Source organism: Nocardia sp. MDA0666, from assembly GCF_003023875.1.
GTDB lineage: Bacteria > Actinomycetota > Actinomycetes > Mycobacteriales > Mycobacteriaceae > Nocardia > Nocardia aobensis.
Map to the genome: position 1 here is coordinate 1 of NZ_PYHT01000018.1, position 57,671 is coordinate 57,671.

The 57,671-nt window shown below is 69.0% G+C and carries 36 protein-coding genes (1 of these 36 running past the window's edge); 26 read left to right on the forward strand and 10 right to left on the reverse strand.

Features of this window, described 5'->3' with window-relative positions; translation table 11 throughout:
* The coding region (locus C8258_RS22815; RefSeq protein WP_146161308.1) for a non-ribosomal peptide synthetase at positions 1 to 16,874 on the forward strand (16,874 nt) is incomplete at its 5' end.
* Between the two features lie 75 nt (positions 16,875 to 16,949).
* Here the strand turns inward: C8258_RS22815 and C8258_RS22820 are convergent.
* Positions 16,950 to 17,246, reverse strand: a complete 297-nt coding sequence (locus tag C8258_RS22820) for a hypothetical protein (protein ID WP_036498138.1) — start codon at positions 17,244 to 17,246, stop codon at positions 16,950 to 16,952.
* A 336-nt stretch (positions 17,247 to 17,582) separates the two neighbouring features.
* Between C8258_RS22820 and C8258_RS22825 the strand changes: the two genes are divergently transcribed.
* From C8258_RS22825 to C8258_RS22835, 3 genes are all read left to right on the forward strand, one after another.
* Positions 17,583 to 31,277: a condensation domain-containing protein gene (locus C8258_RS22825; protein ID WP_158271296.1), complete on the forward strand. Its 13,695-nt coding sequence runs from the start codon at positions 17,583 to 17,585 to the stop codon at positions 31,275 to 31,277.
* Between the two features lie 193 nt (positions 31,278 to 31,470).
* On the forward strand, positions 31,471 to 32,499 hold the full coding sequence (locus C8258_RS22830; protein WP_106956948.1) for an alpha/beta hydrolase family protein: 1,029 nt from the start codon (positions 31,471 to 31,473) through the stop codon (positions 32,497 to 32,499).
* A 113-nt stretch (positions 32,500 to 32,612) separates the two neighbouring features.
* Positions 32,613 to 33,860, forward strand: coding sequence for an Nramp family divalent metal transporter (locus C8258_RS22835; protein WP_106956949.1), 1,248 nt, complete (start codon positions 32,613 to 32,615; stop codon positions 33,858 to 33,860).
* A gap of 6 nt (positions 33,861 to 33,866) precedes the next feature.
* Here the strand turns inward: C8258_RS22835 and C8258_RS22840 are convergent, their stop codons facing one another.
* Positions 33,867 to 34,733, reverse strand: a complete 867-nt coding sequence (locus C8258_RS22840) for a polysaccharide deacetylase family protein (RefSeq protein WP_106956996.1) — start codon at positions 34,731 to 34,733, stop codon at positions 33,867 to 33,869.
* A 65-nt stretch (positions 34,734 to 34,798) separates the two neighbouring features.
* On the opposite strand from C8258_RS22840, the gene C8258_RS22845 reads away from it, so the two are divergent.
* Genes C8258_RS22845 through C8258_RS22855 form a run of 3 tightly spaced genes read left to right on the forward strand, consistent with a single transcriptional unit; the run spans position 34,799 to position 35,859 of the window.
* Positions 34,799 to 35,215, forward strand: a complete 417-nt coding sequence (locus C8258_RS22845; protein WP_106956950.1) for a MerR family transcriptional regulator — start codon at positions 34,799 to 34,801, stop codon at positions 35,213 to 35,215.
* 45 nt (positions 35,216 to 35,260) lie between these two features.
* Positions 35,261 to 35,461, forward strand: coding sequence for a hypothetical protein (locus tag C8258_RS22850; RefSeq protein WP_063010369.1), 201 nt, complete (start codon positions 35,261 to 35,263; stop codon positions 35,459 to 35,461).
* Positions 35,458 to 35,859 (forward strand): type II toxin-antitoxin system death-on-curing family toxin, encoded by a 402-nt coding sequence (locus tag C8258_RS22855; protein WP_233225267.1) that lies wholly within the window; start codon positions 35,458 to 35,460, stop codon positions 35,857 to 35,859. Before C8258_RS22850 ends, C8258_RS22855 begins: the two co-directional genes overlap by 4 nt.
* A gap of 18 nt (positions 35,860 to 35,877) precedes the next feature.
* Here the strand turns inward: C8258_RS22855 and C8258_RS22860 are convergent, their stop codons facing one another.
* The 3 genes from C8258_RS22860 to C8258_RS22870 are packed head-to-tail and all read right to left on the reverse strand — an operon-like array spanning position 35,878 to position 38,545.
* Entirely contained in the window at positions 35,878 to 36,735 is an 858-nt protein-coding gene (locus tag C8258_RS22860; protein ID WP_369974806.1) for an ABC transporter permease, read from the reverse strand.
* A 5-nt stretch (positions 36,736 to 36,740) separates the two neighbouring features.
* Positions 36,741 to 37,508 carry an ABC transporter permease gene (locus C8258_RS22865; RefSeq protein ID WP_106956997.1) on the reverse strand — a complete coding sequence of 256 codons (768 nt, stop codon included), beginning with the start codon at positions 37,506 to 37,508 and terminating at the stop codon, positions 36,741 to 36,743.
* Between the two features lie 38 nt (positions 37,509 to 37,546).
* On the reverse strand, positions 37,547 to 38,545 hold the full coding sequence (locus C8258_RS22870; RefSeq protein ID WP_304598383.1) for an ATP-binding cassette domain-containing protein: 999 nt from the start codon (positions 38,543 to 38,545) through the stop codon (positions 37,547 to 37,549).
* Between the two features lie 605 nt (positions 38,546 to 39,150).
* Between C8258_RS22870 and C8258_RS22880 the strand changes: the two genes are divergently transcribed.
* A complete protein-coding gene (locus tag C8258_RS22880) occupies positions 39,151 to 40,614 on the forward strand; it encodes an aldehyde dehydrogenase family protein (RefSeq protein WP_106956998.1) in 1,464 nt (487 codons plus the stop codon).
* A gap of 21 nt (positions 40,615 to 40,635) precedes the next feature.
* Here C8258_RS22880 and C8258_RS22885 read toward each other — a convergent pair whose 3' ends face one another.
* Positions 40,636 to 41,895, reverse strand: a complete 1,260-nt coding sequence (locus C8258_RS22885) for a TetR/AcrR family transcriptional regulator (protein ID WP_051024269.1) — start codon at positions 41,893 to 41,895, stop codon at positions 40,636 to 40,638.
* A gap of 145 nt (positions 41,896 to 42,040) precedes the next feature.
* Between C8258_RS22885 and C8258_RS22890 the strand changes: the two genes are divergently transcribed.
* Positions 42,041 to 42,835, forward strand: coding sequence for an enoyl-CoA hydratase (locus C8258_RS22890; protein WP_106956953.1), 795 nt, complete (start codon positions 42,041 to 42,043; stop codon positions 42,833 to 42,835).
* A 13-nt stretch (positions 42,836 to 42,848) separates the two neighbouring features.
* Here the strand turns inward: C8258_RS22890 and C8258_RS22895 are convergent, their stop codons facing one another.
* Positions 42,849 to 44,084 (reverse strand): lycopene cyclase family protein, encoded by a 1,236-nt coding sequence (locus C8258_RS22895; RefSeq protein WP_106956999.1) that lies wholly within the window; start codon positions 44,082 to 44,084, stop codon positions 42,849 to 42,851.
* 172 nt (positions 44,085 to 44,256) lie between these two features.
* Between C8258_RS22895 and C8258_RS22900 the strand changes: the two genes are divergently transcribed.
* Together C8258_RS22900 and C8258_RS22905 are read left to right on the forward strand one after the other, a co-directional pair.
* Positions 44,257 to 45,315 carry an alpha/beta hydrolase family protein gene (locus tag C8258_RS22900; protein WP_233225268.1) on the forward strand — a complete coding sequence of 353 codons (1,059 nt, stop codon included), beginning with the start codon at positions 44,257 to 44,259 and terminating at the stop codon, positions 45,313 to 45,315.
* A 120-nt stretch (positions 45,316 to 45,435) separates the two neighbouring features.
* Positions 45,436 to 46,368: a triacylglycerol lipase gene (locus C8258_RS22905; protein WP_106956955.1), complete on the forward strand. Its 933-nt coding sequence runs from the start codon at positions 45,436 to 45,438 to the stop codon at positions 46,366 to 46,368.
* A gap of 50 nt (positions 46,369 to 46,418) precedes the next feature.
* On the opposite strand, the gene C8258_RS22910 is transcribed toward C8258_RS22905, so the two are convergent.
* Entirely contained in the window at positions 46,419 to 46,895 is a 477-nt protein-coding gene (locus tag C8258_RS22910; RefSeq protein WP_106957000.1) for a hotdog fold domain-containing protein, read from the reverse strand.
* 466 nt (positions 46,896 to 47,361) lie between these two features.
* Here C8258_RS22910 and rpsJ point away from each other — a divergent pair, with 466 nt between their 5' ends.
* From rpsJ to C8258_RS22985, 15 genes are all read left to right on the forward strand, one after another.
* Complete coding sequence (gene rpsJ, locus C8258_RS22915; protein WP_003938093.1) at positions 47,362 to 47,667, forward strand: 30S ribosomal protein S10; 306 nt, start codon at positions 47,362 to 47,364, stop codon at positions 47,665 to 47,667.
* Between the two features lie 14 nt (positions 47,668 to 47,681).
* Entirely contained in the window at positions 47,682 to 48,347 is a 666-nt protein-coding gene (gene rplC, locus C8258_RS22920) for a 50S ribosomal protein L3 (RefSeq protein ID WP_036498166.1), read from the forward strand.
* Positions 48,344 to 49,015 carry a 50S ribosomal protein L4 gene (gene rplD / locus C8258_RS22925; protein ID WP_036498167.1) on the forward strand — a complete coding sequence of 224 codons (672 nt, stop codon included), beginning with the start codon at positions 48,344 to 48,346 and terminating at the stop codon, positions 49,013 to 49,015. Before rplC ends, rplD begins: the two co-directional genes overlap by 4 nt.
* Positions 49,012 to 49,317 (forward strand): 50S ribosomal protein L23, encoded by a 306-nt coding sequence (gene rplW, locus C8258_RS22930; RefSeq protein ID WP_025347175.1) that lies wholly within the window; start codon positions 49,012 to 49,014, stop codon positions 49,315 to 49,317. Before rplD ends, rplW begins: the two co-directional genes overlap by 4 nt.
* Before the next feature lie 33 nt (positions 49,318 to 49,350).
* The gene (gene rplB / locus C8258_RS22935; protein WP_106956956.1) at positions 49,351 to 50,181 is read left to right on the forward strand and encodes a 50S ribosomal protein L2; all 831 of its coding nucleotides are present in this window, start codon (positions 49,351 to 49,353) and stop codon (positions 50,179 to 50,181) included.
* A gap of 14 nt (positions 50,182 to 50,195) precedes the next feature.
* Positions 50,196 to 50,477: a 30S ribosomal protein S19 gene (gene rpsS / locus C8258_RS22940; protein ID WP_030513362.1), complete on the forward strand. Its 282-nt coding sequence runs from the start codon at positions 50,196 to 50,198 to the stop codon at positions 50,475 to 50,477.
* A complete protein-coding gene (gene rplV / locus C8258_RS22945; protein WP_025347178.1) occupies positions 50,474 to 50,881 on the forward strand; it encodes a 50S ribosomal protein L22 in 408 nt (135 codons plus the stop codon). Before rpsS ends, rplV begins: the two co-directional genes overlap by 4 nt.
* On the forward strand, positions 50,882 to 51,679 hold the full coding sequence (rpsC, locus tag C8258_RS22950; protein ID WP_039776445.1) for a 30S ribosomal protein S3: 798 nt from the start codon (positions 50,882 to 50,884) through the stop codon (positions 51,677 to 51,679).
* 3 nt (positions 51,680 to 51,682) lie between these two features.
* Positions 51,683 to 52,099 (forward strand): 50S ribosomal protein L16, encoded by a 417-nt coding sequence (gene rplP, locus C8258_RS22955; RefSeq protein ID WP_106956957.1) that lies wholly within the window; start codon positions 51,683 to 51,685, stop codon positions 52,097 to 52,099.
* Positions 52,099 to 52,338, forward strand: coding sequence for a 50S ribosomal protein L29 (rpmC, locus tag C8258_RS22960; protein ID WP_025347181.1), 240 nt, complete (start codon positions 52,099 to 52,101; stop codon positions 52,336 to 52,338). Before rplP ends, rpmC begins: the two co-directional genes overlap by 1 nt.
* Positions 52,335 to 52,631, forward strand: a complete 297-nt coding sequence (gene rpsQ / locus C8258_RS22965; RefSeq protein WP_036498176.1) for a 30S ribosomal protein S17 — start codon at positions 52,335 to 52,337, stop codon at positions 52,629 to 52,631. The genes rpmC and rpsQ overlap by 4 nt, the downstream gene beginning before the upstream one ends.
* 122 nt (positions 52,632 to 52,753) lie before the next feature.
* On the forward strand, positions 52,754 to 52,978 hold the full coding sequence (locus C8258_RS22970) for a CopG family transcriptional regulator (protein ID WP_039776448.1): 225 nt from the start codon (positions 52,754 to 52,756) through the stop codon (positions 52,976 to 52,978).
* On the forward strand, positions 52,975 to 53,415 hold the full coding sequence (locus C8258_RS22975) for a type II toxin-antitoxin system VapC family toxin (RefSeq protein ID WP_106956958.1): 441 nt from the start codon (positions 52,975 to 52,977) through the stop codon (positions 53,413 to 53,415). Before C8258_RS22970 ends, C8258_RS22975 begins: the two co-directional genes overlap by 4 nt.
* 102 nt (positions 53,416 to 53,517) lie before the next feature.
* Positions 53,518 to 54,099 (forward strand): YdcF family protein, encoded by a 582-nt coding sequence (locus C8258_RS22980; protein WP_233225269.1) that lies wholly within the window; start codon positions 53,518 to 53,520, stop codon positions 54,097 to 54,099.
* 173 nt (positions 54,100 to 54,272) lie between these two features.
* Positions 54,273 to 55,589, forward strand: coding sequence for a flavin-dependent oxidoreductase (locus tag C8258_RS22985; protein WP_106956960.1), 1,317 nt, complete (start codon positions 54,273 to 54,275; stop codon positions 55,587 to 55,589).
* Here C8258_RS22985 and C8258_RS32675 read toward each other — a convergent pair.
* Positions 55,532 to 56,836: an acyltransferase gene (locus tag C8258_RS32675; protein ID WP_158271297.1), complete on the reverse strand. Its 1,305-nt coding sequence runs from the start codon at positions 56,834 to 56,836 to the stop codon at positions 55,532 to 55,534. The genes C8258_RS22985 and C8258_RS32675 overlap by 58 nt on opposite strands.
* 196 nt (positions 56,837 to 57,032) lie before the next feature.
* On the reverse strand, positions 57,033 to 57,671 hold the end of the coding sequence (locus C8258_RS32680) for a hypothetical protein (protein ID WP_158271298.1). The gene runs 1,422 nt beyond the window's last position; only the last 639 of its 2,061 coding nucleotides appear in the window; its start codon lies off the right edge, out of view; the stop codon is at positions 57,033 to 57,035.

Below are 57,671 nucleotides of genomic sequence, written 5' to 3' on the forward strand. Positions count from 1 at the left end.
CCGTTGGTGATGTGGATGTGTTGTCGGCGGGTGAGTTGGCTGGTGTGGTGCGTGGTCGGAATGAGACTGCGTATCCGGTGTCTGCTGGGTTGTTGTTGGATGGTTTCCGGCGTGCGGTGGTGGGGTCGCCGGGGGCTGTTGCTGTGGTGGGTCCGGGTGGGGAGTCGTTGACGTACGCGGAGTTGGATGCGCGGGTCAATGGTTTGGCGCGTGTGTTGGTGGCGCGTGGTGTGGGGCCGGAGTCGTTGGTGGGGTTGGCGGTTCGCCGGTCGGTGGATTTGGTGGTCGGTATGTATGCGGTGCTGACTGCGGGTGGTGCGTATGTGCCGTTGGATCCGGATCATCCGGTGGAGCGGGTGGGGTATGTGCTGGATGTGGCGCGTCCGGTGTGTGTGTTGACGGTGTCGCGTGATGGTTTCGTGGTGCCGGGTGGTGTGCCGGTGGTGGAGATCGACACGGTTGATGTGTCGGGTGTGGCGTCGGGTCCGTTGACCGATGCGGAGTTGCCGGTGCGGCCGGGTGCGGACAGTACGGCGTATGTGATTTTCACGTCGGGTTCGACGGGTCGTCCGAAGGGTGTGGCGGTGTCGCACGGGGCGATTCACAATCAGATCGAGTGGATGTTGTCGCAGTATCCGCTGGGTGCGGGTGATGTGTATTTGCAGAAGACGGCGACGACGTTCGATGTGTCGTTGTGGGGTTTCTTCATGCCGTTGCGGGCGGGTGCCACGCTGGTGGTGGCGACTCCGGATGGGCATCGGGATCCACAGTATGTGGCGGAAACGATTGCGGCGCAGCGGGTTACGGTGACGGATTTCGTGCCGTCGATGTTGTCGGTGTTCGCTGCGCATGCGGATCGGGCGCAGTTGTCCTCGTTGCGGCATGTGTTCGTGATCGGTGAGGCGCTGCCGCCGGAGACGGCCGCTGCGTTCGGTGCGGTGTCGGATGCGCGGTTGCACAATCTGTACGGCCCGACCGAAGCGGCGGTGTCGATCACCTATCGCGAGGTCACCGCGGCCGATGCGTCGGGTGTTTCGGTGCCGATCGGTGTGCCGCAGTGGAATTCGCAGGTTTATGTTCTGGATTCGCGGTTGCGGCCGGTGCCCGATGGTGTGGTCGGTGAGTTGTATCTCGCCGGTGATCAGTTGGCGCGCGGTTATCTGCGTCGTCCGGATCTGACTTCGGATCGGTTCGTGGCCAATCCGTTCGGTGCGGCCGGGGCTCGGATGTATCGCACCGGCGACCTCGTCCGCTGGAACGCGGGCGCCCTCGATTACCTGGGGCGGATCGACTTCCAGGTGAAGTTCCGGGGGCAGCGCATCGAGCTGGGCGAAATCGAAGCCGCGTTGCTGGCCGTTCCGGGCGTCAGCCAGGCGGTCGCGCTGGTCGTCGCCGGACCCACCGGTGAACAACTCGTCGGCTATGCGGTGCCCGCACCCGGACAGCACCTGGATCCGACGGCGCTGCGTGCGGGTCTCGCCTCGGCCCTGCCTTCGTACATGGTGCCCGCGGTCGTGACGGTGCTGGATGCGTTGCCGCTCAACACCTCCGGAAAGCTCGACCGCAAGGCGTTGCCCGCGCCGGTGTTCGAGGCGCAGGTGTTCGCCGCGCCCGTCACCGTGGTCGAGGAACTCGTGGCGAACGTGTTCGCCGAGGTGCTCGGCATCGAGCGGGTGGGTCGCGACGACGACTTCTTCGCGCTGGGCGGCAACTCGCTGAGCGCCACCCGGGTCGCGGCCCGGCTCGGCTCCGCCCTCGACACCCGGGTGCCGGTCCGCCTGGTCTTCGAGGCCGGCAGTGTGGCGGCCCTCGCGTCCCGAGTGGAGACGAACCGGTCCGATGCGGATCGCCCGGCGCTCACCGCCCGGCCGCGTCCGGAACGCATTCCGCTTTCGCTCGCGCAGCAGCGGATGTGGTTCCTCAACCAGTTCGACACCACCTCGCCCGCCAACAACATCCCGTTCGCCGTCCGGTTGACCGGCGCACTGGACATCACGGCACTGCGCGCGGCCATCGGCGATCTGGTGGCCCGGCACGAGGTGCTGCGGACGGTCTACCCGGCCGTGGACGGTGTCGGCTACCAGTCGGTGTTGCCTCCGTCGGTCGTGCCGGACGTGCCGGTGATTCCGATCGCCGAGAGCGAGATCGAAGGCTGGGTCACCGAATTCGCGCTTCGCGGTTTCGACGTCGCGGCCGAGGTGCCGTTGCGGATCGCGGTGCTGGAGCCCGAGACCGATGTGCACGTGGTGGTCTTGGTGACGCACCACATCGCCGCCGACGGCGCGTCGGTGGCGCCGCTGGTCCGCGATCTCATGACCGCTTACCTCGCGCAGGAAGCGGGCAGTGCGCCCACCTGGACGCCGCTGCCGGTGCAGTACGCGGATTACACACTGTGGCAGCGAGATCTGCTGGGTGACGAGGAAGATCCGCAGTCGGCGGCCGCCGGCCAGATCGCCTTCTGGCGGGAGGCGCTGGCGGGTCTGCCCGAGCGGCTCGACCTTCCCGCCGATCGGCCACGTCCATACACCGCCTCGGGCGTCGGACGCACCCTGGCCTTCGACATTCCGGCGTCCACGCGCGCCGCGGCGATCCGGTTGGCGCGGGCACAAAACTCCTCGGAGTTCATGGTGGTGCACGCGGCCTTCGCCGCGCTGCTGGCCCGGCTCTCCGGTACCTCTGACATTTCCATCGGCACCCCGGTGGCCGGCCGCGGCGAACGCGAGCTCGACGATCTGATCGGCATGTTCGTCAACACCCTGGTGCTGCGGACCGAGATCGATCCGGGCGAGAGCTTCACCGAACTGCTGGCGCGGGTGAAACGAACCGACCTCGCCGCGTTCTCCCACGCGGAGCTGCCGTTCGAGCGCCTGGTGGAGGTGATGGATCCGGTTCGCGCTCCCTCGCACCACCCGCTGTTCCAGGTCGCGCTGTTCTTCCAGAACTTGGAGAAGGCCGGTCTGGAGCTGCCCGGAATCCGCGTGGACGAACTGGGCATCGACGGGGCGATCGCGAAATTCGATCTGCAACTGACCATTTCGCCGCCGGAGGACGAATCCGCCCCGGCCGCGGCACTGTTCACCTATGCGACGGATCTGTTCGACGAGTCGACTGTCGACGCGTTCGCCGCTCGCTTCGTGCGGCTGCTGGATGCGCTGCTGGCCGACCCGGAACGGTCCGTTGGTGATGTGGATGTGTTGTCGGCGGGTGAGTTGGCTGGTGTGGTGCGTGGTCGGAATGAGACTGCGTATCCGGTGTCTGCTGGGTTGTTGTTGGATGGTTTCCGGCGTGCGGTGGTGGGGTCGCCGGGGGCTGTTGCTGTGGTGGGTCCGGGTGGGGAGTCGTTGACGTACGCGGAGTTGGATGCGCGGGTCAATGGTTTGGCGCGTGTGTTGGTGGCGCGTGGTGTGGGGCCGGAGTCGTTGGTGGGGTTGGCGGTTCGCCGGTCGGTGGATTTGGTGGTCGGTATGTATGCGGTGCTGACTGCGGGTGGTGCGTATGTGCCGTTGGATCCGGATCATCCGGTGGAGCGGGTGGGGTATGTGCTGGATGTGGCGCGTCCGGTGTGTGTGTTGACGGTGTCGCGTGATGGTTTCGTGGTGCCGGGTGGTGTGCCGGTGGTGGAGATCGACACGGTTGATCTGTCGTCGGTAGCCGTGGATGCTCTGGCGGAGTCGGAGCTGCGGGCGCCGGTTCGGCCTTCGGATACCGCGTACGTCATTTTCACGTCGGGATCGACGGGCCGCCCGAAGGGTGTGGCGGTCTCGCACGAGGCGATTCACAATCAGATCGAGTGGATGCTGTCGCAGTATCCGCTGGCCGCGGGTGACGTCTATCTGCAGAAGACCGCCACCACGTTTGACGTATCGCTGTGGGGTTTCTTCATGCCGTTGCGGGCGGGCGCCACGCTGGTGGTGGCGACCCCCGATGGTCATCGCGATCCGCAGTATGTGGCGGAAACGATTGCGGCGCAGCGGGTTACGGTGACGGATTTCGTGCCGTCGATGTTGTCGGTGTTCGCCGCGCATGCGGATCGGGCGCAGTTGTCCTCGTTGCGGCATGTGTTCGTCATCGGTGAGGCGCTGCCGCCGGAGACCGTGAGCGCCTTCGCCGCCGTCTCGGACGCCGAACTGCACAACCTCTACGGTCCCACCGAAGCTGCGGTCTCGATCACCTACTGGCCGGCGGTGCCCGGCGCCGGTGCGTCGGTGCCGATCGGTGTGCCGCAGTGGAATTCGCAGGTCTATGTTCTGGATTCGCGGTTGCGGCCGGTGCCCGATGGTGTGGTCGGTGAGTTGTATCTCGCCGGTGATCAGTTGGCGCGCGGTTATCTGCGTCGTCCGGATCTGACCTCGGATCGGTTCGTGGCCAATCCGTTCGGTGCGGCCGGGGCTCGGATGTATCGCACCGGCGACCTCGTCCGCTGGACTCGCACGGCATCCGGCGATCCGGTTCTCGATTACCTGGGTCGGATCGACTTCCAGGTGAAGTTCCGGGGCCAGCGCATCGAGCTGGGCGAAATCGAAGCCGCGTTGCTGGCCGTTCCGGGCGTCAGCCAGGCGGTCGCGGTCGTCGCTCCGGGACCGGCCGGCGAGCAGCTCGTCGGCTATGCGGTCGCCGCCCCGAATGCCGCGCTGGACTCCGCGGCTCTGCGCGACGCCGTCGCCGACCGCTTGCCGTCCTACATGGTCCCTTCGGCCGTGCTGGTCTTGGAGGCGTTGCCGCTCAACACATCCGGGAAACTGGATCGCAAGGCGCTGCCGGCGCCGGTCTTCGAGACCCACGAGTACACCGCCCCCGCCACACCCATCGAGGAGACCGTGGCGGCGGTGTTCGCCGAGGTGCTCGGCATCGAGCGGGTGGGTCGCGACGACGACTTCTTCGCACTGGGCGGCAACTCGCTGAGCGCCACCCGGGTCGCGGCGCGGCTCGGCTCCGCCCTCGACACCCAGGTGCCGGTCCGCGTGGTGTTCGAAACCGGCACCGTCGCCGGACTGGCCGCGCGGGTCGAGGCACAGGCTCCGGCCGCCGGACGCCCCGCGCTCGTCGCGGGTCCGCGGCCGGACCGCATTCCGCTTTCGCCCGCGCAGCAGCGGATGTGGTTCCTCAACCAGTTCGACACCGCCTCCCCGGCCTACAACATCACCGCGGCCGTGCGGCTGACCGGCGCACTGGATATCGCCGCACTGAACGCGGCGGTGGCCGATCTGGTCGCGCGCCACGAGATCCTGCGGACCTGGTACCCCCAGGACGCCGAAGGGCCCGTGCAGCGCATCCGATCCGCCGCCGACGCCACTCCCGAGCTGCGGCCGGTCGCGGTCGCCGCGACGGAACTGGCGGACAGTATCGGTGCGGTGGTCGCCCGCGGCTTCGACGTCGCGGCCGAAGTGCCGGTCCGGGTCGCTCTCTTCGCGCTCGGCGCCGAGGAATACGCCCTCGTCCTGGTGGTGCATCACATCGCCGGCGACGGCTGGTCGATGGGACCGCTGACCCGTGACCTGATGGCGGCGTACGCGGCCCGCAGCAACGGCGACGAGCCGGGATGGGCTCCGCTGCCGCTGCAGTACGCGGATTACGCGCTGTGGCAGCGGGAGTTGCTCGGTGACGAGACCGACGACGACTCGCTGGCCGCCGAGCAGATCGCATTCTGGAAGTCCACGCTGGCGGGGCTGCCCGAGGAATCGACGCTGCCCGCCGACCGGCCGCGACCGGCGACCCAGTCCTTCCGGGCGGGCACCGTCGACGCGGTGGTCGACGCCGACGTTCATGCCGGGCTGAAGGCATTGGCCCGCAACGGAAATGCTTCGGTGTTCGTCGTGGTGCACACCGCGCTCGCGGTGCTGCTGTCGCGACTGTCCGGTAACTCCGACGTAGCCATCGGCACCCCGGTGGCCGGTCGTGGAGCGGCCGAACTCGACGACGTCGTCGGCATGTTCGTCAACACCGTCGTACTGCGCACGACGACGGCGGCCGCCGAACCGTTCACCGCGTTGCTGGCCCGGCAGCGGGATACCGATCTGGCTGCCTTCGCGCACGCCGATCTGCCGTTCGAGCGCCTCGTGGAAGCATTGGATCCGGTCCGGTCCACCGGCCGCAGCCCGCTGTTCCAGGTGGCCCTCTCGTTCGAGAACCTGCCTTCGGGCAGCTTCGAGCTGCCCGGACTGCGGGCGACAGCGCTCGAATCCGACACCGGCGTCGAACGTTTCGACGTGACGGTCACCGTCACCGAAACCGGCAGTGGTCTGGCCGTGCGGTTCACCTATGCGCGGGATCTGTTCGACGAAGCCACCATTCGTGCTTTCGCCGAGCGGTTCGGCCGGGTGCTGAGTGCTGTCGCCGCCGATCCGGCCATCGACGTCGCCGATCTTCCGCTGCTCTCGGCGGCCGAGACCGAACGCCTGACCCGGGTGGCCGGTCCGGTGGTGACCACCGCCGGCACCCTGCCCGACCTGATGGCCGCCGCGGCGGCGGCCGCACCGGAAGCGATCGCGCTGCGCGGCGGCGGACGGTCGATGACCTACGCCGAATTGGATGCCCGCTCCTCGCGACTGGCCCGGGAACTGATCGGCCGGGGCATCGGGCCCGGCGACCGGGTGGCACTGGGTATTCCGCGGTCGATCGAATCGGTGCTGGCGGTCTGGGCGGTCGCCAAGGCCGGCGCCGCCTTCGTGCCGATCGACCCGAACTATCCCGCCGAGCGCATCGAGCGCATGGTCACCGATTCCGAGGTCCGCCTCGGCCTGGTCGTCGGCGCGGTGCGCGACCGGTTCCCGGCGACCGTGGAGTGGTTGCTGCTCGACCACCCCGCGTTCGGGCTGGAACTCGAACGACGCAGTGGCGCACCGGTTTCCGACACGGATCGGATTCGTCCGCTGCGGCCGGCCGATATCGCGTACATGATCTACACCTCCGGTTCGTCGGGTCTGCCGAAGGGTGTGCTGATCACCCACGCCGGTATCGCCGGATACCTGGCCGAACAGCGGGACCGCTTCGGCGTCACCCCGCAGTCGCGCACGCTCCATTTCGCCAGCCCGTCGTTCGACGCCGCGATGCTCGAACTGCTGCTGGCGCTGGCCGGACCGGCCACCATGGTGATCGCGCCGACCACCGTGTACGGCGGTGCGGAACTCGCGGAATTCCTGCGGGCCGAGCGGGTGACGCACGCGTTCGTCACCGCCGCCGCGATGGCGTCGGTCGATCCGACCGGGCTCGACGAGCTCGAGGTCGTCGTCACGGGTGGTGAGAGCTGGGCTCCGGAGCTGGTGCGCCGCTGGGCGGTTCCGGTCGCGAGTGGCACCAGGCGGTTCTACAACGCCTACGGTCCCACCGAGGCGACCATCGCCACCAACATCAGTGACGCGCTGCGGCCGGGCGAACCGGTCACCCTCGGTGGACCGATCCGCGGCATCACCGCGTGGGTGCTCGACGAGCGCCTGCGTCCGGTGCCGGCCGGTGTCGCCGGGGAGCTCTACGTCGCCGGTGCGCAACTGGCTCGCGGCTACCATCGCCGTCCCGGCCTGACCGCCGAGCGGTTCGTGGCCTGTCCGTGGCTGCCCGGGGTGCGGATGTACCGCACCGGTGACGTGGTGCGCTGGCTGTCCGCTCCGCAGGACGGCGACCAGGCGCAATACCGGGTGGAATACCTGGGCCGCAACGACTTCCAGGTCAAGGTGCGCGGCTTCCGCATCGAACTCGGTGAGATCGACGCGGTGCTGGCCGCCCACGAATCGGTGGACTTCGCGGTGACCGTCGGGCGCACGGCGCCCAGCGGCGCGACCGCGCTGGTGTCCTATGTGCTGCCCGCCGCGACCGGCGCGACCGGCGCGACGGCGGCATTCGACCGGCAGGTCCTCGACGCCCACGCCCGGGAACAGCTCCCGGCGCACATGGTGCCGACGATGATCATCGAGCTGGACCGGATTCCGCTGACTCCGGTCGGCAAGCTGGACCGCGCCGCCCTGCCGGAACCGGTCTTCGAGGCCACCGCCTTCCGTGCTCCGGTCACCGCGACGGAGCAGGCGGTCGCGGCGGTCTACGCCGAGGTGCTGGGCGTGGAGCGGGTCGGTCTGGACGACGACTTCTTCGCCCTCGGCGGCAACTCGCTCAGCGCCACCCGCGTGGTCGCGCGCCTGGGCACCGCCCTCGACGCCGAGGTGCCGGTGCGGCTGGTGTTCGAGGCCGCGACGGTGGAGCGCCTCGCTGCCCAGGTCGAGACCTCGGCCGCGGCGGCACGCCCGGCGCTGACCGCGCGCAGCACGGCGCCCGCGGCGACGGGAAGCCAGGAGCCGGAACGGATTCCGCTGTCGCCCGCGCAGCAGCGGATGTGGTTCCTCAACCAGTTCGACACCGAGTCCGCGGCATACAACATTCCGATCGCGGTCCGGCTGATCGGACGATTGGATGTTCCGGCGCTGCGCCGCGCGGTGGGTGATGTCGTGGCCCGCCACGAGATTCTGCGTACCTATTATCCGCAGACGCAGGACGGTCCGGTGCAGGTCGTGGAGCCGGCCTCGCAGGCGGCTCCGCAGATTCTGCCGATGCGGGTGGCCGAGCGCGACCTGGCCGAGCGGATCATCGACGTGATCGCCGTCGGATTCGATGTGTCGGCGGAGGTTCCGCTGCGGGTCGCGCTGTTCCGGCTCACCGACCGGACCGACGAGCACGTGATCGTGTTCGTGGTCCACCACATCGCGGGCGACGGCTGGTCGATGGGACCGCTCACCCGGGATGTGATGGCCGCCTACGCCGCTCGGGCGCAGCAACTCGAGCCCGAGTGGGCGCCGCTGCCGGTGCAGTACGCCGATTACAGCGTCTGGCAGCGCGAGCTGCTCGGCGCGGAGGATGATCCGCAATCGCTGGCGGCGCGCCAGATCGACTACTGGCGCAACGCCCTGGCCGACCTGCCGGAGGAGTCCACGCTGCCGGCCGACCGGCCGCGGCCCAACGCTCCGAGCTACCTCGGCGCCGGCATCGACTTCACCGTCGACGCGGACGTGCGGCAGGGTTTGGTGGAGCTGGCTCGCCGGGCCAACACCACGATGTTCATGGTCGTGCACGCCGCGCTGGCGGTGCTGCTGGGCCGCATGTCCGGCAGCGCCGACGTCGCGATCGGCACCCCGGTGGCCGGCCGCGGTCAGGCCGCACTCGACGATCTGATCGGCATGTTCGTCAACACGCTGGTGCTGCGCAGCGAGCTGCGGCCGGGCGAGAGTTTCCTCGACCTGCTCGCGCGCCAGCGGGAGACCGACCTGGCGGCGTTCGCCAACGCCGACATTCCGTTCGAACGGCTCGTGGACGCGCTCGCCCCCGAGCGCTCGACCGTCCGCTCGCCGCTGTTCCAGGTGTCGCTGGCGTTCCAGAACCTGCCGTCGGGCTCGTTCGAATTGCCCGGACTCCGGGTGGAGGCCGTCGATTTCGACGTGGCGATCGAAAAGTTCGATCTGTCGGTGACGCTGTTCGAGGCGGGAGACGCGGCCGGTGATGCGACCCTCGCGGGCCGGATCACCTATGCGCGTGACCTGTTCGACGAGTCGACGATCCGTGAGTTCGCACAGCGGTACCACCGGGTGCTGCGCGAGATCGCGGCCGCGCCGGATACCGCGGTCGCCGATATCGAGCTACTGACCGATGCCGAACGCGATCGCGTACTCGGACAGTGGGTTTCGGCGGGCACGGATTCCGGTCCGGAGACGACGCTGGTCGAGGCGTTCGACGCCGCGGCGGCCGCACACGCCGATCGCACCGCGGTGATCTTCGGGGACGAACGGATCGGATACGCGGAACTGTCGCGGCGGGTGAACCGCTTGGCGCGCACCCTGATCGAGGCGGGCGCCGGTCCGGAGACGCTGGTGGCGGTGGCACTGCCGCGTTCGGCGGATCTGGTCGTCGCACTGCTGGCGGCGATCCGTGCCGGAGCCGGATATCTGCCGGTCGACCCGACGTATCCGGCCGACCGCATCGCCTACATGCTCGACGACGCCCGGCCGATCTGCGCGGTCACCACCTCCGATCGGGAGATCGAGTTGCGTGGGGTCCCGACCGTGGTGGAACTGGATCGGCTGGATCTGTCGGCGGTGTCGTCCGACCCGATCACGCCGGCCGAGCGCCGGGGTGCGCCGACTCCCGACAGCATCGCCTACGTCATCTACACCTCCGGTTCGACCGGTCGCCCCAAGGGCGTGCAGGTGCCGCATCGCACCGTGGCGAAGCTGTTCGCCAACACGCGCGACTGGTTCGCCTTCGACGAGACCGACGTGTGGACGATGTTCCACTCCTACGCGTTCGACTTCTCGGTATGGGAGCTGTGGGGCCCGCTGTTGCACGGCGGCGCCCTGGTCGTGGTGGACTACCACACCTCGCGCTCGCCGGAGCAGTTCCTGGAACTGCTGCGCCGGGAACGGGTCACCGTGCTGAACCAGACGCCCTCGGCGTTCTATCAGCTCGACGCGGCCGATCAGGCCGCCGCCGACTCCGCGGCGCCACTGGCGTTGCGCTACGTGGTGTACGGCGGTGAGGCGCTGGAGCTGCGGCGGTTGAACGGCTGGTACGACCGCCACGGCGATGCCGCGCCGCGACTGATCAACATGTACGGCATCACCGAGACGACCGTGCACGTCACCTATCGCGCCCTGGACGCGGCGGCCGTCGCCGAGGCCGACGGCAGCGTGATCGGCCGGGCCATCCCGGGTCTGCGCACCTATCTGCTGGACAACCGGCTGCGGCCGGTGCCGGTCGGCGTTCCGGGTGAGATCTACGTCGCCGGAACGCAATTGGCGCGCGGCTACCTCGGGCAGCCGGCGCTGACCGCGGGCCGGTTCGTGGCGGATCCGTTCGGTGCGCCGGGCACCCGGCTCTACCGCTCGGGTGACCTCGCGCGCTGGAACGCCGACGGCGATCTGGAATACCTGGGTCGCGCCGACGATCAGGTGAAGGTGCGCGGTTTCCGCATCGAACTCGGCGAGATCGAGGCGGCCGTTCTCTCCCGCCCCGGCATCGCCCAGGCCGCGGTGCTGGTGCGCGAGGATCGCCCCGGCGATCCGCGCATCGTCGCGTACGTGGTGCCCGAGGACCCGGCGGACCGTCCGTCCGCCGGAAACGTCGACGATCGCTGGCGTGCCGGGGTGGCCGAATCGCTGCCCGAGTACATGGTGCCGTCGGCCTTCGTGGTGCTCGACGCGATTCCGCTGACCGCCAACGGAAAGCTGGATCGCCGCGCGCTGCCGGCGCCGGCCTTCGCGGTGACGGCGTCGCGGACCTCGCTCACCGCGCTCGAGACGCGGCTGGCCGAGTTGTTCGCGCAGGTGCTGGGCGTACCGGAGGTCGGGGTTGACGACTCCTTCTTCGCGGTCGGCGGTGACAGCATCATGTCCATTCAGCTGGTGTCGCGGGCCAAAGCGGCCGGAATCGTCTTCACCCCGCGGGATGTGTTCGAACACCGGACGGTCGCGGGCCTGGCCCGGGTGGCCGTGGCGGACGGGCTGGCCGAACCCGAGGTGCTGGCCGAACTGCCGGGCGGCGGGGTCGGCGAGATTCCGCTGACTCCCGTGCTGGCGGCCTATCTGGGCAGCGGCGTGCACAACCGGTTCGCGCAGACGATGGTGCTCGGATTGCCCGAGCACATCGACGAATCGGGTCTGATCGCGACCATCGCCGCGGTGCTCGACCACCACGATGTGCTGCGATCGCGGGTCCGGCGGACCGGCGAGGGCTGGACCTTCGAGGCCTTGCCCACGGGTTCGGTGGATGTCCGCGACCTGGTCACCACCATCGACGTCCCCGCCGGGGTCGACGCCGAGGAATTGAACCGGATCGCAAGCGCCGCAATGGATTCGGCGTTGGCTGCGCTCGACCCGCAGGCGGGCCGGATGCTGACCTTCACCTGGTTGCGCCGGCCCGACGGTCGCGACGCGGTGACCGTCGCCGCGCACCACTACGTGATCGACGGCGTGTCCTGGCGCGTCCTGATCCCGGATCTGGCGGTCGCCTGGGCGCAGCGCTCGGCCGGTGCTCCGATCGAGCTGCCGCCGGTGGGCACATCGTTCCGGCGGTGGGCACACGGTCTGGTCACCGCGGCGGAATCCGACGAGCGGATCGCGGAGACGGATTACTGGCGTGGCGTGCTGGCGACGCCGGATCCGCTGCTGGGCGCGCGCGCCCTCGATCCGGCGGTCGACACGCATCGGACCGTGCGTCGCTTCGAGACGCGGGTGCCGGTGGAGGTCGCCGACGCCGTGCTCACCCGCCTGCCCGCGTTGTACCGCGGTGGTGTCAACGACGGCCTGCTGGCCGCGCTGGCACTGGCGGTACGCACCTGGCGTGGTCGCCGCGGCATCGACGCACCGGTGACCCGGGTGAAGCTGGAGGGCCACGGCCGCGAGGAGGCCACGGTCCCCGGCGCCGACCTGACCCGCACGATCGGCTGGTTCACCAGCATCTATCCCGTCTCGCTGGATCTGACCGGCATCGACGTCGGAGCCGCGTTCGCGGGCGCGACGGTGACCGCGGACCTGGTGAAGTCGGTGAAGGAACAACTGCTCGCGGTGCCCGACCGGGGAATCGGTTACGGCCTGCTGCGGTATCTCAACCCGGCTTCCGCCCCGGCGGTCGCGGGCGAACTGGGCCAGATCAGCTTCAATTACCTGGGCCGGGTCTCCGCGGGCGGCGTTCCCGAGGGCCTGCCGGATCTGGGCTGGCTGCCCACGGCGGAACTGGGATCGGTTGTCGCGGATCAAGATCCGGACATGCCGGCGGCGGCGGTGATCGACGTCAACGCGATCGTCAACGACGGTCCCGACGGCCCGCTCATGGACGTCACCTTCCTGTACGCGGCCGATATCGTCGGCGAGGACGCGGTGCGGGAACTGGCGCGGGACTGGGTCTCCGCGCTGACCGCGCTCGCCCGCCATACCCAGGATCCGGCCGCCGGCGGCCTCACTCCGTCGGATGTGCCGCTGGTGCGGGTCGGCCAGGCGGAACTGGACGCCTGGCGGGAGGCTCGTCCGGGACTCTCGGACGTGCTGCCGCTGTCACCGCTGCAGGAGGGTCTGCTGTTCCTGACCGAACTGCAGGAGGCCGACGGCGTCGACGACTACGTCATGCAGTTCGCCCTGGAACTGTCCGGTGATATCGATCTGGAACGGTTGCACCGGTCCGCGCAGGCGGTCCTCGATCGGCATGCGAATCTGCGCACGGCCTTCGTCACCACGGCGACCGGTGTGCCCGTGCAGCTGGTGGTCGACGATGTGGCGGTGCCCTGGAAGGTCGTGACCGGGGTGGCCGACGACGAGCTGACCCAGGTGCTGGCCGCGGACCGGTACCGGTTCGATCCGGCGGTCGCGCCGCTGGTGCGATTCACCGTGTACCGCACCGATTCCGGCGCCACCCATCTGGCGTTGACGACGCATCACATCCTGCTGGACGGCTGGTCCATGCCGCTGCTGATGAAGGATCTGCTGATTCTGTATGCGGTGCAGGGTGATTCGTCGATGTTGCCGCGGGTCCGGCCGTACCGCGACTACCTGGCGTGGCTGTCCCGGCAGGACCACGATCGGGCGCTGTCGGAGTGGGCCGGTGCCCTGGCCGGGCTCGAGCCCAGTCATCTGGCCCCGGCGCTCGCGGCGCCCGCCGCCCCGGGTGACGGCATCGGCACGCTGACCTTCGACCTGTCGCCGGAGCAGACCCGCGCGCTGACGACGTTCGCCGCCGAGGCGGGCGTGACCGTCAACACCGTGGTTCAGGCGGCGTGGGGTGCGGTGATCGCGGCCCATACCGATCGCGACGACGTGGTCTTCGGTGCCGCGGTCTCCGGTCGTCCGCCGCAGCTCGACGGCATCGACGACATGATCGGGTTGTTCGTCAACACGATTCCGGTGCGCGTGCGGTTCGATCCGCGCTGGTCGGTGCAGGATGCGTTGCAGCGCTTGCAGTCCGAGCAGGCGGCCCGGCTCGACCAGCACCACATCGGGCTGGCCGAAATCCAGGGTGCCCTCGGTGTGGAGGGCCTGTTCGACACGATGATCGCGTTCGAGTCCTACCCCATCGACACCGAGGGGTTGCAGGAAGCGAGCACCATCGACGGCATGGCCGTCACCGGTCTGCAGGCGGTCAACTTCACGCACTACCCGCTGACCGTCCTGGTGAACCTGGATTCGCAACTCCGGGTGAAGATGCTGTACCGGCACGACACCGTCGACGCGGCGGCCGCGGCCGCCGTCACCGACAGGTTGCGCATGCTGATCGGTGAGTTCGTCGCCGCGCCGCGTCGCGGTCTGCCGGGCATCGGGCTGCTGCTCGACGCCGAGCGGACGAGCCTGGCCGCCCGCAACGACACCGCGGCGCCGGAACTGCTCGACGACGCCACCCTGGTGTCGCTGTTCCACGCGCAGTGCGACCGTACTCCGGACGCACCCGCCGTCACCTTCGGCGACCGGACCCTGACCTACGCCGAATTGCGTTCCGCGGCAACCGGTCTGGCCGGTGCCCTGGTCGAGGCGGGGGCCGGGCCGGAGACCCGCGTCGCGGTGGCGATGCGGCGTTCGGCGGAACTGGTGGTGGCGCTCTACGCGGTCCTCGAGAGCGGCGCCGCGTATGTGCCGGTCGATCCGGACCATCCGGCCGAGCGCAACGATCATGTGCTGCGCGGGTCGAACCCGCTGTGCGTGCTCACCACGGCGGCCGACGGATTCACCACCGCCACCGGCATTCCGGTGGTGGACGTGGCGAGCCTGACCGCGCGAGCGGCGCGACCGCTTCCGCGTCCGCGCCCCGACAACGCGGCCTACGTCATCTACACCTCGGGTTCGACGGGCCGGCCCAAGGGTGTGGTGATCACGCATCGGCAGGTGGCCAACCAATTCCGCTGGGCACAGGCACGGTATCCGCACGGGGTCGGTGACACGGTGTTGCACAAGACGCCGATCACCTTCGACATCTCCACCTGGGAACTGTTCTGGCCCCTGCAGACCGGTGCCCGGATCGTGGTGGCGGAGCCGGACGGGCATCGGGATCCGCAGTACCTGGCGGAGGTGATCGCCCGGGAGTCGATCGGCACGGTGCACTTCGTGCCCGCGATGCTCGACGCCTTCCTGGAGCTCGGCCGGCAGCCGAATTCTCCGCTGCGCCTGGTGTTCGCCGCCGGTGAAGCGCTGACGACGGGTACCGCCGCCGCGTTCCACGACGCCCTGCCCGCGCAGTTGCACAACTGGTACGGCCCCGCGGAGGCCACCGTGGTGACCGCCGCCCGCGCCGAGGCCGGCGCCGGGCGCACCGCGGTGCCGATCGGTGATCCGGTCGCCAATACCCGCGTGTACGTGCTCGATCGGCAGTTGCGGCAGGTGCCGGCCGGTGCGGCCGGTGAACTCTACGTCGCCGGTGTGCAGTTGGCTCGCGGTTACCACGGCGCTGCGGCGCTGACCGCCGAGCGGTTCGTCGCCGATCCGTTCGAGCCGGGCGGGCGCCTGTACCGCACCGGCGACATCGTGCGGTTCGGCGAGGCCGGACTGGAATACCTGGGTCGCGCCGACTTCCAGGTCAAGCTGCGTGGACAGCGCATCGAACTCGGTGAGATCGAGGCGGTACTGCTCGATCACGCATCGGTGGCGCACGCGGCCGCGGCGGTGGTACCCGATCCGGACCGCCTGGTCGCCTATGTGGTGCCGGCCGCCGGGCACGCCGTCGATCCGGACGAGCTCACCGCCTACGCGCGGCGCCGCCTGCCCGCGTACATGGTCCCGGCGGTGCTGATGCCGCTGGCGGAGCTACCGCTCAACGCCAGTGGGAAATTGGATCGCCGCGCACTGCCGATTCCCGCGCTCGCCGCGCGTCCCTACCGGGAACCGGTGACCGGGTTGCAGCAGTCCGTGGCAGCGGCCTTCGCCGAGGTGCTGGGCACCGATCGAGTCGGTCTGGACGACGACTTCTTCGCCCTCGGCGGGACCAGTTTGAACGCCGGTCGCGTGGTGCATCAGTTGCGCCGGGTCACCGGGGCCGAGATTCGGGTGCAGTGGTTCTTCCTGGATCCCACGGTGGCCGGTATCTCCGCGCGCATCGCCGAATCGCTGGAAGCCGGTCTGGAATACGACGAGCAGTCCGACGCCGCGCTGGGGCTGATCCTGCCGATTCGCGCCGCGGGCGATCGGCGTCCGCTGTTCTGCATCCATCCGATGTACGGCCTGTCCTGGTGCTACGCCGGGCTCGCGCGCTACACGGATCCGGAGCAGCCGATCTTCGGCGTGCAGGCCGCCGCGCTGTCGGAGGATTCCGAACCACCGCGGTCGCTGGCGGAGATGGCGGACCGGTACGTCCGCGAGATCGTCGCCCGCCAGCCCGAGGGGCCGTACCGGCTGCTCGGCTGGTCGCTGGGTGGTCTGCTCGCGCACGAGGTCGCGGTCCGGCTGCGCGCGGCAGGACACGAGGTGGACCTGCTCGCCATGCTGGACAGCGACCATGGGTTCGACCTCGGCACGTTCCGTGAGGCGATGCAGGAGACACTGGCGGAACTCGGCATTCGCGATGTGGACCCGGAGCGTCTCGACCAGTTGACGGAGGAGGACTTCGTGCGGTTGCACGATGCGATTCCGGCGGATCTGGTCGTGCTCACGCAGGATCGGTTGCGGCGCATCTACACCAGCGCCATGCGTTCGGTTCAGCTGACCCGCGGATTCGTGCCGCAGGTGTTCGACGGCACCGTGCACTACTTCCGCGCCGCCGCGGACGAGCGCCGGACCCACGACGTCATCGCCGGATGGCGTCCGTACGCCGGGGATGTCGTGGACCACCCGGTCCCGACCCGCCACGAGCTGATGACTCAGCCCGAGGCGCTCGCGGTGATCGGACCGGTGTTGCAGGAGCTGTTGCGCGACCGCGACCGAGCGGAGTGACCGGTCCCTGACACGACGAAGGCCGCGTGGCGAATTCGCCACGCGGCCTTCGACTGTCCGAGCTGCTACCGCATGTCAGCCGATCTGGATGCTGGCACCGTTCGCGGCGCCGACGGCACCCGCGGGCACCGTGCCGGTGACATCACCGGTGCAGTCGGCGTTGCTGAAGACGGTGGCGTCGCGATCGGTGTAGTTGGCCACCGAGTTGGCCATCAGCGGGCTGCCGTTCACCTGAATGCATCCCGACGGGTTGCCGATCATCCGGCTGTTGATGCCGAGCGAGCCGGTCGCCGCGTTCGCGGACGCGGGCGCGAGCACTGTGACCAGGCCGGCCAGCGCGGCAGCGCCGATAAAACCTGCAGTTCGCAACATCGAAAGTCCTCCGTGTAGTTTTCTTCCCGACCCGTCATCCGTACAGGGGCGATTCTGGCATGCCGGTCGCGCACCGGACAACGTATGTCGCTTCGCCACAGTGGTTTATCCGGGTGGCCCGGTTTCACACGCCGTTGCCGCCGATCTGCGACCATGCTGAGGGATCGGTGCCCGGGGTGCGTGGGGTCGGCCCATGCCCGACAATGAGCGGGCAACCGGCGGTAGGAGGTAGAGGCTCGTGGTTCGGCTGTTCGAGCGGCGGGAAGATGTTCGGCAGGAGACCACGGTATGACTCACTCTGTCGGCATTCGCCGAGCCCGGTCCCATAGATCGTTCGTGAGAACGCTGCCGCAACTGCTGACCGCCGCGGTGGAATCCGATCCGGACGCGATAGCCGTCGTCGTCGCGGACCGCACCGGCCCGGTGGCCGATCTCACCTATGCCGAGCTGGACGCCGAGTCGGCGCCGTTGGCCCGGTTGCTGATCCAGCGCGGCATCGGCAGTGAGGACCTGGTGGCCGTGGCGGCCCCGCCCTCGCTGGAAGCGGTGATCGCGGTCTGGGCGGTCGCGCAGACCGGCGCCGCCGTCGTACCCCTGGATCCCGCTGCGCCGCAGTCGTGGACGAGCCGAATTCTCGCCGATGCGCGTCCCGCGGTGGGGCTGACCATGACGGCCGACCTCGCGGGACTGCCGGCCGCGCCGGAATGGCTGTGTCTCGACAGCGCCGAACTGGGCGCCGCGCTGGACCGGCTGCCCGCCGATCCGGTGACCTATGCCCACCGGGTGCGTCCGCTGCGGGCCGAACATCCGGCGGCGGTGCTCTATCCGGTCGACGAGACGGACGCGGCCGTCGGCACCGTGATCACCCAGGCCGGGCTGTGCGCCGCCTGCGACGAGCGTCGCGAGCGGCTGGGCGTCGACGCCGAGTCGCGAGTACTGCATCCGGCAGCGTCGGCCTCGGCCCTGTCGTTGCTCGAGCTGCTGACCGCGATCCGGGGCAGTGCGACGCTGGTCGTCGCCGCGCCCACGGTGGCCACGGGCGCGGACCTCACGGAACTGTCGGCCGCGGCGGAGGTCACCCACGCCGTTCTCACCTCGCAGACACAGGCGGTCACGCCCGTCACCGCACTCGCGACGGCCGGTGTCGCACCGGGCGTCGGTGAGCCGATGCGCGGTATCGCCGTGTGGGTGCTCGACGAGCAGTTGCGACCGGTGCCGGACGGCGTGGCGGGCGAGTTGTATATCGGTGGTGACAGATTGGCGCGGAGCTGTCACGGCCGCCCGGCGGCGACCGCGGCGGCCTTCGTCGCGAATCCGTTCGAGCCCGACGGTTCTCGCCTGTTCCGCACCGGAGAAGTGGTGCGGCGCACCGAGAGCGGGCTCGAATTCCTGCCGCGGCCCGGCACCGCCGCGCGCGAGGATGCTGGCGAGCCGTCCGCGTCGCAACCCGTTGCGCCCGCGCCGGAGTCCGGTGCTTCTGCGCCCGTGCGTGGTGCGTCCGCGCCGGAGCCCGCCGGGACCGCGCCGGAGCCCGCCGCGACCGCATCGGAGTCCGGTGCTTCTGCGCCGGTGCCTGCCGTGTCCGTGCCGGAGTCCGATGTTTCTGCGCCCGAGTCCACTGCGTCCGCGCGGGAGCGCTTTGTGTCCGCGCCGAGGCTCTTTGCTTCCGCGCCGGAGCCTGCTGCTTCCGCGCCGATGCTGCCCGCGGCCGGGCGGGTCATCACGCCGGAGCCGTCGGCGCTGCCGGAGCCGTCGGCGCTGCCGGAGCCGCCTGCGCGCCCAGTGCCGTCCGCACTACCGGTGCCGTCCGCGCGCCCGGAGTCGTCGGCACTACCGGAGCCCCCTGTGCGCCCGGTGCCGTCGGCGCGTCCGGAGTCGTCGGCGCGCCCGGAGTCGTCGGCGCTGCCGGAGCCGCCTGCGCGCCCGGGGCCGTCAGCGCTACCGGTGCCGCCTGCGCGCCCGGAGTCGTCGGCACTACCGGAGCCGCCTGCGCGCCCGGGGCCGTCCGCACTGCCGGAGCCGTCCGCACTGCCGGAGCCGTCCGCGCGCCCGGTGTCGTCGGCGCTGCCGGAGCCCCCTGCGCACCCGGTGCCGCCCGCGCTGCCGGTTCCGCCGGTGCGCCCGGACCGTCTTCCGCTGTCGCCGCAGCAGTGGCACATCTGGTTTCACAATCAGTTCGACGCCGGCGACGGCCACACGACCGCACCCGTGGACGCGGTCGCCTCCGCGCTGCGGCTGTCCGGCCGTCTCGATGTGGACGCGATGCGGGCCGCTCTGGCAGACGTGGCCGAGCGGCACGAAATCCTGCGGACCGTCTATCCACAGACCGACGGCATACCCCACCAGGTCGTCCTGTCGCCGGAGGAGGCCGTGCGGGAGGTGGAGCCGGTCTCGATCGACGAGGCGGAACTCTCCGGCTGGCTGGCCGACATCGTGGACGCCGCCTTCGATGTCGCGACCGAGGTGCCGGTGCGGTTCGCGCTGGCCGAACTGAACGACGCGGAGCACGTACTCGCGGTCGTCGTGCATCGCATCGCCGCCGACCACGAGTCGATGGCCGTCCTCCTGCGCGACCTGCTGATCGCCTTCCTCGCGCGGCGCAATCGCGCGGTGCCTTCGCGCCCGCCGCTGGCACTGCACTACGCCGACCACGCACTGCTGAATGCCCAACTCCTCGGCGATCGACGCGATCCCACCTCGGTCGCGGCCGGGGAGATCGAATACTGGCGGGAGGTGCTCGCCGGAATATCCGATCCGCTGCCGCTGCCCGCGGATAGCCCGCGCCCGCCGGTGGCTTCCGGGCGCGGCGCGGAATATCCGTTCCCCATCGCCGCCCGGCTCCGGGAGCGAATCGACGAGCTGGCGCGGACGTCGGGTGTCGACCTCTTCACCGTGCTGCACGCGGCGTTGGCCGTCCTGCTCGCGCGGCTGTCGCGTCGGCGCGAGATCGTGGTCGGCACTCCGGTTTCCGGCCGCCGCGAAGGTGCCCTCGCCGCCCTGATCGGCCCGCTGGAGAATCTGGTCGCACTGCGGACGCCGGTGGACCCGGCGATGCCGTTCACCGAACTGCTGGCGACAGTGGCGCGGCGCGACCGGGACGCGTTCGAGCATGCCGTCCTGCCGTTCGAGCTCCTGCTGGAAGGGCTGAGCCCGCGGCGTTCGCGCGACCGCCACCCGCTGGTGCAGGTGCTGTTGTCGGTGCGTGAGCCGGATCGGATTCCGCTGTCGTTGCCGGGCCTGTCGCTCGCGCCGGTCGAGATCGGCTGCACCGCAACGCCGTTCGATCTGCACCTCACCGTGGTGCCGGTCCGCTCCGACGGCCGCGGGCAGGAGCTGACGGCGCGATTCGGGTATGCGACCGATCTGTTCGACGAGCCGACGGTGGCCCGGCTGGCCGATCGATTGCTGCGGTTGCTGACGGAGGTGACCGACGCTCCGGACCGCCCGGTCGGTGACCTCGAGGGTCTCGCTCCGGACGATCTGACCCGGATCGTCCACGAATACAACGACAATCGGCACCCGGTCGCACCGGCGCTGCTGCTGGACGGCTTCCGCCGGGCCGTGGCGCAGGTGCCCGACGCGACAGCCGTCTCCTGCGCGGGCGCCGAACTCACCTACGCCCAATTGGACGCTCAGGTCAACCAGCTTGCCCGCCTGCTCATTTCCCGCGGGGTGCGACCGGAGACCACGGTCGGCCTGGCCGTTCGCCGATCCCCGGAGCTGCTCGTCGGCATGTACGCGATCCTGGCGGCCGGTGGCGTCTGTGTGCCGCTGGATCCCGACGATCCGGCCGATCGCACGGCACATATCGTCGATGTCGCGCGGCCGGTCTGCGTGGTGACGACCGTCGCCGACGTCATCACCGTGCCCGCGCGCATCCCCCTGCTGCGGTTGGACACGATGGATCTCGGCGGCTTCGATCCGAGCCCGATCAGGCCGCAGGAACTGCTGTCGCCGTTGCTCCCCGGGCATCCGGCCTACGTCGTCTTCGCTCCGGCAACGGCCGGCCGGCCGACGGGCGCCGTGCTGTCGCACGCCGCGCTCGACCAGCAGATCGAGTGGATGTCGGCGGCCTACCCGCTGGGCAGCCGGGACGTCTATCTCCAGTGGACGGCGGTGACCGCGGATGTGGCGCTGTGGGGCTGCCTGTTGCCTCTGCGCGCCGGCGCCACGCTGGTGCTCGCCGCGCGCGGCAGCGAGCGTGATCCGCGCGTTCTCGCGAAAACGATTGCCGCCCAGGGCGTTACAGTCACCGACTTCTCCCCGTCGGCACTGTCGGAATTCGCCGAGCACACCGCCGCGGGAAGCTGCCCCACGTTGCAGGACGTCTTCGTCATCGGCGAGGAGTTGTGCCCGGAAACCGTCGATGCGGTACACGCCGTCTGCGATGCTCGTGTGCACCAGCTGTACGGGCCGCCCGAGGCCGCGATCTCGGTCACCTACTGGCCGGCGGACGGCGAGGATCGACCGGTCGTGCCGATCGGGTTGCCGCAGTGGAATGTTCGCGCCTACGTGCTCGACGACCGCCTGCGTCCCGTGCCGGAGGGGGAGCAGGGCGAACTGTATGTCGCCGGAGAGCGGCTGGCCCGCGGGTACCTGCGACGACCCGGTGCGACCGCGGAACGTTTCGTGGCCGACCCGTTCGGCTCCGGCGAACGCATGTACCGGACCGGCGATCGGGCGCTCTGGGATGCCCCGGAGGACACGCGTCCCGCACGCCTGGTTCGGCTGGGCGGCACGGATCATCGGATGGAATTCCGGCGGCGGCCGGGCGCGACCCGGATCGGCGGGACGGCACCGTCCGAGCCGATGCGTGCCGAGCCCGAGTTCCGTGCGGCCGTCACTCCCACGGAGCAGGTCGTCGCGGAGGCATTCGGCTCGGAACTCGCCCGCGAGCGGGTAGGCGCGGACGACGACTTCTTCGCAGCAGGTGGCGATTCCGCGCTCGCCCTCGGAGTGGTGTCCCGGCTGGGCGCGGCGCTCGGCGAACGGGTGCCGCTGCGGTGGCTGTTCGAGAACCCCACCGTCGCGGGGCTCGCGGCCGTTCTCGACGCGGAGATCCATGCCCGCCGCCGGCCTCGCCTCGGTTCGATCGAGCGTCCCGAGCGGCTGCCGCTCGCTCCGGCGCAGCAGCGGATGTGGTTCCTCAACCGTTTCGACCGTGGTGATGCCGCCACGCCGGAGTCGCGCCCGCGTGCCGAGGCCCACCACCTGAGCTTCGCGCTGCGGTTGACCGGCAGCCTGGACACCGAGGCGCTCGGTACCGCATTCGACGACGTTCTCGTCCGGCACGAGATCCTGCGCACCGTGTATCCGGATACTGCGGATGGACCGGTGCAGACGGTGCTCCCCGCCGATATCCGGCTGGAGCTGCGTTCCGAACGGCTCGACGCGGACGATGTACCGGAAGCGGTGAAGGCAACGGCGGCAACGCCGTTCGACCTCGCGACCGAGATCCCCCTGCGGGTGCGGTTGCTCGAGATCGCCGATCTCGCCCCCGGAGCGCGGCGGGAGTACGTCCTCATCGTGGTGGTCCACCACATCGCCGCCGATATGTCCTCGACGCGTCCGCTGGTCCGCGATGTGCTGGCCGCCTACGCCGCCCGTACTCGCGGCGCCGCGCCCGAGTGGGCGCCGTTGCCGGTGCAGTACACGGATTATGTGCTCTGGCGCGACGGCGTACTCGGATCGGTGTCGCAGCCGGGTTCGGTTGCCCACCGCGAACTGTCGTACTGGCAGCGCGAACTGCGCGGGCTGCCCGAGGTTCTGGCGTTGCCCACGGACCGTCCGCGTCCGCCGCTGGCGACGCGAGCCGGCGCCCGCGTCGACGTGTGGATCGCGCCGCAGGTGCACGCCGGTCTGCTCGAGGTGGCACGCGCTCACCGCGCGACACTGGCCACCGTCGTCCATGCGGCCTTCGCCGTACTGCTCGCCCGGCTGTCGGACAGCACCGACATCGCTGTCGGCACTCCGGTCGAGCGCCGCACGGAGACCGAACTCGACGATCTGATCGGCGTGTTCACCGATACAGTGGTGGTCCGCACCCACGTCGATCCGCGGGAACCGTTCACCGAGCTGCTGACGCGCCGGCGCGACGGCGACGCGCAGATCCACGCTCACACCGAACTGCCGTTCGAGATCCTGATCGAGGCGCTGGCCGCGCCCCGGTCGGCGGCGCATCATCCGCTGTTCCAGGTGGGCCTGTCGCTGCGCGACCGGGCCGCCGAATCGGCACTGCCGGAATGGGATCTGCCCGGTCTGAGCGTGACCGAGGTCGACGCCGATACCGCCGCCACGCCGCTCGATCTGCATCTGAGCGTGGCCGACACCTACGGCGAGGACGGAAACCCCAGGGGAATCGGCGGCGCTCTCACGTACGCGACCGACCTGTTCGAGGCCGCGACCGCGACCACGATCGCCGAGCGGCTGACCCTGCTGCTCGCGGAGGTGGCGGCCGACCCCACGACGCCGGTCGGTGACCTGAACATCCTCACACCCGCCGAGCGGACCCCGCCGGACCCTGGCGCGCCCGGCGAACCGGATCCGGACGCCACCACCCTGCCTGCCCTGCTGGCTGCCGCTGTCGCCGCCGCACCGCCGGATGCGGTGGCGCTGGTAGCCGACTCGGCCGATGCCGGAAAGCCCGATCCGGCCCCGCTGAGACTGAGCTACGCGGAACTCGATGCTCGGGTCAATCGTCTTGCGCGACACCTGATCACGCTGGGTGTGGGCCCCGAGTCGCGGGTGGCGCTGGTGATACCGCGCGGTGTGGACCTCGTGATCGCGATGTTCGCGGTCTCGGTCGCCGGCGGCGCCGCTGTGCCGGTGGATCCCGATCAGCCCGCCGAGCGGATCGGCCGCCTCCTCGCCGCCGCCGAGCCGGTCGTGGTGCTGTCCGCGACGAACCTGCCGGTGCCGCCCGGGTCCAGCGCGCCCGCCGAACCCGCGGTGGTGGCCCGTGATTGGCGCGGCCGCTCCCAATCCATGCCGGCGTTCACCGAGGCGGGCCGGGGTGTCGCCCGCGAGGACGTCGTACGCATCGACGAACTGGAGTTGTCCGGCATCTCGCCGCGGCCGGTCGGCGACGACGATCGGCTCGCGCCGCTGCTCCCGCAGCATCCGGCCTACGTGATCGTCGGTCCGGGGGATAACGCCCGGCTCCGGGGGCTCACCGTTGCGCACAGCGCCGCCGCGCGCCAAGTGGTCCGGTACCGAACACGATTCGAGCTCGGGCCCGACGATGCGGTGCTCCCGGCGACCACCTCGCCCTTCGAGTCGGCGGCCTGGGAGTTCTGGACCGCGGTCACGGCGGCCGGTCGGCTGGTACTCGCCGCACCGGACGCCACCGACGGTTCGCTGTCCGAGCTGATCGAGCGTGAGCGGGTGACCACGCTGCACACCGCGTCCGCGTCATCGCTGGACGATGCGGCGCCCGGCGACGACGCGAAGGTGAGTCCGAGTTCGCTCCGGCGCGTGATCGTCCTCGGCGATGTGCCCGGCACGCCGCCGCAGCGTCCGGACTTCTCGCATCCGGTGGAGCTCCACCACCTGTCCGCCTACGCCGAGGGCGGGATCTCGATCGTCGACCATCGGCTCGACGCGGAGCACGCGGCCGGTGCCGCGCCCCGCAACAGCGGTGTCCGCGTTCTGGATTCACGCCTGCATCCGGTCCCGGTCGGTGTCTCCGGCGAGCTGTATCTGGCGGGTCCGGACCTCGCCCGCGGCTATGTCGCGGGTCCCGCCCGGACGGCGGAACGCTTCGTGGCCGACCCGTTCGGCGGCGGTGGGCGGATGTATCGCACCGGCGATCTGGTCGCGTGGACCGCGGACGGCGATCGCGACTATCGCGGCCGCACCGATCATCAGGCGGTAGTCGGTGGTTTCCGCGTCCAACCGGGCGAGATCGAGGCCGTGTTGCTGCGGTTGCCGCAACTCGCGCAGGCGGCGGTGGTGGCGAAATCCGATCCGCGCACCGGTGATCGACTGGTCGCCTATCTCGTCTCCGCCGATCGGGAACTCGATCTGGCGCAGGTGAGATCGGCGTTGCGCGCGGCGTTGCCGGATCGTCTGATCCCCGCCGCATTCGTGGTGCTCGACTCGCTGCCGCTGACCGCGAACGGGAAGCTCGATCGAGACGCGCTGCCGGAGCCGGAATCCGCGTCCACCGGTTTCCGGGCGCCCGGCACCCCGGTGCAGGGAGTCGTGGCCGGTGCCTTCGCCGAGGTGCTCGGCCTCGACCGAATCGGCATCGACGACGACTTCTTCGCGCGCGGCGGCAACTCCGTGCGGGCGGTCCGGGCCGCCGAGAACATCGGCGGCGCACTGGGATTCGACGTGCCGGTGAGAGCCCTGTACGAGGCCGCGACGGTGGGGGCGCTGGCGGCGTGGCTGGAGCGCGGCACACGACCGGCGCTGAGCGCGGCGCTGCGGCGGGAACCGCTGCCGCTGTCCTACGCCCAGCATCGGTTCTGGCTGCTCGACCAGTTCGACACCACCGCAACGGATTACCTCATCTCGTGCGAGATCCGGGTGTCGGGCGCGCTGGATGTGGCGGTGTTGCGGCAGGCGCTGGCGGACCTGGTGGCGCGGCACGACATACTGCGCACGGTCTATCCCGAGGTCGAGGCCGGAACGGGCACCCCGATTCAGCGGGTGCTGCCGGTGGCCGAGGCGACGCCGGAGCTCGAGGTCGTGCAGGCCGGCGCGGAGCGGGGGACAGGCGAATTCGGCGGCGGCGTCGATGTCACCGTCGACGTTCCGTTCCGTGTACGTCTCCAGCAGCTGTCCGGTACCGAATATGTGCTGATGATCGCCGCCCACCGGATCGCCGTGGACGAGCTCTCGATGAGGTTGCTGATCCGGGACCTCGCGACCGCGTACACATCCCGGCGCGCGGTCCGAGCGCCGGCGTGGGCACCGCTACCCGTGCGCTACGCCGATTACGCGCAGTGGCAGCTCGCGGTATCGGGTTCCGAGGAGGATCCGGACTCCCCGATCTCCGGCCGATTGCGTTACTGGACAACGGAACTCGCCGATCTCGCGGACGAACCGCGCTGGCCCGCCGGTCGCCCGCCGCAGCGGAGTTTCGACGTCGGCACGGTCGACATCACCGTAGAGCCGCGGGTGCACGCCGCCCTCACCGCGCTGGCGCCGGCATACAGCTCGACCGTGTCCGCGGTGGTGCACGCGGCGTTCGCGGTGGTGCTGGCCCGGATGTCCGGTACCGACGACGTCACGATCGGAACGCCGGTCACCGGCCGTGGCGAACCCGGCCTCGCCGAGGTGGTCGGCCCGTTCGCCGACATCCTGGTGCTGCGCAGCCGGGTCACGCCGAATCACACCTTCGCGCAGTTGCTGACCGAGGTCCGCGATACCCATCTGCGGGCTGTCGCCAACGCCGGCGTCCCCTTCGAACGCCTCGTGGACGCGCTGGCTCCGCAGCGCGGCGAAGCGTGGCATCCGCTGACGCAGGTGGCGTTCTCCTTCGGCGAACCGGTGGCGTGCGGTTTCGACGTACCGGACCTGAGTTCCGCGGTGGCGGAACCGGTCACCGACAGCGAGCGGTTCGATCTGCGACTGACTCTGCGCGAACATCGCACGGCCGCCGGCGGTGCGGCCGGGATCCGCGGTGAATTCACCTATGCCACCGACCTGTTCGACCGCGAGACGGTCGCGCAGGCCGCCGAGCAACTGGTGCGGATTCTGGCGGCGGTGGCACACGACGCCGACATCGCGCTCGACGGCCCGGAGATGCCCGGGGCACCCGAGACCGGCGATCTCGACGCGGACATCGACGTGCCGGTGCGCGCGCCCGTGACGCTGCCCGACCTGATGGCGGCCGCGGTCGCCGCCGATCCGGACGGTCCGGCGGTGGTCGTGGGCGGTCGCGCGTTCACCTACGCCCAGCTCGACCTGGCCTCGACCAAACTGGCCCGGCTGCTGATCGAACTGGGGGCGGGCCCGGATATCCGGGTCGCGGTGGCCATCGGCCGTTCGCTCGAAGCCGTGGTGGCGCTGTGGTCGGTGGTCAAATCGGGTGCGGTGCTCGTGCCGATCGATCCGAGCGGTCCCGCCGACCGGATCGCCCGGATCGTGTCCGACTGTCGCGCGGACCTCGGCGTGACGGTGCGAGCCGCGGGCGCGCAGCTACCGGATACCGCGGGCGGCTGGATCGTGCTGGACGACCCGAGGTTCGCCTATGAGGTCGACTCCTGTTCCGGCGCACCGATTTCCGATGCCGACCGCACCGTCGCGCTGCATCCGGACAATGCCGCGTGCCTGCTCTACGCTCCCGATTCCGACGATGCCGCCGACCGGCCGGGCGCCGTCGTGCTCACGCACTCGGGGCTGGGAAACCTGAGCGCCGAACTCGCTGAGCGCTACGAGCGGGGCCCGGCCGCTCGGGTTCTGGCCTTCGCGTCGCCCGCGCATGCCGCGGCGCTGCTCGAGCTGGTGCTCGCCGTCGGGGTGGCCGGGCCGCTGGTCATCGTGGCGCCGCACATCGCGGGAGGCGCCGAACTGGCCGGGGTCATGCGCGACCGCGAGGTGACGCATGCCGTTCTCGACGTGCCGACGCTCGCCGCACTGGACGGCGATCTACCGGAGTCGGCGCAGATCATCCTCACCGGTGCCGAGCCGGTCGGGGCCGATGCACCGGCGTGGTGGCAGAACGGTCCCGAGGGCCCGGATCCCCGCGTGCACATCGCCTTCGGCGCCACCGAGAGCACCGTCGCCTTCGCCGTGGGTGAGGTGGCGGCGCCCGATGCGGTGCCGGCGATCGCTGCGCCGAACCGGGGCGTGCGCGCGGTGCTACTCGACGCGCGGTTGCGGCCGGTGCCGGCGGGAGTGGCCGGCGAGCTGTATCTCGGCGGCGTCCAGCTGGCGCGGGGATATCACGACCGCCCCGGTGCCACCGCGGCCCGGTTCGTCGCCGATCCCGGCGGAGCGCCCGGGCAGCGGTTGTTCCGCACCGGCTACGTGGTTCGCCGGCAGCGCGGTGTGCCGACGCTGGAATACGTGGGCCGAACCGAACCGCGCGCCGGCGGCCCGGCGATCGAGCCGGCCCGCCGAGCACCGGAAACCCCGGCCGAACAGTTGATCGCCGAAATCTTCGCCGAGGTGGCGGGGATCGAGCGCGTCGGCGCGAACGACGACTTCTTCGCACTGGGTGGTGACATCGCGCTGGCCGTTCGACTCGCGGCGCGGGCTCGCATCCGGGGTCTGCGTTTCACGCCCCGCGATGTGTTCACCGCACGCACGATCGAATCGCTCGCCCGCGTCGCGATCCTCGAGGCGCCGGCCGCCACCGGTGGGCCGATGCCGTTGCCGCCGATGGCGGTTCGGCTACTGGGACTGGAAGCGTCGCCGCTGCCGCAGCAGGCGATCGTGGTCGATCTTCCGTCCGACTGCGATCCCGAGCGGATCCGGGAAGCGGTGGCGGGCGTCCTCGAGCGGCATCCGATGCTGTCGGCGCGGCTGGACGACGAGGCCGGAGTGTTCGTGATTCCGGAAACGCCCCCGGCGGCGGTGTTGCGGCAGTTCGCGCCGGGCTCCGAGGCCGTCGATCTGGCGGTTCGGGCGATGGGCCGGGAACTGGATCCGGCGAGCGGGCACAACATCGCCTTCGGGCTGATCCCGTCGCCCGAAGGCGGTGACGCTGCGGCGAATGTGGTCGTGGTCGCGAACTGCCTGGTCATCGACGATACGTCCTGGCGGATCGTGGTCGACGAGCTGTCGGACGCCTGGGCGGGCGGCCATTCCGCGCCCGCGGCCGTCGACGCCGGTCCGATCGGATTCAGTCGCGTCCTGCACGAGCGGGCGATGGCCGCCGACACCGTCGAGCAACTCGACTGGTGGCACCACCATCTCCGGCCCGCCCCGGCCGACGCCCCGATTCAGGGGCTCGATCTCGCGGCGCGCGGCCGGGTTTCGCTGGTGATCACCGCCGAGGGCGCGATCGCCGTGGACGCGGTGGCGCGGGCCTACCATGCCACCGTCGAGGAGGTACTGCTCACCGCGTTCGCCCTGGCGCAGGAACCCACGCCCCGCGGCACCGCCGGCGACCTGATCGGTGCGGTGGTGCAGCTGCCGGCCGACGGTCGCGCGGTGTGCGGAGCCGAATACGCCACTACCGCAGGCGGTTTCACGACCACCCACCCGTTGCTCGTGGGCCTTGCGGGAATCGATGTGGACGAGGCTCTGCTCGGCGGCCCCGCTGCCGGCGTGGCCATCGGCCGGATCAAGGAGTTGCGCCGCGCAGTACCCGATTCCGGGGTCGGCTACGGCCTGCTGCGTTATCTCAACCCGCGGACCGGTCCGCAGTTGGCCGCGGCGGCCCGAGGGCGCACCGCCTTCCGCTACCGGGATCTGCGTCCGGCCCGGCCCTATCCGGGACCGCCGCCCGGCGATGTGCTGCTCGACATCACCGTGGACGCGACCGACGACGGCTTGCTCGCGCGGTTCGACTACGCGGCATCGGTTTTCACCGTCGATCAGGTGAAAGAGTTCGCCGGACAATGGGTTCGAGCCCTGGGCGGTCTGGCCGAACACGGAACCCGCCCCGATGCAGGCGGTTTCACGGTGTCGGACTTCACCCTGGTGCGGATGGAGCAGAACGAGATCTCCGAGCTGTCGCAGCTCTACCCGAATCTGGCGGATGTCTGGCCGGTACCCGCGGCGCAGGCGGATATGCTGGCCGCCCGCGCCGACTCCCCGGTGGGCCCGGCGCTGACCAGGGTCACCGTGGATCTCGACGGTTCCGTGGACGAGTCCCGGTTGCGCGCTGCGGCGCAAGCCGTGCTCGAGCGCCACGACGCCCTGCGCGTCGCTTTCACCGCCGACCACGCCGGCACTCCGATCCAGGTGGTGTCGTCCCGCGTCGACGTCGCCTGGCGCGGTATCGATCTCACCGATCTCGAAGTCGACGCGGCGCAGGCCGAGGCGACGCGCATCGCCGAACTCGACTCCGCCGAGAATGTCGAGCCGGATCGGGCGCCGCTGCTGCGCTTCACCTTCCTGCGGTTGCCCGCCGCGGCCTACCGCCTGCTGATCACCGGCCATCGTGCGCTGATCGACGGCTGGTCGGCGTCGCTGCTCGTCCGGGACCTGCTGACGCGCTACGCGGTGGGCACGCGGACCCGGCAGCTGCCGAAATCCGTTTCGCACGCGGAGTATCTGCGGTGGCTGGCCGCACAGGATCTCACCACCGCACGCGCGCGGTGGCGGCACGCACTCGCCGGCGTCACCGAACCGACGCTGCTGGCCCCGGCCGAGGCGGGTCCCGCCCGCTCGAACGAGACGGGCGTCGTCGGCTTCGAACTGTCGGCCGCTGAGACCGAGCGCCTGACCCGACTCGCGGTCCGGCTGAACGTCTCGGTGGACACCGTGGTGCGGGCGGCCTGGGGCCTGGTCGTCGCGCGGGAGACCGGCCGCGACGACATCGTCTTCGGCGCAGTGGTTTCCGGCCGGCCCACGGCCCTGCCCGGAGTGGCGGCGATGGTGGGGTCGTTCCGGACCGTGGTTCCGGTGCGGCTGCGCGCGGCGTCCTCGGGCACCGTGACCGAGTTGCTGACCCGCTTGCAGGCCGAACAGTCCGCGCTGTCGGAATCCTGCTGTCTGGGGTTGCGCGATATCGAGAATGCCGCCGGTGTGGGCGGAATGTTCGACTCCCTGGTCGTATTCGAATCGTTCCCGGTCGATCGCGAGGTACTCGACCGGCTGGCCGTCGACGGCGTCGGGGTGACCGGATTCGCCGTAGCGGACGATCTCGACTATCCGCTGACCGTTGTCGTGGTGCGCGACAACCAGCTTCGCGTCACCCTGAAATACGCGCGCGACGTCTTCGACGAATCCGCCGCCGGCGCCTTCTCGCAACGACTCGCCGCACTCGTCGCCCGGTTCGTCGAGACGCCGCAGGCGGACCTCGCCGACCTCGACGTGTCGGCGGCCGCCGGATCGGCGGCGCCCTCCGACCTCGGACCACTGCTGGCGCGCAGGGCCGGTCCTCGCCCGGAGGGGCCGTCTCCGGCATGATGGGCGGCGCATACGTAACGGACCGGTCTGGTCAGACGACTAGATAGGCCGTAGGGTCGGGCGAGGTCTCGACCGTCCGGGTGGCGCCTCGCCGGGCGCCCCGCGGAAAGCTGAAACCGAATTCGAGCAGATAGCGAAGGTGTGAACATTGATTCGTCGACACTTCCGGCGTAGTGGTCTGAGAGCTGCTGCCGTGCTCGCGGCCACCGGAGTCCTCACAGGCGTCGTGGCCGGAGTCGGCGCAACGTCCGCCTCGGCGGACGATCCGGTCATCGCCTCGAAGTCTCTGTTGGCCGACCCGCAGTCGCCCGACGGATCGCGGATCGAGAAGGCCACCTACAAGGACGACCGCAGCATCCGGCTGTACGTCCACTCGGCGGCGATGAACCGCACCTTCCCGGTCGATGTGCAGCGCCCCGCCGACGCCTCGGTGCCGCGTCCGACCCTGTATCTGCTCAACGGCGCGGGCGGCGGCGAGGACGACGCGTCGTGGCAGAAGAAGACCGATATCGTCAACGGCTTCCTGTCGGACAAGAACGTCAACGTCGTGCAACCCATCGGCGGTAAGTGGAGCTACTACACCGACTGGCTGAAGGACGACCCGAGCCTGGGCCGCAACAAGTGGAAGACGTTCTTCACCGAGGAGCTGCCCCCGCTGATCGACGGCGCGCTGGGCACCAACGGGGTCAATGCCATTGCGGGCCTGTCGACTTCGGGCACCTCGGTGCTGAACCTGGCGATCGCCAAGCCGGGCCTGTACAAGTCGGTGGCCGCCTACTCCGGCTGCGCGGAGAGCAGCACACAGGTCGGCCGCGAAGCGGTGAAGCTCACCGTCAACACATGGGGCGGCGGCGACGTGCGCAACATGTACGGCGAGGACGACAACCCGGCCTGGCAGGACAACGACCCGCTGCTGCACGCCGATCAGCTGCGCGGCGCGAACCTGTACATCTCCTCGGGTAACGGCCTGCCCGGCCAGTGGGACACCCTCAACGGCCCCTACGCCCTCCCCGGCGCCTACGGCTTGGGCAACCAGCTCGTCGTCGGCGGCGTGATCGAGGCCGCGACCAACTACTGCAGCCACGACCTGCAGGCGAAGCTGGATTCGCTGAACATTCCGGCGACCTACAACTTCCGCAGCTCGGGCACCCACTCGTGGGGCTACTGGCACGACGACTTCCTCGACTCGTGGCCGGTGCTGGCCCGCGGTCTGGGCATCTGACCGCCTCACCCGAACCGCCGAATCCGCCTCGATCGCCCTCGCGATCGGGGCGGATTCGTTCTTTTCGGGGGGCTGGCTCACTAAAAAGTTCGGTTGCCCGTAAACTATTCTTCATGGACGCGATCACCGTCGAATCCGGGCCGGCGAGCCGGAATCGGCTGCGTTCGCTCGTGGTCCTGCTGGGCCCGGCGTTCGTGGCGGCGATCGCCTATGTCGACCCCGGCAATGTGGCCTCCAATATCAGCGCCGGCGCGCAGTACGGCTATCTGCTGGTGTGGGTGGTCGTCATGGCGAATGTGATGGCCGCGCTGGTGCAGTATCTGTCGGCGAAACTGGGCGTGGTGACCGGCCGCTCACTACCGCAGATCGTGCGCGAACGAGCCGGGCGCCCGGTCCGGCTGGCCTACTGGGGACAGGCCGAATTGGCCGCGATGGCAACCGATCTCGCCGAAGTCGTCGGCGGCGCCATCGCCTTGAACCTGCTGTTCGGGCTGCCGCTGCTGCTCGGCGGCGTGATCACCGGCACGGTGTCGATGGCCTTGCTGGCCGTGCAGAACCGCCGCGGACAGCAGCCGTTCGAGCGCGTGATCATCGGTCTGCTGGCGGTGATCGCGATCGGCTTCCTGGCCGGTGTGGTGATCTCGCCGCCCGCGCCGTCCGGCGTGGCCGGCGGGCTGGTGCCGCGTTTCGAGGGTGCGCAGAGCGTGCTGCTCGCCGCCGCGATGATCGGCGCCACAGTGATGCCGCACGCGATCTATCTGCACTCCGGCCTGACCCGCGACCGGCACGGCCGCACCGAGCCGGGCCCGCGCCGCAGCCGCCTGCTGCGCGCGACACGCATGGACGTCGGGCTCGCGATGATCATCGCCGGCGCGGTCAATCTGGCGATGCTGCTGATGGCCGCCGCCACGCTCGGCGGCCGCGATATCGACTCGATCGAATCCGCGCACGCCGCGGTCCGCGAGGTCCTCGGTCCCTGGGCCGCCCTGCTGCTGGCCGTGGCCCTGCTGGCCTCCGGCCTGGCGTCCACCTCGGTGGGCGCCTACGCCGGCGCGATGATCATGGACGGGCTGCTCCGCCGCAAGGTCCCACTGCTGTTCCGCCGCGTGGTCACCCTGATTCCCGCGCTGCTGATCCTCGCCGCCGGCGTGGACCCCACCCGCGCCCTGATCGTCTCGCAGGTGGTGCTGTCCTTCGGCATCCCGTTCGCGCTGATCCCGTTGGTGCGGTTCACGAGTGATCGCGTCCTGATGGGTGCGGACGCCAATCATCGGGCGACCACCGCGGCCGCGTGGCTGATCGCCGCGGTGATCAGCGCCTTGAACCTGTTGCTGATCTATCTGACCGTCGCCGGGCGATAGCGGCCGTCACGCCGTCGTCCGTCGATAATGCTCCGCGATCTCGTCGCTCGTGGTCACCCAGACGCCCGGATGGTTCACCACGTAGTCGAGCGCCTCGTCCAGATAGCGGTGCCGGAACGCCTGGCCGGTGACGAACGGGTGCAGCGCCAGCGCCAGCACCCGGCCGCTGTCGGCGGAATCGGCGTAGAGCTGGTCGAGCTGGTCGCGGACCATGCGGACGAAATCGGGGCCGGTGAGGCCCTTGCTGACGAAGATGCCGATGTCGTTCAGTTCCACCGAATACGGAACACTCAGCAGCCCGGGCACATTCAGCCGATAAGGCTGATCGTCGTTGGTCCAGTCGAGGACGTACTCGAGTCCCAGTTCGGCCAGCAGCTGCGGCGTGTGGAAGGTTTCGGTGAGGCCGGGTCCCATCCAGCCCCGGGGCCGGCGGCCGGTGGTCTTCTCGATGGTGGTGACGATATCGGTCAGGGCCCGGCGTTCCTCGTCCGGCGACAGTCCGGTGTGCAGATGGCTATTGCTGCTGCCGTGCGCGAGCCAATCCCAGCCGCGTTCCTTCCCGGCCGCGATGATCTGCGGATACCGTTCGCCCACATCGGAATTCAACAGGGCGCTGGCCCGGATCCCGTACTTGTCGAGCAGTTGGATCTGGCGCCAGATGCCCACCCGCGGGCCGTAGTCGCGCCAGCCGTAGTTCAGGGCGTCCGGCGTCAGGGCGGTGGTGCCCTCGTAGGTCGCGGTGCCCGGCAGGTCGACGTAGAAATGTTCGATATTGAGGCCGACGTAGAACGCGACTCGTTTGCCCTCGGGCCAGTGGATCGGCTCGCGCTCGGTGATGGGGGAGTAGTCGTACAGTGTGATATCCGTGCTCATGCCGGTATCGTCGAACCTTGCCATACATGTGAAGGTCAATCGAAAGCCGTTGTGAGGTAGGGCATATGCGAATCGGTGAGTTGGCGGAGCGGACCGATACGTCCCGGCGGCTGTTGCGCTACTACGAGGAGCAGGGCCTGATCCGGGTGCGCCGCTGCGCCAACGGTTACCGCGACTACGACGAGCGTCTGGTCGATCAGATCCTGCACATCCGCGGGCTGCTGGACGCGGGCCTGCCCACCCGGATCATCAAGCAGATCCTGCCCTGCCTGGACGATCCGCGCGACATCCATTTCGCCGACGCCACACCGGAAATCATCGCGACACTCGAACATCAGCGCGACCGCCTGACCCAGCGCATCGACCTGCTCACCCGCAACCGCGACGCCATGACCGCCTACATCGGCGAACTACGCGGCTGCGCCCGCCCGGCCTCGGTGGGGCAAGACGGTGTGGCAAGGGTCGGTGCGCCCGGTGGGTAGCCGCTGGGCAGTCAGCCGGTGGTACCAAACTGGTACTATCACTCTGTGGCGATCAACGTACGGTTCACCGATGACAATGAGGCGGCAGTCAAGAGACAAGCCGAGGCAGAGGGCATCAGCATCAATACGATGATCAACAAGGCTGTGGCCGAATATGTGGCGCGCCACGACCATCGCGATCGGGCACGTGAAATCCTGGACGTCGAAATGGGCCGCTGGGCCGAACTTCTGGATCGGCTGAAGTGACCGATCTTCCCGAAGATTCCGTAGTCTACGTGGATCTGGAGGACGTCCTCATGATCGCGGATCGGGTGACAGGCGATGTCCGGACGATGGTGCGGGATATCGGCCTACTGCTGTCGGCGGTGTACCGCCCGCAAACTCGCGCATTCGGGGTGGTGGTCTACCCGGGCGTGTTCGAGAAGGCGGCAGCACTGCTCCAGTCGTTGTCACGGAATCATCCGTTCATCGACGGCAACAAGCGGACAGCCTGGTTGGCGTGCATGATGTTTCTCGCGTTCAACGGCGTACAACTTCGAGTCGACACGGACTACTGCGAAAACTTGGTCGTGGACGTCGCCACCGGTGCGGTCGTCGAGATCCCGGCCATCGCCAAGGCTCTGGAATACCCCGCTGTCCGCTGATCACCGTCGGGCGACGGTTTACGCTCCCGTTTCGGCGGCGCGGCGGTAACCGCGTACGGCCGGGTAGCCGAAGACGACGATCATGCCGAGGACCCAGGCCACCGTCTTCCACAGGGGTTCGGCGACCGGGCCGTCCCAGCAGAGGCCGCGCATGGCGTCGATGGCGGTGCTCATGGGCTGGTTCTCGACGATCGTCTGCAACCAGGTGGGATAGGCGAAGACCGGGACGAAGCCGGAGTTGAAGAACATCAGCAGGGTGTTGATGATGCTGATGATGTTGACCAGCATCACGCCCTCGGAGACGGTGGCCAGGGCGGTCACCATCACCGCGAAGCCCACGCCGAACAGCACCGGGATGCCGATCATGGCCAGGGAGGCCAGCGGGCCGTTCCAGAAGCGGAAGCCGATGCAGACGCCGACCGCGATCACGAACAGCGTGGTCACCAGGACGCGCAGCGCCTCGGCCAGCAGCCGCCCGGTGAGCCCCGCGGCCCGGTGGATCGGCATCGTCCAGAAGCGGCCGAGCAGGCCGGTGTACTTCTCGGTTTTGAAGCCCAGCGCACTGACCACGGCTCCGGACATCGCCGCCACCAGAGTGATCAGCGGGACCGTGCCGTAGACGCTGGGCATGCCGGTGGCCGCGGTGATCGAATCACCGAGCACGATCCGGAACATCAGCAGAGTGAGGGCGGGGTAGATCAGCGTCTGAATGGTGGTCGCGGGGTCGCGCGCCCACACCATCAGCAACCGCTTGCATTGGATCAGGCTGTGCCGCGCCCAGGTCGCGACGGACCGCTCCGACCGCGGCGCGACCGTCGGCAGCGGCGTCTGCCAGCCGAGAGTCTCCGGGGCGGTCTCGGTCGTATCGATGGTCAGACTGCTCACGATCGCCTCACACTCGCCCACACCGCCAGCGGTACGAACGCCGCCGTCAGACTGATCAACCACACCAGCGGCACCCACAGCACATGCCAGCTCACCCCGCCCGCGGCCATATCCCGCAGCGCGAAGGAGAACTGCGAGACCGGCTGATTACGCGCGAACGGCCGAATCCATGCCGGGAATCCGGATTCCGGCACGAACCCGCACGACAGCATGCCGAGGATCAGCGTCGGCAGGGTCAGTGCCTGACTCAGCGCCTCCGGACTCTTGGTGAAACTGCCCAGCGCGTCCGCGCCGATGGCCAGCACGGTTCCGACGGCCAGTGAGAACGCGCAGAACAGCACCGCCTGGCCGAGGCCGGCGGTGAACCGGAAACCGATCATGTAGCCGAAGATCAACGCCGCGATCAGCGAGGTCACCGAGCGCACCAGACCCGCGCAGATGCGCGAGGTCAGCGGGACCATCGGCCCGATCGGCATGGTCTGCATCCGGGTGTGCAGACCGGTCATCGATTCGAAGGCGGCGATCTGCGCATTCGACATCATCGTGAACGACATGGTCTGCAGCACGATGATCGGCATCACGAACTGGGCGTAGTCGATACCGCGGAACTGCATCACATAACGCAGCGGCAGATAGAAGCCGAGGGTGAACACCAGCGGCGTGATCACCGCCACGACCAGTTCTCCCTTGGTCGCCATCGTGCGCACGATCCGCCCGGTCAGCGCCCGCCACTGGGCGAAGCTGGAGATCCGCGCCTCGGGCATCTGTGCGAAGAGGCGGGCCTCGGCGGCCACCGGCGCGCTCACTGAACTCCGCCGGAATGACCGGTGATGGACAGGAAGACGTCGTCGAGCGAGGGCCGCCGCAGCGCGATATCGGCCAGTTCCAGCCCCGCGGCGTCGAGACGGCGTACCGCCTCGGCCAGGGTGCTCGCCCCGTCCGGGGCGGGGATGGAGATCCGGTCGCCGGCGAATTCGTGCCGCAGCGCCTCGGGCACCAGCTCGCCGAGCGCGGTCACCGCCTTGCGCAGCTGCGTCGGGTCCAGCGGGACCACCTCGCAGTAGCTGCCGCCGGTCTTCTCCTTGAGTTCGTCGGCGGTGCCCTCGGCGATCACCGTGCCCTTGTCGATGACGATGATGTTGTCGCTGAGAACGTCGGCCTCTTCCAGATACTGCGTGGTCAGCAGCACCGTGATGCCCTGCTCCTTGAGTGCGTTGACCAGATCCCACACGCCCTGACGGCTGCGCGGGTCGAGGCCGGTGGTCGGCTCGTCGAGGAAGACCACCTCCGGCCGCACCACCAATCCGCAGGCGATGTCGACGCGGCGGCGCATACCGCCGGAGTAGTGCCGCACCGCGCGCTTACCGGCGCCGACCAGGTCGAATTCCTCGAGCAGGGTGTCGGCGCGGCGACGCGCGTCCTTCTTCGGCAGGCCCATCAACCGCCCGAACAGTTCCAGGTTCTCACGGCCGGAGAGATTCTCGTCCAGCGCGGCGTACTGCCCGGTCATCATGATCGAGCGGCGCACCCCGGCCGCGTCGGCGACCACGTCGTGCCCGGCCACCGAGGCGCTGCCCGAATCGGGGCGCAACAGGGTGGACAGGATCTTGACCGTGGTGGTCTTGCCGGCGCCGTTGGGTCCGAGGATGCCCAGTACCGAGGCGCGGGCGGCGGTGAAGCTGATGCCCTGCAGCGCCTGGACCTCGCCGAAGGATTTGCGCACATCGTCGACCACGACGGCCGGATCGGTGCCCGATGCGGTCACAGCGGTATCGGCACCGGTGGTGATGTCGGTGCTCACCCGAGACGCTGCCGCGTCGGTGTTTGCGCGAGACGCTGCCGCGTCGGTGTTCGCCCGAGACGCTGCCGCGTCGGTGCCGCCCGAATCCTCACGCGGTGTGTGCGATTCTGCGTTGTCCAAACTCGGCATCAACTCTCCACTATCGGCCGGGCCGCGACCGGATTGTCCGGAACGCTGATCTTTGTCCCGGTTGATGGATACCTTCCACCGGGCGCGATGTTACTTCGTCCGGCTGCTCGGCCGTCGGTGCCGCGGGCTCGGGGCGTCGACCGGGCCCCGGAGTTTTCCGCCGCGGTAGTTTTCTACCGCGATCTGAAACAGGGCGTTGTCGAAACGCGTCGGCGGGTTCAATCTGTGGCGTTGCTCACACTTCCGTCGGCGAATCGGCCTCGATCGCCATTGTCGCTGGTCCGGACGCGGACCGGGCGGTTCGTAGGATGTTCGCGGTTGTTGTCGCTCGCCCGGAACGCACCATAGTCTGACGACCAGGGGAGCGGTATCGATTCGTCCGCACCCGCCCGCGGCATCGTCGCCCGCCCGCTGCTGGTGCACACGTCGAACGAATGCCGAGGTCTCCGCCGGCGAGAGGGTGGCCAATGGCCGAGATGCTGAAGTCCCACGATCCACGCACCGGCGAGCTCATCGGCGAATATCCGGTCATGGACGCGGCCGCGGTCACCGAGATCGTGCGCGCCGCTCGATCGGCCGAGACCTGGTGGGCGGCAATCGGATTCGCCGGGCGCAAGCGCTGGCTGCTGGAATGGAAGCGCAGTATCGCCCGCAACGCCGGCGAACTGGCCGAACTGATCTGCACCGAATCGGGTAAGCCGCGCGTCGACGCCGCGATCGAGATCATGCTCGCCGTGGAACATCTGAACTGGGCCGCGCGCAACGCCGAAAAACTCTTGGGGCGAAGCAAACTCGCCTCGACCTGGCTCACCCGCAATCAGCGGGCCTCGGTCGGCTATCTGCCGCTGGGCGTCGTCGGGGTGCTCGGCTCGCCGAACAATCCGGTCTTCACCCCGATGGGCTCGATCGCGTATGCGATGGCCGCCGGCAACGCGGTGGTGTTCAAGCCCAGCGAGCTCACCCCCGGTGTCGGTATCTGGCTGGCCGACAGCTGGGCGGCGCTGGCGCCGAACAAGCCTGTCCTGCAGGCGATCACCGGAACGAGCGCGACCAGCGCCGAGCTGTGCCGCGCCCGGGTCGACAAGATCGCCTACGCCGGCTCCGAGGCCGGTGCGCGCGAGGTGATCGAACTGTGCGCGCCCACGCTGACGCCCGTCGTGGTCGAGAAGGCCGGCAAAGGCACGATGATCGTGCACGTCGACGCCAAACTCGACACCGCGGCCGAGGCGGCGGTGTTCGGCGCCATGTCCAACGCGGGGCAGAGCCCGGCCGGTATCCAGCGGGCCTATGTCGCGGACTCGGTCTACGAACCGTTCCTGGAAAGGGTCGTCGCCCAGGCGCGTTCGCTGCGTCCCGGTGGCGATCGCAAGGCCTCCTACGGTCCGATGATCATGGATTCCCAGGTCGACGTGGTCCGCCGGCAGGTCAAGGATGCGATCGCGCGCGGCGGCCGGGCCGTGGTGGGCGGCCTGGAATCGATCCGCGAACCGTATATCGAGCCGATCGTGCTGACCGATGTGCCCGAGGACAGCCAGGCGATCACCGCGGAGGCGGTCGGGCCGGTGCTGATCGTGAATCGGGTGGCGAATATCGACGAGGCGATCGACCGCATCAACGCCGCCGATCAAGGCCTGGCGGTCTCGGTGTTCACCCGCGACGTGCGGGGTGTCGCCGACTTCGCCGAACGCATCAGAACCGGTGTGGTGACCGTGAATTCGACCATGGCCTACGCCGCCAACCCAGCCCTGCCCTTCGGCGGGGTCGGCGAGTACGGGCAGGGACATACGCACGGTGAGGCCGGACTGCGCGAATTCAGCCGCACCCTGGCGATCGCGGAGAAGCGCTACCGGGCGCCGGTGGATCTGTCGAGTTTCGACCGGCACCCGCGCCATCTGCGGTTGACGCGGGCGATCTTCCGGATCCGCCACAGCCGGTTCTAGGGACGGCCGGTTCCGGCGCAGCTACGCCTCGAGCTGTTCGCCCTGCGCCGCCTCCGGTGCTGAATTCCAGCCCAGCAGAACCGCTTCCATCAACGCGCACACCCGGGCGACATGTTCCGGCCGATTCTCGAAGCGCACGCGCCGCCCGACGTCGACGACCTGCGCGATGGCTGCATGGACGCGGCAGCGCGCCTCGGCCGGGTCGTCGTCGAGCAGATGCGCCCATTCGAGCACGTTCTGCCGCTGCACCGAACGCAGCTTCTGCTGTTCGGCCGCGGGCAGATTCGAGAATTCGGCGAAGTAGACCGGCAGGATCTCCGGCGTCGAGAAGGTCAGCCGCGCGAACCGCGCCGCGATGCGCAGCGCGGCGTCGGAGCGGCTGGTCGCCTCCGCCAGTGCCTCGGAATTCGCGATCGCGACGCGTTCCCCGGTGCGGTGGAACGCGGCGGCCAGCAGATCGGATTTACTCGCGAAGTAGCGGTACACGCTGGACGCGTTGATGCCGACCGCCGCGCCGATCTCCTCGATACTGGCCTCGTGGTAGCCCTGGCGGCCGAAGATGCGGATCGCCTCGGTGAGCAGCTGTTCGCGTTTGGAACTCAGCGGCAGCCCGCGCACCGGCGCCCCACCGGCCGCGGGATCGGGCAGCGGCGGCAGCTCGGTGTGCAGGAGCGACCAGCACATATCGAGCATCAGATCGGTCAGCCGCGCGTTGGACAGGGCGGTGCGGTGCGCGGTGATGCTGCCGATCACGCCCAGCATGCCGGTCGCGATCAGTTCCACGTCGGCGGGCGATGCCTCCGGCCGCAGCGCGGCGACCGCGGATTCGATGAGATCCTGCAGTTCGTCGTAGATCACCCGGATGCGCGCGCGGTCCTCGCGCTCGAGGTAGCGGCGCTCCCAGCGGTACAACCCGCCCTCGCGGCGCACATCGATGGTGTGCTCGGCCAACGCGCGGATCAGCGCGGTGAGTCGCGATTTCGGATCGAGTCCGGGTGCGTCGGCGGCCTTGGCGGCGTCGAGCAGTTGCTGGGCGCCGGCCTCGGCGGCGGCCACCAGCAGTGCGTACTTGTTGGCGAAGTGGCGGTACAGCGCCGGTCCCGAGATGCCCACCTCGGCGGCGATCTCGTCCACGCCGACCGGGTGATAGCCGCGCTCACTGAAGGCGCGGGCGGCGACCCGCACAATCTGTGCCTTGCGATTCTTCGGCCGACGCCGGGTCGTCGTGGTGGTACCCGGTCGCGCGGATGCGAGCCCGGCCTCGCTGCGATCCGCGACCATACACCTCTCCTTCTGCGTTTCGGCTCGTCGACGGCGCCGATTGGTTGACAGCGCCGGACAAGTCAACATAAGTTAACCACAATTCGCAAAGTTAACCATCATTCTCGTCTCGTCGCCACCGGCGGCGGCCCACCTGGGAGTAACCATGAGCGATCACGACCACACCCCCGGCCTCACCATCGTGCGGGACGATCGCGTTTTGCGGGTGACCATCGACAATCCCGGTCGCAAGAACGCCCTCAGCTACGACGCGATGATCGCCCTCGGTGACACGCTGGGGAATGTGGCCGAGGATGAGTCGATTCGCGTCGTCGTGCTGACCGGGGCGGGCGGCGATTTCTGCACCGGCGCCGATCTGGCCGCGGCGGCCGCCGAGAAGGAGCGGGGCATCACCCCCGAGATGACCATGGACGGCGCGAACCGGATGATCCGTTCGATCATCGACGCGCCGGTGCCGGTGATCGCGCGGGTGCGCGGTGCCGCCGCGGGAATCGGTGTGGCGCTGGCACTTTCCGCCGATTTCACCTATGCGAGCGAGGAGGCCTATCTGCTGCAGGCCTTCATCAACATCGGCCTGATGCCCGACGGTGGCGCCGCCGCGCTGGTGGCCGCCGCATCCGGCCGGGCGCTGGCCGCGGAGCTGGCGCTGCTCGGGGAGCGGCTGCCCGTCACCGAGGCCTATCGGCGCGGCCTGCTGGCCGGGGTCCTGCCCGTCGACGAGCTCGATGCGAAGGTCGAGGCGGTCGCCGCCAAACTCGCCCACGGCCCGCGCCGCGCCCTCGAACTCACCAAGCGCACCCTCAACCGGGCCGCCCTGGCGTCGTTGGACGAGGCGCTCGCCGCCGAGAAGGCCGGGCAGGCCGAGTTGCTGCGCGGACCCGATTTCGCCGAGGGCGCCGCCGCGATGCTCGGCAAGCGCAAAGCGGTGTTCACCCACTAGGACGCCCTCGTCGCTAGACGCCGGCGCTCCCGTCCTCCGGGAGCGCTGCGTCCAGCATCGGATCCGAGGTCGCCGCCGGATACCCGTAGCCCACCCAGCGGTTGCGATTCGCCCAGCCGACCAGATCGAATCGCCAACGGAACGGCCAGGTTCGCGACACCGTCATGAACAGCACCGCCCCGAGGGCTGCGTAGTCGTCGTGCGCCGACAGCAGCGCCCGCTGCTGGCGCGGGGAGGCGGTGAAGAAGGCCTCGAACATCGAGATCGATTGCGCGGTCGTCAGCCGCCCCAAGCCGTAGAGGCCGCGCATCCGCATCCAATACACCAGCCGCGCCTGCCACGGCCACAGCGCCGCGACCGGATCGGCGCCCGTGCGCACCGCGTCGACCAGTGTGTCGACCAACGCGAACGAATCGGCGACGCTGTAGCCGGTGCACGGATGCATCATGCCGCCGCGGGAGCCGAACGGCACCGGATCGTTGCCGCGCAGCGACCGGCGCATCGGCGGGGGCGGCTGATCCAGCGGATAGTGTGCGGCCTCGGACGGTTCGTCACCGCGCAGCCGGACGCCGTGCGCGGCGAGCCGATGCAGGGTGCGCCGGCGCAGTTCGTGCTGCGGCATGCCGCCGCGCAGGCCGAGACTGGTCTCCTCGAAGATCACCGTGCCGTCGCCGAGCGGGACCGCGTACAGGAACGAGGGCGGCTCGTCCGGGCCGGCGCCGTTCTCGTCGCGCCAATCCAGCAGCAGCCCTTCACCATCGGCGATCATCGGCGCCGCCCGGTCGGCATCGACGAAGATGCCGTGCGCGCTGGCGGTGCGCCGCGACCCCGGCGAAGCCAGTCCACGGGTATCGACCACCGCGGCGGCGGTGACGGTGCCGCCGCCCTGCAATTCCACGCGATGAGCGTCGACGGAGGTAGCGCGCCCAGCCAGGACGGTGGCATCGTCAAGAGGAAGCGCGTCGCGTAGCCCGGGCTTGGAGAGCACGCAGTACGGCCTGTCGATTCGATGTGGCGTCTGCGTCCAGACGGTGGGCGCCTCGATGCGCTGGGCGATCGCGCTGTGCGGCAGCCATGCGGGAAGTTCGTCGACCCAGCAGGAGAAGGTCGGCGGCCACAGCCGCTCGGGCCGCGGATCCACCGCCACGACGTCGAGCCCCGCCCGCATCGCGCGGTGTGCGACGGCACGGCCGGTCGGCCCGAGCCCGACCACGCACAGATCGGCTCGACGGACATCCTGCGCACTCATGGCTGCATTCTCCCAGCCCGGCCCCGCATCGCCGCGCAGGCCGTGGACGTTACGCCCCGAAAACTCGTGGCGTAGCAATTCGCGTCGTGAAATGCGTTGGGACAGTTCATAACCTGAGACCACGGGCGCCGTCGGGGGTGCTCGCGAACTGCTGGTGGCCAGGGAGAACGAGATGCGAAGATATCGATACGAGGGGCGAATTCCGCGGCGCAGATTCCGGCCGCGAATCGGTCCGGTCACCGCCGCGGTGCTCGCGGCGAGTGCGCTGATGATGTACCCCGCCACCGGTTTCGCCGATCCGGTGCCGTCCGGATCGGGGGGAGGGGAGTCGGCGATCGTCGGAGTGCGCACCGACGACGCGCGGCATCAGACCGTCACGGTCCATTCGGCGTCGATGGCCAAGGACATCGAGGTACAGGTCCAGCGCGCCGCCGATCAGACCACGCCGCGGCCGGTGCTGTATCTGCTGCTGGGCGCGGGCGGCGGCATCGACGGCGCCACCTGGGCGAGCCGCACCGATGCGTTGAATTTCCTGGCGGACAAGGACGTCAACGTCGTGACGCCGATCGGCGGCCAGTTCAGTTATTACACCGACTGGAAACGCGACGATCCCTTTCTCGGGCGCAACAAATGGCGCACATTCCTCACCGAGGAACTGCCGCCCCTGCTCGATAAATTCCTGAATGCCAACGGTCGCAACGGCATAGCTGGATATTCGATGTCCGCGACCACCACATTGGCGCTGGCCGCCCTCACTCCCGGACTGTATTCCGCCGTCGGGTCCTACAGTGGCTGTGCGCAAACCAGCGATCCGATGGGACAGGAATTCGTGCGCCTCACGGTGAATACCTGGGGATGGTCGAATACCGACAACATGTGGGGCCCGACGGGTGATCCGGAATGGGTGCGCAACGATCCCTACGTACACGCGGAAGGATTGCGCGGCAAGGCGATCTATATCGCCAACGGCACCGGCCTGCCGGGTCCGTACGACACCTACGGCGGCAAGTACTCGCTGCCGGGAGCATGGGGTTTCTCGAACCAGATCGTGATCGGCGGCATCATCGAGGCGGCCACCAACCTCTGCGCGCACAACATGCAGACGCGATTGGATTCGCTCGGCATTCCGGCCACCTACAATTTCCGGCCCACGGGCACCCACACCTGGGGCTATTGGCAGGACGACCTCGAACAGTCGTGGCCGGTTCTCGCCGGAGGCCTGGGATTGTGATCGATATCTCGAGCCGGAGCGGGCGATATGAAAATGCCACATCATCGCTGATTATTCGTGACAACGGGTGGCGGTCCGGGTGCCGGGAAATATCGTGCACTTCCCCTACCATGGGCTGCCATGAGTAGGGTGCGGTTCTCGGCGACAGCCGTGTTCTTTTGCGCCTTGGTCGCCATAATTACGGGCCAGGCGCCTGTGGTCGGCGCATATCCGGTGGAGGTTCCGTCATTGCCCGGCGCGAACGATTTCACCTGCCGGCCGACGCCGGACAAACCCTATCCGGTGGTGCTGGCGCACGGCGCCGCCACCGACGCGCAGCGCAGTTTCGGAGCATTGGCGCCCGCGCTGCGCCGCGCGGGATATTGCGTATTCGCGGCCGATATCGGCCGTGTTCCGTTCCCGGCGCCGGGCACGAGCGGCGCCGCCGATCGGGGGTGGCCCGGTCTGGGCCCGGTGGCGGCGGCCCTGCAGGGAAATGTGATCTACGGCGTCGCGGACATCGCGTCCCAGACGACGGAGCTGAGCACCTTCGTCTCGACGGTCCGCAACACCACCGGCGCGGCGAAGGTGATCATGGTCGGCCATTCCACCGGCGGCACCGAGATCCGCGAGCTGGTGCGGCGGCGCCCCGACGTGGTGGCGAGTGTGGTCACCGTCGGGACGCCGTACCGGGGATCCACCTTCGAGGGCCTGCCCAGCATGTTCCCGTTCTACGGGGCCCTGGGGATGGACGGGCAGCAGACCGCGGCGCAGGTCTTCGGGCCCGCCGGGGCCGAACAGGTTCCGGGCGCCCCGACGCTGGCCGCGCTGAACGCCGGCGGCGAGACCGCGCCCGGCATCCGCTACACCGCGATCGCGAGCCGCACCGACGAGGTCATCACACCTCCGGAGACCGCGCTGCTGGCCGCGCCGCGGCCGGGGGACCGCAATTCCTGGGTGCAGGACGGCTGCCCGAACCTCGCGGTCGGCCACGACGAATTGCTGTCGGCCCCGCGCGTGATCGCCGACATCCTGGCCGCGGTCGCGGACGCGCCGCCGCCCCCGCCCTGCTGAGTCGCGTGCCCTGCCGAGTCGCGACGCCCCGGCGAGCCGGGCCGAATCGGCTACTTCGGTGTCACCCAGGTGGTGATGTCGGCGTGTACGACCTCGATGCCGCGTTTGTCATAGATCGACACGGGAACAACCACTTCCCTTCCCTCGGTGAGGGCGTCGAAGTCCGGGATCCGGTCGAGTTTCGCGACCGCGCGCAGACCCGATTCGGCCTTGGCCAGGTACTGCACGTTCATCGCCTTGGGGATCCAGCGGTGGGTGGTCGGCACCGTCGCCTCGCTCAGCATGCCCATCGCGACCTCGGCCAGATTGCAGGCCGCGATCGCGTGGAAGGTGCCCAGATGATTGTGGATCCCGAACCATTTCGGCGCGGTGACCTCGCACAATCCCGGCTCCAGCCGCACGACGTTCGGGACGACGGTGCCGAAGTAGGGGACGCGGGCGATCATGCCGACCGAGAACAGGGCATGTCCGAGCCGGTTGTCGGGCAGCTTCTTCCAGCCGCGATACGTGGCGGTCTCTGTGCTCATGGCCAGCATCTTACTCTGGAGTAAGTTCGACGCGCCGCGATCCGGTCCGGTACCGTCCGACCAGGACCGCGGCATGTCCGCCGGCGCGGATGACCCCCGATTTGGAGTGGGTGGGGGGCCTCGGGCATACTGTTCGGGTTGCCTGCAGCGGTGGTGTGCGTCCATCGCCGGTAGGTGAGCAGGACCCACTGAGTATCGGCGTCGAGTCCGGCGCGGGTACGTCCGGGACGAAGTTCCGAGACCCACCAGGTGAAGTATGCCCGGGGTCGAAGAATGAGCGGAGAGGCGACACGCCCGACCGCGTGGACCGGAAGAACCATGACAGATGAACAGCGGCGATGGATCGGGTGCGCCCCGGTCGTGATGGTGGCTGATGCGTCTTCGTGTGTTCGGGCTGTGCAAATGAGGGTGGTTCGGGAGCGAAAGCTCCTGGGTCACAACGTAAGCGGAGAAAAGGACACTCAGCGTGGCGGGACAGAAGATCCGCATCAGGCTCAAGGCCTACGACCATGAGGCGATCGATGCGTCTGCACGCAAGATCGTCGAGACGGTGACCCGCACCGGTGCCCGCGTCGTCGGGCCGGTGCCGTTGCCGACCGAGAAGAACGTGTATTGCGTCATCCGCTCGCCGCACAAGTACAAGGACTCGCGCGAGCACTTCGAGATGCGCACGCACAAGCGGCTGATCGACATCCTCGACCCGACGCCGAAGACGGTCGACGCGCTCATGCGCATCGATCTGCCGGCCAGCGTCGACGTCAACATTCAGTGACGGGGATTGCAGATATGACTGACAACAAGAACAGGCCCGCCGCGGGCATCCTGGGCACCAAGCTCGGTATGACCCAGGTGTTCGACGAGAAGAACCGCGTCGTTCCGGTCACCGTCGTCAAGGCCGGACCGAACGTCGTGACCCAGATCCGCACCGAGGAGCGCGACGGCTACTCCGCCGTTCAGATCGCTTTCGGCGCGATCGACCCGCGCAAGGTGATCAAGCCCGTCGCCGGGCAGTTCGCCAAGGCCGGTGTCACCCCGCGCCGCCACGTCGCCGAGATCCGCGTCGCCGACGCCGGCTCGTTCGAGGTGGGCCAGGAACTGTCGGCCGATGTCTTCGAAGAGGGCACCTACGTCGACGTGACCGGCACCAGCAAGGGCAAGGGCTACGCCGGTGTCATGAAGCGTCACGGCTTCAAGGGCCAGGGCGCCGCCCACGGTGCGCAGGCCGTGCACCGCCGGCCGGGCTCCATCGGTGGTTGCTCCACCCCGGGTCGCGTGTTCAAGGGCATGCGGATGGCCGGCCGGATGGGTAACGACCGCGTGACCACGCAGAACCTCTCGGTCCACAAGGTGGACGCCGAGAACGGCCTGCTGCTGATCAAGGGCGCGATCCCGGGCCGCAAGGGCGGCATCGTGATCGTCAAGAGTGCTGCGAAGGGTGGTGCCCGGGCATGAGCACCGACACTAAGACCAACCTGACGCTTCCGGTCAAAGAGCCGGGCGGCAAGACCAACGGCACCGTCGAACTCCCCGCGGAGATCTTCGACGCGACCGCCAACATCGCGCTGATGCACCAGGTCGTCGTGGCCCAGCAGGCCGCGGCTCGCCAGGGCACGCACGCCACCAAGACCCGCGGCGACGTCCGCGGCGGTGGTAAGAAGCCGTACCGCCAGAAGGGCACCGGCCGCGCCCGCCAGGGTTCGACCCGTGCGCCGCAGTTCACCGGCGGTGGCACCGTGCACGGCCCGCAGCCGCGCGACTACTCGCAGCGCCTGCCCAAGAAGATGAAGGCCGCCGCCCTGCGTGGCGCCCTGTCGGACCGGGCCCGCAACGAGCGCATCCACGTGATCAGCGAACTGGTCGCCGGCCAGACACCGTCCACCAAGGCCGCCAAGAACTTCCTGGCCGAGCTGTCGGACCGCAAGAAGGTTCTGGTCGTGGTGGGCCGCGAAGATGTCACCGCGTGGAAGAGCGTGGCGAACCTGCAGGGGGTGCACCCGATCGCGCCGGACCAGCTGAACACCTACGACGTGCTGCTCAGCGACGACGTCGTGTTCAGCGTCGAGGCGCTCAACGCGTTCGTGCACGGCCCGGCCGAGTCTGCACAGGAGGAAAGCAAGTGACCACCATCGCCGACCCCCGCGACATTCTGCTCGCGCCGGTGATCTCCGAGAAGTCCTACGGACTGATCGAAGAGGGCACCTACACCTTCCTGGTGCACCCGGACTCGAACAAGACGCAGATCAAGATCGCCGTCGAGAAGGTTTTCGGCGTCACGGTCACCAGCGTCAACACTGCCAACCGTCAGGGCAAGCGCAAGCGGACCCGCTTCGGTTACGGCCAGCGCAAGAGCACCAAGCGCGCGCTCGTGACCATCTCGGCCGACAGCAAGCCCATCGAGATCTTCGGAGGCCCGGTCGCGTAAGCGGTCGGATCTTCAGAAAGTAGAGAAGAACTCATGGCAATCCGTAAGTACAAGCCGACTACGCCGGGTAGGCGCGGGTCGTCCGTTTCGGACTTCGCCGAGATCACCCGGTCCACTCCCGAGAAGTCGCTGCTGCGCCCGCTCACCAAGTCCGGTGGTCGTAACGCGCACGGCCGGATCACCACCCGTCATCGCGGTGGCGGTCACAAGCGGGCCTACCGTCTGATCGACTTCCGTCGGTTGGACAAGGACGGCATCCCGGCCAAGGTCGCTCACATCGAGTACGACCCGAACCGCACCGCCAACATCGCCCTGCTGCACTACGCCGACGGCGAGAAGCGCTACATCATCGCGCCGAAGGGCATCGCCCAGGGCACGCGGATCGAGTCCGGCACCGGCGCCGACATCAAGCCCGGCAACAACCTGCCGCTGCGCTCGATCCCGACCGGTACCACCATCCACGCGGTGGAGCTGCGTCCGGGCGGTGGCGCCAAACTGGCTCGTGCCGCCGGTATGAGCATCCAGCTGCTGGGTAAGGAAGGCGTCTACGCCGTCCTGCGTATGCCCTCCGGTGAAATCCGCCGCGTCGACGTGCGCTGCCGCGCCACCGTCGGCGAGGTCGGCAACGCCGAGCAGTCGAACATCAACTGGGGTAAGGCCGGCCGTATGCGCTGGAAGGGTCGCCGCCCCACGGTCCGTGGTGTCGTCATGAACCCCGTCGACCACCCGCACGGTGGTGGTGAGGGCAAGACCTCCGGTGGTCGCCACCCGGTCTCGCCCTGGGGTAAGCCCGAAGGCCGTACTCGTAAGCCCAACCGTCCGAGCGACAAGCTCATCGTCCGCCGCCGCGGCAAGAAGCGTTAAGGAGGAGGTTAAAGATGCCACGCAGCCTCAAGAAGGGCCCGTTCGTCGACGAACACCTCCTCAAGAAGGTGGACGTCCAGAACGAGAAGGGCACCAAGCAGGTCATCAAGACCTGGTCGCGTCGTTCGACCATCATCCCCGATTTCATCGGCCACACGTTCTCGGTCCACGACGGCCGCAAGCACGTGCCGGTGTTCGTCTCGGAGAACATGGTCGGGCACAAGCTCGGTGAGTTCGCGCCGACCAGGACGTTCCGGAGCCACGTCAAGGAAGATCGGAAGAGCAAGCGGCGATGAGCGAACAAGACACCACGCTTCAGAACCCGACCGCGCGCGCGACCGCGAAGCACGTTCGCGTCACTCCGATGAAGGCTCGCCGCGTCGTGGACCTGGTCCGCGGCAAGCGGGTCGAGGATGCGCTGAACATCCTGCGCTTCGCACCGCAGGCCGCCAGCGAACCCGTCGCCAAGGTCGTGGCCAGCGCCGCGGCGAACGCCGAGAACAACTTCGGCCTGAACCCCGACACCCTGGTCATCTCGACGGCGTATGTCGACGAGGGCGCGACCATGAAGCGTTTCCAGCCGCGCGCCCAGGGCCGCGCGTTCCGGATCCGCAAGCGCACCAGCCACATCACCATCGAGGTCGAGAGCGTCGCTTCCGCCGCCCCGGCTCGTAGCCGCCGGAAGGGAGGGGCTAAGTAAATGGGACAGAAAATCAATCCCCACGGCTTCCGCCTCGGTATCACCACCGATTGGAAGTCCCGCTGGTACGCCGACAAGCAGTACAAGGAATACGTCAAGGAAGACGTAGCCATCCGCAAGCTGCTGAGCACGGGTATGGAGCGGGCCGGCATCTCGAAGGTCGAGATCGAGCGCACTCGTGACCGCGTCCGGGTGGACATCCACACCGCGCGTCCGGGCATCGTGATCGGCCGTCGCGGCGCCGAGGCCGACCGCATCCGCGCCGAGCTGGAGAAGCTCACCGGCAAGCAGGTTCAGCTGAACATCCTCGAGGTCAAGAACCCCGAGTCGGATGCGCAGCTGGTTGCTCAGGGTGTGGCCGAGCAGCTGTCCAACCGTGTGGCGTTCCGTCGCGCGATGCGCAAGGCCATTCAGTCGGCCATGCGTTCGCCGAACGTCAAGGGCATTCGAGTGCAGTGCTCGGGCCGCCTCGGCGGCGCCGAAATGTCGCGCTCGGAGTTCTACCGCGAGGGTCGGGTGCCGCTGCACACGCTGCGCGCCGACATCGATTACGGCCTGTACGAGGCTCGCACCACCTTCGGCCGGATCGGCGTGAAGGTGTGGATCTACAAGGGCGACATCGTCGGCGGCAAGCGTGAGGTCACCGCCGCCGCCGCGCAGCCCGAGCGTCGCGAGCGTCGGGAGCGGCCGAGCCGTCCGCGGCGGTCCGGTTCGGCCGGTACCACCGCGACCAGCACTGAGGCCGGACGGGCCGCCACCGCGGTGGCGGAGGCTCCGGCAGAGAATCAGGAGGGCTGACCCATGCTGATGCCCCGCAAGGTCAAGCACCGCAAGCAGCATCACCCCGGTCGTACCGGTATGGCCAAGGGCGGCACCTCGGTGGCGTTCGGTGAATTCGGCATCCAGGCTCTCGAGCCCGCCTACGTCACCAACCGGCAGATCGAGTCGGCGCGTATCGCGATGACCCGCCACATCAAGCGTGGCGGCAAGATCTGGATCAACATCTACCCGGATCGCCCGCTGACCAAGAAGCCCGCCGAGACCCGCATGGGTTCCGGTAAGGGTTCGCCGGAGTGGTGGGTCGCGAACGTCAAGCCGGGTCGCGTGATGTTCGAGATGTCTTACCCGAACGAGGAGATCGCTCGTGAGGCGCTGCGCCGCGCGATGCACAAGCTCCCGATGAAGTGCAGGATCGTGACCAGGGAGGAGCAGTTCTGATGGCTACCGGAACTCCGGCCGCAGACCTGCGCGAGCTCAACGAGGACGAGCTCGTCGCCCGCCTGCGTGAATCGAAGGAAGAGCTGTTCAACCTGCGCTTCCAGATGGCGACCGGCCAGTTGCAGAACAACCGGCGCCTGCGTGTGGTTCGTCACGAGATCGCGCGCATCTACACGGTCATGCGTGAGCGTGAGCTCGGCTTGGCCTCCGGTCCTGAAGGCAAGGGAGACGCCGCATGAGCGACGTAAAGGGCCCGGCCAAGACGCCGGCCAAGGAGACCGAACGTGGCTCGCGCAAAGTGCGTGTCGGTTACGTCGTCTCCGACAAGATGAACAAGACGATCGTCGTCGAGCTGGAAGACCGTAACCGGCACCCGCTCTACGGCAAGATCATCCGCACCACCTCGAAGGTGAAGGCGCACGACGAGAACGAGATCGCCGGTGTCGGCGACCGCGTGCAGCTGATGGAGACCCGTCCGCTGTCGGCCACCAAGCGGTGGCGGCTGGTGGAGGTCCTGGAGAAGGCGAAGTAATCGCTCCTTCTTCGGCTCCGGCTGTGTAGTCGACATGCGAAGGCCCGCTTCCCGTTCGGGAAGCGGGCCTTCGTGCATCCGGCGCCGCCTCGTGGTGGTATCTATCCTGGTATCATCTCGATATGGCATGGACGATGCGGTTTCCCGAGGATGAGGGAGCGGAGCTCGACGCGCAGGCCCGGGAGGAGGGGCGCGCCAAGAGCGAGATCGTCCGTGACGCTGTGCGTATGTATCTTCTGGCCCATCGGCGCTGGGACGTCGCGTTCGTCGATGAGGAAGACACGGTGGATTTGGGGGGCCCGATCCGCAAGGAGGACATCCGGGGCGCGATGAATCGGTCCGCATGATCGTCGTCGCCGACACCTCGGGCCTCCTCGCGTTGTTCAATCGCTCGGATCCGGAACACTTCGCGGTGCGGCGTGCCGCCGATTCCGCGAGCACGTTGGTGACCAGCCAGTTGGCGCTCACGGAAGTCCACCACGTGGTCAGCGTTCGCGGTGATCGGAAGATCGCCGACCGTATCGTCGCGTTGCTTGCCGATCGGATCGAGGCCGGACGACTCGTGCCGGGTGACGTGGGCGCCGACCGTCTGCGAACAGCCGTGCGGGTGCGGGCCGCATACGAGGGCCTGAATCTCGACCTCGTCGACGCGGTCAGTGTCGTGCTGGCTGCCGAATTCGACACCGACGCCATCCTGACGTTGGATCGCAGGGACTTTCGGGTGCTGCGTCCACTGAATCGGTTCCGCGCATTCCGATTGTTCCCCGATGATCTCGATGAGTGACCCTCGGCGGTCGCTGTGAGCTGGAGCGCTTGGCCCGACTCCCTTCGCGCCGATGTCCGCACCCTGTGGGAGTACAACCTCATGGGGCATGAGACTCGGCCGGTGGATGTGGGGATCGGGCTGGGGAGTCACGACATCGGGGTGGCGGCGTATGCGGTCGAGCTGTTTCGGCGGGGGATCTTTTCGACGATCGTGTTCAGTGGCGCGAACGCGCCCACGACGGTCGCCGAGTTCCCGTACGGAGAGGCGGTTCACTATCGGGAACACGCTGTCGCGCAGGGGGTTCCGGACGACGCTGTCCTGGTCGAGCCCCGCGCCACGAATACCGCTGAGAACATCGACCTTTCGCGTGCGTTGCTGCGCGACTCCGGTCGCGTCGTGCGGTCGGTTCTGCTGATCTGCCGGCCGTATCAACAGCGGCGCAGTTATGCGACCTGCCGGAAGCGGTGGCCGGAGGTCGAGGTGGTGTGCGGTTCACTGCCGGAGTCGCTGGACGACTATGTGGCGCGGATCGGCGATGCGGAGCGCGTGGTCACGATGCTGGTGGGGGATACGCAACGAGTGTGGCGGTATGCGGCCGAGGGATGGGCGATCGAACAGGATGTTCCGGACGCGGTTCGCGCCGCGTACGACCGGCTGGTGGCGGCCGGCTTCACCGGACGTCTGCTGCCACCGCGCCGATAATCGGCCGCGGGTGGCCGTCGATCGGAACACACCCCACCCACGGTGAACGACTGGGCTGCCCACACCTGAGAATCGGTAGATTACTCGCGTCCTCGGGGCATCGGCGGGAGGAACGAGAAGGTGTGGGGTGTACGGAATTTCGATTCACTGCGACTGCCGGCGGGAGAGCGCTGATGCGGGTTGTGATCGCGGGCGCAGGGATCGCCGGACTGACCGCGGCGGCCTGTCTGCACCGGGTGGGCATCGACGCGGTGGTGTTCGATGCGGTCACCGAACTGCGTCCCCTCGGTGTCGGGATCAATCTGTTGCCCCATGCGGTGCGGGAACTGACCGAGCTGGGAATCGGTGCGGCCCTGGCCGATTGCGCGATCGCGACGTCGCGCACGCTGCACCTGGATCGGTTCGGGAATCGAATCTGGAGTGAGGCACGCGGTTTGGCAGCCGGTCAGCGCTGGCCGCAGTATGCGGTCCATCGCGGCGAATTGCAGGAGTTGCTCGTGGAGTTGGTGCGTGCCCGGCTGGGAGCGGACGCCGTGCGTGAAGGGCTGGCGCTGCACTCGTTCACCGAGGACGTCAACGGGGTGCGCTGCCGCTTCCGCGACCGGTCCGCGGGCCACTTCGTCGAGGAGACTGCGGATGTATTGATCGGCGCCGACGGTCTGCATTCGGCCGTCCGAGCGCAATTGCATCCGGCCGAGGGACGTCCGCTGTGGAACGGCATTCGAATGTGGCGGGGCGTCAGTGAGATTCGGCCCTTCCTGGACGGCCGGACGATGGTGGTCGCGGGTTCCAACCACGCCGCGAAATTCGTCATGTACCCGATTTCCGGCGCCGCGCATCGTCGGGGGAGTTCGCTGGTGAACTGGGTTGCCGAAGTGCGCGTGCACGATACGGCGGCGCAGAGCCCGGACTGGAATCGCGCCGGGCGGCTGGCGGATGTGCTCCCGCACTACGACGGTTGGCGCCTGGCCGGTGTCGACATTTCCGCCTTGCTGCGCGCCAGCGCCGAAGTGCTCGAGTATCCGATGGTCGACCGAGACCCGTTGCCGCACTGGGGGACCGGACGCGTCACGATAATGGGCGATGCCGCACATCCGATGTATCCGGTCGGCTCCAACGGCGGCTCGCAAGCCATTCTCGATGCCGGCGTTCTGGCGTCCGAACTCGCGTCGGCCGCCGATCCGATCGCCGGACTGGCGCGCTACGAGCAGGTCCGGCGGAAGGCGGTCAACGCCATCGTGCTGGCGAACCGCGATATGCCGATGGACCGGGTGCTGCACGCGGTGGCGCAACGGGCGCCGCTCGGCTTCGATCGGATCGAGGAGGTGCTCACCGCGGCCGAACTCGCCGGCCTTGCCGAGGCGTACCGTCATACCAGTGCCGCTGTTCCCGCCGACCTCGCATCGGACGCGGTCGCGGCAGAAGCCACGACCTATGCCGCCGGCGCCTCGGCGGACGACGGGCGTCCGTACGACTCCGGGACGGAGTGACCGGCCTCGAAGGCCGTCGCGCGCTGCGGCGCTGGCGAGCCGAGCGACCGCACTCGGCGTCCGAGCGGGGTTGTTCCCTCGATCCGGGGCCGGCCGGTGAGGTAGATACTGCCGGGCGCGTGGCGCACCACGCCGACGATCGCGAGGGTCACCGCCAGCACCGCCACGAACAACAGCGCCGTCGCGCCCGCGGCGCCGACCGCGTCGTGCAGCCGAGGGTAGAGGGGGATCAGCAGTTCCAGCACGATCGGATGCATCAGGAAGACAGCGAAGGAGCGATCGGCGCCGTAGCGCGAGATGCGGCCCACGACGCGATACTTCGGGCGTAGCCACGACCACCACGTACTCACGGTGTAGAGGCCGACGATCAGCGCGACGAAATAGACGGCCATGTACGGGTTGAAGACGTCGTCGGCCTGCCACGGTGTGGTGCCGCCCGCGACGGCGTGCTGATAGCACCACTCGGCGCCCGCCGCCACGAGGACGGTGCCGAGGATCATCAGCGGGCCGAAGCGGCGCACGGCCCGGTCGACGGTGCCGATATGCCAGGCGGCGACCGCGCCGAACAGGATGTAGAACTGGTACGGCAGTACCGTCACGTAGAGGTGGTCCCACAGCTCCTCCGGCATACCGGTGAGCGTCGGCGGATGCGTGAGCGCCCCCAGCATGCCCGCTTGGACGAGCGCACTCGTCCCGAGTACCCACCGGTGGTGGCCGGCCGACCAGCGGACGAACCGGAGCAACAGCGGAAAGAGCAGGTAGATCTGCATCGAGACCAGTAGGAAGTACAGCTGATACCAGGCCTCTCCGGTCACGAGTTCGATCGCCAACCGGCGTACCGCTCCCGCCGCGGACTCCTGATGAATGCCGGCGACCACCGAATAGCCCCAGTAGAACACCGACCAGAGGACGTAGGGGATGCCGACGAGGGCGAAGCGTCGGCGCCAGAAATGCGGTGCGTCGAAGGACCGGTCGGCGTACTGATAGATCAGCACGAATCCGGTCAGCGTGAAGAAGGCCTCCCGGGGAAAGTGCAGCAGCACCATGGCCCCGTTCGCGGACACGTTGTTCGGATCACTGGATCTGTCGATCACGTGTACGGCGATCACACTGGCGAAGGTCAGGATCCGGAACAGGTTGACCTGATGCAGATACGGCCGCGACGGCTGGGGTTGTGCGGCCTCTCCGGATTCGGTCGTGACGGAGGTGGGTGTACCGCGGACCGAGGTCGCAATCGCCGTACTCATCGTGCCGTGATCCGTGGGCAGGAGCACCGTCCGTCGCGCAGCAAGGTCGCCGACGAATGCGCTCGCGGAAAGGTCTCGATCATCTGCTTCCTCGAGTCGGTCGTCGCCCTCCATGATTACGACCGAGCCTGTGAGGTTCCTTATCGGGCCCTTCGAGGCGCCTGAACCGCCTGGTAGCGGCGTTGCGAATCGGCGCTCAGCCGCCGACCGCCACGGGCATGCTGATGCGGCGCGCCGCCTCCAATATTCCCAGTATCCGCGAGCCCGGCAGGCCGATGGCGGCGCCGATCGCGGCGGGGGTCCACGATTCGTCGGTGAGGGTGAGGATTTCGGCGAGCTGGTCGACCGACAGCTTGGACAGGCCGCGGCGGCGGATTTCGTGTGCCACCGACCGGATGGCCACCTCGCCGGTCTCGTCCTCCGCGGAATCGACAGCGACGGAATCCACAGCGACGGGATCGACGCTAATGGGATCGACGCCAATGGGATCGGCGGCAATGGAATCGGCGGCGACGGATTCGATATCGGCGAACTCGGGCTCGTCCACCTCCGTGTCCTCGGCGTGGGCGAGGTCGGCGAGGTCGTCCGTCGGCGTCGTGCGGTCGAATTCGGCTGCGGCCGCAACGGATCGCGGCGCTTCGGCGACCGGATCACCCAGCACCAACTGCACCGCGTCGTCCACGGCCCGCCGCGTGCGCGTCTTGCGCGGTTCGGCGGAGACGATCCGAAGCCCGGCACCGGGCGATCCCGACCGCTCATCGGAGCGCGCGGGCGTCTCGGCCTCCGTCACTTCCGTTGGCGCCGGGGTGTTCACCGTCGGCTCGTCGGCCTTGCC

Excerpts from the sequence above, each read along its gene's own strand:
- rplC (WP_036498166.1), top strand. The coding sequence starts at position 47,682 with ATGACTGACAACAAGAACAGGCCCGCCGCGGGCATCCTGGGCACCAAG.
- C8258_RS22910 (WP_106957000.1), bottom strand. The coding sequence starts at position 46,895 with ATGAGCACAGAGACCGCCACGTATCGCGGCTGGAAGAAGCTGCCCGAC.
- C8258_RS22905 (WP_106956955.1), top strand. The coding sequence starts at position 45,436 with ATGAGTAGGGTGCGGTTCTCGGCGACAGCCGTGTTCTTTTGCGCCTTG.
- C8258_RS32675 (WP_158271297.1), bottom strand. The coding sequence starts at position 56,836 with ATGAGTACGGCGATTGCGACCTCGGTCCGCGGTACACCCACCTCCGTC.
- rplV (WP_025347178.1), top strand. The coding sequence starts at position 50,474 with ATGAGCGAACAAGACACCACGCTTCAGAACCCGACCGCGCGCGCGACC.
- rpsS (WP_030513362.1), top strand. The coding sequence starts at position 50,196 with ATGCCACGCAGCCTCAAGAAGGGCCCGTTCGTCGACGAACACCTCCTC.
- C8258_RS22890 (WP_106956953.1), top strand. The coding sequence starts at position 42,041 with ATGAGCGATCACGACCACACCCCCGGCCTCACCATCGTGCGGGACGAT.
- rpmC (WP_025347181.1), top strand. The coding sequence starts at position 52,099 with ATGGCTACCGGAACTCCGGCCGCAGACCTGCGCGAGCTCAACGAGGAC.
- C8258_RS22975 (WP_106956958.1), top strand. The coding sequence starts at position 52,975 with ATGATCGTCGTCGCCGACACCTCGGGCCTCCTCGCGTTGTTCAATCGC.
- C8258_RS22985 (WP_106956960.1), top strand. The coding sequence starts at position 54,273 with ATGCGGGTTGTGATCGCGGGCGCAGGGATCGCCGGACTGACCGCGGCG.
- C8258_RS22895 (WP_106956999.1), bottom strand. The coding sequence starts at position 44,084 with ATGAGTGCGCAGGATGTCCGTCGAGCCGATCTGTGCGTGGTCGGGCTC.
- rpsQ (WP_036498176.1), top strand. The coding sequence starts at position 52,335 with ATGAGCGACGTAAAGGGCCCGGCCAAGACGCCGGCCAAGGAGACCGAA.
- C8258_RS22835 (WP_106956949.1), top strand. The coding sequence starts at position 32,613 with ATGGACGCGATCACCGTCGAATCCGGGCCGGCGAGCCGGAATCGGCTG.
- C8258_RS22865 (WP_106956997.1), bottom strand. The coding sequence starts at position 37,508 with ATGCCCGAGGCGCGGATCTCCAGCTTCGCCCAGTGGCGGGCGCTGACC.
- C8258_RS22900 (WP_233225268.1), top strand. The coding sequence starts at position 44,257 with ATGCGAAGATATCGATACGAGGGGCGAATTCCGCGGCGCAGATTCCGG.
- rplB (WP_106956956.1), top strand. The coding sequence starts at position 49,351 with ATGGCAATCCGTAAGTACAAGCCGACTACGCCGGGTAGGCGCGGGTCG.
- rpsC (WP_039776445.1), top strand. The coding sequence starts at position 50,882 with ATGGGACAGAAAATCAATCCCCACGGCTTCCGCCTCGGTATCACCACC.
- C8258_RS22970 (WP_039776448.1), top strand. The coding sequence starts at position 52,754 with ATGGCATGGACGATGCGGTTTCCCGAGGATGAGGGAGCGGAGCTCGAC.
- rplP (WP_106956957.1), top strand. The coding sequence starts at position 51,683 with ATGCTGATGCCCCGCAAGGTCAAGCACCGCAAGCAGCATCACCCCGGT.
- C8258_RS22885 (WP_051024269.1), bottom strand. The coding sequence starts at position 41,895 with ATGGTCGCGGATCGCAGCGAGGCCGGGCTCGCATCCGCGCGACCGGGT.
- C8258_RS22840 (WP_106956996.1), bottom strand. The coding sequence starts at position 34,733 with ATGAGCACGGATATCACACTGTACGACTACTCCCCCATCACCGAGCGC.
- rplD (WP_036498167.1), top strand. The coding sequence starts at position 48,344 with ATGAGCACCGACACTAAGACCAACCTGACGCTTCCGGTCAAAGAGCCG.
- C8258_RS22845 (WP_106956950.1), top strand. The coding sequence starts at position 34,799 with ATGCGAATCGGTGAGTTGGCGGAGCGGACCGATACGTCCCGGCGGCTG.
- C8258_RS22880 (WP_106956998.1), top strand. The coding sequence starts at position 39,151 with ATGCTGAAGTCCCACGATCCACGCACCGGCGAGCTCATCGGCGAATAT.
- C8258_RS22820 (WP_036498138.1), bottom strand. The coding sequence starts at position 17,246 with ATGTTGCGAACTGCAGGTTTTATCGGCGCTGCCGCGCTGGCCGGCCTG.